We start from the raw sequence: 56,316 nt of genomic DNA on the forward strand, positions 1-56,316 counted from the left end.
CAGCTTTCCAGGTGGAAGGTATTTATGAAGGCTATATCTACAATACCAGCCTGCCGCTCAGTAAACTGCCCGCCGAAAAGGCGAATCCCTTGCTGCTGGACCTGTACCTGCTCCGTCGCTTCGGTTTCCTGAAAGGCGATGCTGCTTACGGCGAAAGCGAGGAAGTATATTCGATCAAATACAGTCACAAAGACAGTTTCCATATCCTGTACCGCAATGATGCGTTTCAGCCTGTGCGCGATGTACTGGGCGCCGAACCTTACGGCCGGCCGGTTGTGCACGTGCACCAGTTGCAAAACCTGTTTCAGGCGCTCACGCGCGACGAGCTCGAGATATTTGAATAAATTTGGGCATGGAAACAACGCTGCACCGTCAACATGAAAACGGCGAAATGAATGGCGTGGTCTGGGCCTTCGACGGGATCGAAATGGGCCATTCCCGTTCCGTGTTCCAGGCGCTCACCAGCTTTGCCGGTAAAAGTGAAAAAGACGTGGTGCGCCTGCACTTCGGCCTCAAAGGCGATTATCGTTTCGATTACGCGCAGCTGCATACTTCCTATGACCTGGTGGGCAGTCATCATAACCTGATGTACACCAAAGATTTTGACATTACGGTACATAATAAAACGCTGGAGGTGGAAACCTTTGGCGTGCAATATCCGCGCGAACAATTCATCCGCTACACCGAACATGCCAGTGATACACTGAAGCGCTTTGCCGAACAGGTGGCCGATGGTAAAAACGTGATGCTGTCCGAACATTGGGGCAGTATCAGCCCGAATATCCAGCAGGTAATTGACCAGGTGTTGCACTGCCGCTACGGTGGTGACCTCAAACGCATGTTTATGCTGGCAAAAAGCATTGAGCTGCTTGTTCTTTGTGCCGACGCGTACGATGCCGCTGCACAGCGCGGAGAGCCGTTTCTTAAAAGCAAGGCCGACAAAGAAAAGATCATTGCCGTGCGCGACCTCATCAACGAAAAAGTAACCGATCCCCCGAGCCTGTCGCAGATTGCCCGCAGCGTGGGGTTGAATGAATACAAACTGAAGCGCGGATTCCGCGAAACTTTCCAAACAACCGTGTTCGGCTACCTCGCTGAGCAACGCCTCCACCTGGCACATCGCTATTTGCTCGACACGCAGAAAACAGCCGCCGAAATTTCTTTCGAGCTGGGATACGCTACCCCGCAACATTTCAACAACATGTTCCGTAAACGGTTCGGGCAAACGCCGGCCGCTGTCAGAAATAATCCGTAAAACGCAATCACTTTGGCCCGAAGCCTGCTAATATTGCCCTAAAATCATCAACATGGAAACTCCACTGGTAATCACGAATACGATCGAAATTCATGCGCACCTCGCCCAGGTATGGGATGTGCTCGTTAATCCGGAACATACCAAACGCTACATGTTCGGCTGTGTACCCGAAACAGACTGGCAGCCCGGTCAGCCCATCCTCTGGAAAGGTGTGTTCGATGGTGCGGAGATCACGGCCGTAAAGGGAGAGATCGTTCAGGTACGCCCGCTTCAACATCTTTCTTACACTGTAATAGATCCCAATAACAAAGAGATTCCCGATGTGCCGGAAAACTACCTGACCGTGACCTACGACCTGGCCGAGCTGAACGGCGCCACCACACTTACGGTAACGCAGGGCGACTACAACAAAGTGGCCGGGGGACAAAAGCGTTATGACGACAGCACCGCGGAAGGCGGCTGGGGCGCTATCCTCGAGCAGATTAAAAAACAGGCGGAAGAAGTATAAAAGGTTTTGTAAGTTTGAGGTATTAAACGCAATTGATAAATACCAGTTCATATAAGTGAAGCCGCGCTCCGTGGCTTATGACCTGCTATTCTCATTATATCAATTGAATTATTTCCCATGCAACATACCATCGCCGTGATCGGCGGAACCGGTAAAGCCGGTCAGTTTCTCGTGAAGTCGCTTGAAGACAGGGGCGTCAACACGCGTTTGTTATTACGTAAAAACGGCCACGATGTATGCCGTTATGAAGATGTGTACGATGTATTAACCGGCTGTACGGCTGTACTCAGCACGCTGGGCCAGCCGAAGGGTGCACCGCCCATATTTGAGAAGGCTACGGCAAACATCCTACGCGCCATGGAAGCTCACGGCATCCGGCGGTATATCGCGGTAACGGGACTCAGCATTAATGTGCCGGGTGATAAGAAATCGCTCTACACCCGGATGCGTGCTAAAATGATGAAGGCCATGTTCCCGGGTATTATCCGCAGTAAGCAATTGGAATATCGGTTGCTGGCGAAAAGTAACGCCGACTGGACGTTGATCCGCCTGCCATTTATCGTGCAGGCCAACATTACAGGAGCGCTGAAAGTGAGTGAGACGGACTGTTTGGGGAAGAAGGTGTATGCCGCTGCCCTGGCAGATTTTATGATCGCGCAACTCGATGACAAGCGTTATATAAAACGGGCGCCATTCGTAGCAAGTGAATAGAAAAAGGGAGCCACAACGGCTCCCTTTTTTATGGCACAAGTGGCGCCAGCGTATTTTTAATGATTTCTGCACATAGCTTCCTGTCGGCGCCGGCTTTTACAGATATGCTGATGCCGTACAGCGCATTCACGAGGTAACGCGCGACTGCACGCAGGTGTGGTATACGGCGGATCTGCCGGTCTTCAACCCCTGCTTTAACAATTGGTAAAACACGACTTCATGATCTTTCATGCAATCGGCGACGAGGTTGATCAATTCTGTTTCGCGCGGCGCCAGTTCAATGATCGCGTTTACGAGGAAACAGCCTTTGGGCTCTGCATCCACGAAACATTCGTCTACCGTCATCTGGAAAATAATGCGGATCGACTGTAAAGCGTTTACGGAGCGTTCTTTTATAGCTTTCAGGTTGCTGGCATAATTGCGTTTGTAACGTTTCAGTACTTTAATGAACAGCGAACGTTTATCGCCATACGTATCGTACAGGCTGGAGCGGCTGATGCCGAGCGTTTCGGTAAGTTCGCGCGGAGAGGTACCCTGGTAACCCTGCCGGCGGAAAAGTTCTACGGCTTTATCCAACACCGCATCCTCGTCAAACTTTTTCGTTCTTACCATAATTGCGTTCTTTCTTTAAAATTAACATATTGGAACTGGAATTCCAATTAGGCTATTTGGCCGCCATACGTTTACGGATGCGGCTGAGCGAAGGACCCTGGATGCCCAGGTACGATGCAATATGGTACAAAGGTACGGCATTAAAGATATCCGGGTGTTGACGCATTAGCTCCAGGTAACGTTCTTCGGGTGTTTGCCAGAGGAAATCCTCCATGCGTCCCATGATGAGGTTAAAGGCCATTTCGGCTACCAGGCGGCCGAACTTCTCCCATTCCTTCGACTGTGCATATAACTGGTACAGGTCGGTGATGTGGATGTACAGGATCGACGAGGCCGTCATGGATTCGGTGTGGTAATTACAGGGCTGCTGGTTCAGGAAACTCTTGTATGATACGATGATTTGTCCGCGGGTGGAGAAGAGCAGGTTCTTTTCCTCCGCATTTTCCGCGTGTACGTAATAGGTGCGAAACACGCCGTCCAGGATAAAACCGAGGTGTTTGCATACGTTGCGGTACTCATTATAGAACTCGCCCTTTTTATAGTGTTTCTCCTGCCAGTAGGGCAGCGAGAGATCAAACGCCGCATCGTCCATGCCGGCGAACTTTTTAATGGCTTCCCGCAGGAGGTCAATACCCGTAGTCATACAGCGAATATAGAGGGAAATGTTAAATGATGCGCACTGCGGTTTTACCAGATTTCCTGTTCCTGCTGGCGAGTGCCCGTGGATTGTTATCCCTGGCCTATATCGGGCCGCGTTATGCCGCTCTTGTATCTCATTCATTGGTACTTTATACTGCTGTTTTGTATCTTACTGCTATGCCGGTGAAGGCCTGCAGCCGCATCCTGTTCCTCGTGTCATGTGCGCAGATTTTGGGGTATATGGCCCCCGATAATCGTTTGATGGCCCCTGGCCAGGTGTTGGTGGGACGTGTGTTGCTTGCCCTACGGTATCGCCGGTACGAACACGTTATGTTTAAAGATTTAGCACCACACATGAAAAAGTTATTCACGTCAGCCCTTTGTCTGTTAGGGTGTATCGCCGCCTGGGCGCAACAGGTAAATCCCGCCCTGCTTAACGGCCAGTGGCCCGCCGCCTGGATATATTGCGCTTCCGCGCCCGTGCGCGATTACGGCGTTTTTCATTTCCGCAAAACGTTTGAGCTGCCGTCGAAACCCACATCGTTCGTGGTAAATGTATCGGCAGACAATCGTTACCGTTTGTTTGTAAATGGTACACCGGTGTGCAGTGGACCTGCACGCGGCGATTTATACAACTGGTATTTTGAAACGGTGGATATTGCACCTTACCTCCAATCCGGCCGCAATGTAATTGCCGCTTTGGTGTGGAATATGGGGATAGATGCACCGGTGGCGCAGGTGTCTAATCAAACCGGTTTTGTGTTGCAGGGGAATGGTGAAGCAGAGAAGATACTTAATACCAATGCTTCCTGGAAAGTGCTGCATAACAAGGCGTACACTCCCTGTTCGCAGGATAATGGCCCGCGCCTGCATTCGTATATGGTGATCGGGCCGGGTGATCGGGTAAATGGTGCCGCGTACCCCTGGGGGTGGGAGCAAACTTCGTACAACGATAACAGTTGGGAAGCCGCTAAAAGTATGGGCGGCGCACCGGTAGCCGGTTATGGTACCGATAACCGCTGGACGCTCGTCCCACGCAGTATCCCGCTGATGGCGGAGTCACTCCAGCGTATTCCGAAAGTGGCCCGCAGCAGCGAGGCTGTATCGGATGGCTTTTTATCGGGGAAGTCTTCGCTGACGATCGCGCCGAATAAAACCGTGCGTATTTTACTGGATCAGACGTTTAATACCGTCGCGTACCCGGAGCTGCTCGTCAGCCAGGGTGCGGGCAGCAGCATACAGCTTACGTACGCCGAGGCGTTGTATAATAATTTCAGGAAGGCGCATCGCGATCAGCTGGAAGGAATGGAGATCATGGGCAACTATGATATTTTTCAACCCGACGGCGGCGATAAGCGTTTGTTCCGCCCATTATGGCTGCGGACTTTCCGCTACCTGCAACTGGACATCACCACTGGTGCGCAGCCCTTAGTGCTGCACGACCTTCGCGGCATGTACACCGGTTATCCCTTCGAAGCAAAAGCCTCTTTCACTTCCAACGATGCCAGCCTGCAGGACATCTGGACGGTAGGCTGGCGCACCGCACGCCTTTGCGCCGGGGAAACGTACTACGACTGTCCTTACTATGAACAATTGCAATATGAAGGCGATACGCGTATACAGGCCCTCATCAGCCTGTACGTAGCGGGCGACGACCGCCTGATGCGCAAAGCTATTCACGACTTTTATTGCTCCCGCGTACCGGAAGGACTTACCCAGGGCCGTTATCCCAGCAACCGTTTACAGGTGATACCGCCGTTTTCGCTGTTCTGGGTGTCAATGCTGCATGATTACTGGATGCACCGTAAGGACGATCAGTTCGTACGGCAATACCTTACGGCAATGACCGGCGTACTGGACTGGTACCAGCGCCATCTCGATACAAAGAAACAAATGCTTGGCCCCATGAAGTGGTGGAACTTCACGGACTGGAATGCCGCGTTCCCGAACGGTACGCCGGATGGCGCTACCGATGGCAACAGTTCGATATTGAGCCTGCATTACGCCTACACGTTGCAGCAGGCTGCGGATCTGTACGCAGCTTATGGTCAGCCGGCGGCCGCGGCGAAAGCCCGGTCACAGGCGGCGGCGCTTAACAGGGCGACGTATGCCGCCTGCTTTAATGTGGCGCGTAATGCGATGGCTAATACGCCGGAGCAGCAGACATATAGCCAGCATGCGGGCATTATTGCCGTACTGGCGGGCGCTATTCCTACAAACAAGGAGCAGAAGGTGCTGCTGACGCTGATGAGCGATAGTACGATGAGTCAGGCTACGGCGTATTACCGCTTTTACCTGATGCGCGCGCTGAAAAAGGCGGGTATGGCGGACCGGTATTACAGCCAGCTGAAGCCCTGGCGCGATATGCTGGCGCTGGGTCTTACTACCTTTGCGGAGAAAGAAGAGCCCACCCGTTCGGATTGCCACGCCTGGAGCGCAAGCCCTAACTATGATTTCCTGGCTACGATCTGCGGCATTATGCCGGGGAGCCCCGGTTTTGCCACGGTGCGTATTGCACCTGCTCTGGGTGAACTAACCGAGGTGAAAGGCAGCATGCCACATCCAGCGGGAATGATAACCGTGGCGCTGCAACGAAAAGGCGTGGCGGGTATCACCGGCAATGTGACCTTACCGCCGGGGGTAACCGGCGAATTCAGCTGGAAGGGGAAGACAATCAAACTGGTCTCCGGGCAACAACAAATTCAACAATAGATAGAGGCGGCTAGATTAGCCGCCTTTTTTATGCATCGGGTGCGATGGAATAGCAGCTTTAAAATAAATGTCATTTAAACAATTATATTGCCTATCTTAAGTAAGCAAAATCCAGATCGATTCCACGGCCACAGGCATTTACGTAAACCCGCATTGTTCAATTCCAAAACCCACTTTATGAAACTGTTTTTTCGAATTTTACCTGCTTTTATAGCATTGTTTTTATCGTCCTGTAAGAAAGACGTTCGTCCTGTAGAAAAACTGAGCTTACAAGACCAGCAACAGGCAGCAATAGCGGCTGCCACCTGGGAAACAGTACTGGACGCCACTTCGTTTGCCAGTTACACGGCGTTTGAAGCGAAATGGAACTACCTGTATCCCTGGGGCTCCGACCATAACGGCAGCGCGCGCATGTATGCCAGTGCTACCGATCACAATCACGTTTATTTATCCAACAATGAGCTGAATATCCTGGCGACGAAAATCACCTGGAATGAAGGCAACAGTACTTCTACACCTTATTATGCGATTAAGTACCATTCCGGCGCGGTGAATACGAAGGAACACGTGGTGATTAACGACCAGTTCCCTAACTGGGAAGTGAAGTGCGACTTCCAGGCGCCGTCTGTATTAGGCTCCTGGCCCGCGTTCTGGCTTACCGGTGTAAACAGCTGGCCGCCTGAAAGTGATATCATGGAGTTTAAAGGCAATAACAACAACTGGCAGAACACTTTTCGTACCTCCGCTGACGTAAGCAGTACCATCACGGCCGTGTCTAATCCAGCGGCGTGGCATACTTATCGCGTGTGGATCACGAAGACCAGCGCTACCGACGTAGCGATTCACTATTACATTGATGGTGTGTGGAAAGCGCAGCACAACGCGAATTTCGTGAACAAACCACTGTATGTGATCATCAATATGCAAATGGAGGGATCGAGCGGAACGCCCGGCCCTACAGCGAATACTTACCTGAAAGCGCGTAACATTTATATTGGCCGTACGAGAGCGTACTAACAATTTTTTGATTCGCCTGTGGTCGTTTTTTTGATATATTTATCCTTCTAAAAATACCTATGATGAAGAAAGTTTTGTTAACCGGCGGCGCCTGTTTGTTGGCCGTTACGGCGTTTTGTCAATTGCAGTCCGCCACGTTCGCCGACAGGGTACAGATTCAGGACATGGAAATCCAGACCCAGCATCTTTTAAAGGGATTATGGATGCTTACCAATACCGGGGCTAACCAGCACCAGGGCACTGCGGTAGTGGGTTTGCAGCGAAAGAACTACTTTTCGTCTGCCGGATCCGGTGACGATTACAACGACAAAGTAGGCATCTGGCTGAAAGGTTATTACCAAAATTTAGGTGGTGCAATGCCAATTTACATTGGCGGTGACGGTTTCAATACCGATGATTGTAAAATGATGGTGGACCGCAGTGGTAATGTGGGCATCGGTACAGTGGATGCCGGCACGTTTTTTAACCTGAACCAGGCGTCTTATCCCACTTACTCGGGCAGTGATAAAGTACTGGCAATACATTCTTCCGCACAGCCGGTGCTGGAGTTAGCCCGTAATGTAACCGGCGCTGCAGCCGGTACGCGCGTTGGCGGCCTGTATTTCACCAATACAACAGCACAACAGGATGCTCACCGCCAGTTGGCCGGTATCTGGACCGAAAGCCGCATCAGCAGCGGCTACCCTACGCTCCCCGGAGGACGGCTGGTATTTATGACCAAAGTACCGGCAGGTGGCACACAACAGAAGATGATATTCGATGAATCGGGTTGCCGGGCATTGGTACGGAAACCACGCATGGCTACAAGCTGGCCGTAGCAGGTACCATGATCGCCGAAAAGGTAAAAGTGAAAACAGTCGCCAACTGGCCCGACTACGTTTTTGCAGACGCTTACCAGCTACCATCTTTGGGAGATGTAGCAAAGTACATCCGCGAGCATCAACGTCTACCCGAAATGCCTTCGGCAGAAGAAGTAAAGCAGGAGGGAATCGAATTGGCAGAAATGGATAAAAAGCTGTTGCAGAAGATCGAGGAACTTACCCTGTATGTCATCAAACTGGGAGAGGAGAATCAACAATTGAAGAAGGAAATGGAGGAGATTAAAGCGACTAGGTAAACAAAACGCCCGGAAACATCTTCCGTGCGTTTTTTATAATACCTGTGAAAGCTCCAGCCGCTGACCATCTTCGAACAGCCGCACTCTTAAACGGATGTAATCGATATCCTGTACGGCGCGTTTGCTCGCAATTGCCTGCACCGCTGCAGTGGCAGCGCTTTGGCCCAGTATCATAAACACCGGCTCCATGCGGATAGAGCCGTAGGCAATATGCGAGGCGGAGATGCAAACCGGCACCAGCAGGTTATTGCATTCGTGTTTTTTCGGTACAATAGCGCCGTAGGAAATGCGGTAGGGCTGAGGTGTGCCAATGCCGACGTCGCCTTCGTTTTGCACGGAGCCGTCGCTCGTAATGTAGCGTTGTACGTTGTGTGCATCCAGTGTGTAGGAGCCCATTCCAATAGGTTGTTTCACCGCGCGTTTGCTAAGTGTTTCGTGTTCGGTCATCACTTCGGCGCCCACCATCCGGCGTGCTTCCCGGATGTAAAGCTGATGGGGCCAGTTGCCGTTATCTGTAAATTCATCTTTCGCCAAACCCCACCGGCCCATTTCATACCGTACATCCCGCGGTACGCGCGGATCGTTAGCCAGAAGTAAAGTAATCCTTTCTGGTAAATCTCATGTTCCTTAATGATCGCCGCGCGGCGGGCATAATCGGCTTCGGGGTAATCGTAATTCATACCGATGTTATCGAAGCTGAAAGGGCCGTGGTTATTGGCGTCTGTCTTATAGTTAGGAACCGGGTCAAACTTGGAAAAGGTTTCGCGCCAGCCGGTATTGAATACACGTAACAGCAATTCATACTGCGAGGCATCGTATCCCGGTGGTTTGGTAAAGGCCACGCGGTTTTCTTTTTCTGGGTAAGACAAAGGCGGAAGCAATAGGCCTGGATGCGTTTGTCGCCATCGCCACGCCGGCCGGGCGGAACGGGGGATACGCGAGGTAATACGCCACTGGACGGCTTTCCCGGTATTTTGTACGCGCTGATGCTTTTTTAAAGTAATGACCATGGTGTAATACGCCTACCTGCACACCGTTCCATTCTTCGTTATATACTTTAGACGCTTCGCGGCCAACCTGGTAACTCACGCCGGCTGCGGCCATCAGGTCTCCTTCGTATGTAGCGTCGATAAACATTTTACCGAGAAACTTTTTGCCGCTCAGGGTTCGGATAGATGTGATGCTGCCCGCATTTTTTGACACGCCGCTTTTGCGGTCGAGCCACTCATTCCGGTACACGGGTATCTGGTATTCGTTAATAAAGTCTTCGAAGATCTGCTCGGCTACATGAGGCTCAAAAACCCACATGGTACGTTCCCTGCCATCCATCGCGGGGGTACCCTGACCAATATTGCCATAATCGTCCGGGTCCTGCCAGGGCCATGCAGACGGCTGCTGGTAATGTTTGTATACACGGTGATAGAACTCCCTGGCGATGCCACCGATCGTAGATTTATTACCGGTATCTGTAAAGCCTAATCCATTGGAAGATAATCCGCCCAAATGTTTATCCGGCGATACAATGATCACTGACTTTCGCATGCGGCGGGCCTGCACTGCGGCACTGATGGCTGCCGGCGTGCCGCCGTAAATAATAATATCGGCTTCGTACCCGGCAATAGAGATGGGGTATGTGCATGGCTGTAGCCTGGGCTGATAAGTTGGAAAATAGCCAGGACTGCCAATAGCAGCGTTTTTCTCATTTCAAGTTGTTCTTTAAAGACTGTCCTAATTTGCTTTAAACGGTATTCTGCGAACGATTTTTTGAGGCTAATGTTGATTGTTTACCATTTGTTGGTTTAAATATAGGGAATTGCTCCCGACTTTATAAAAACATTCGTTAATGATAACACGATGAACATACATAATGGATTACTACTTTCAGTAAGGCCTGTTCACTTAGGCGTTCTATCATTACAATACCTGTGCCGCTAATATCTCAGCCCATGGAAGTTATGCGCTGGCTGATATGCGGCCTTGCCCTGCGGTTTTGCTTTAATGGTTATACAATGAATGGTGCAGCCGCTTATTCTATTGGCCTGGATGCTGCCGTTAACGCTGTTACTAACGCTGGCGGTTAATCAGTGAAAGGTACTCATCGGGGAAAAATTCCCTCATACTGGTGGTCACGTTGCGCATAGGCGCCGCCGCCGGCAAATAGCCGATCAGCCCACGTTCGCTGTTAACGGACAGCCGGACAGCTGCAGGTGTTACCCGGCAGAGGCGCGACAACAGGCCGGTACGCGCGGCGGAACAGTTGTACAATGTGGGTGCATTGGGCGGCCACGGACGGAGCAAGGCGAAACTTAGCCCGTTTTTGGGTATTTTTAATGTAGTGCTGCCGGTGGAGATCAATAAGGTAAACTGACCGGTGCCGTTCAATACCCCTGAATATGGAGAAACTTTTTGTCGATCAGTCTGTAGAGATACAAGCTCCCCGGCCATTGTCTGGGAAGTGCTCACGCATCCGGAACTTAACCTGCAATGGATTCATGAATGGTGGCCGGAAGTCGTGGAGCTCAAATCGGAATGGAAAACCGGTGGCCCGGTGCAATGGTTGCTGGCAAACGAGGTAGCCGGCGCGGAAGGCCGCGTGTTCATTTCCAATCCTCCTTCGTTACTTAGTTTCAGTTTTAAAACGGAAGAAGATAAACAGGAAGATATTACTTACAAGCTGGAGGAGATCGACTGTGGAACGCGTTTATCTGTTTCAGTGGGAGACTTTGCCGATTCGGAGGACCATATCGCCTGTTTTCCCGGGGCCGTGGTAGCCTGGAGCAAGTCGCTGCCGAAAATCAAGGAGCTGTCGGAACAGCATATCGTACAATTATAACAGGCCCTTTTCTTTCATCACCTGTTCCTGGTCTTCATGCGCAATATACATCACGATCTGCGCCTCGCGGGTGGGGTGGTACAGCAGGTAGTGCATGTCGAACACGATGTTCGCTGTGCCCGGCTTTTTATAGCTGGCCGACCAGGTTACTTTCGCCATCGTATAACTTTTGCTGATCGCCTCGCTGGATACGTTTAGAACCGTCATATCGGAGAGGCCGGTTCTGAGGTTAAACTGGTGCACTTGTCCCAGCCACTCCACGAATCTTTCGTCGTTTTTATATACCTGGTTGCCATTGGGACCGGCCGCAATGAAGCTGGGCGCGTAAAACGCGGTCAGATCGCCATATGCTCCGCTCGTGGAAAGCCTGGCATACTGGTTAAAGTACTCCTGTATCGCCGTCATAATGTATCCGTTTGAGTAGAACGTGCCAAAACGGATGCCAGCTATAAGCCCGCCGGACGCGGCTATTGGTAGATTTTTATCATTTGGGACAGTACATCGTTAATGGTATCTATCGGAAGGTCGGCTTCGGGGTCGAAGAGGAGGATCTTCATCCGCGCGCGTTTCTCGGGCAACAAGTCGGGGTGATGGATCAATTTACCTTCTACCAGTCCCAGGTAAGGCTGACCATATTTCTTGTGTGTCCAGAGGTAACAACACATCTTTTGGTCGTAACAAAAGAAGGGCATCCGGTACTTCCAGGCCTCCTGTAAATGGACGTCGAATTGCAGGATGTAGCTGCGTAGCGCCAGCAGGCAGCTTTTTTCCGGTTCAGGGCGTTGGAGGAAATATTGATCGATTTCGCGCATTGTTATATCTTGTAAGTTCAACAACCGTATAAGCACAAGTTATGAAATATGCCGTTTATGCCCTTTGCCTGCTGGGCCTTTTTACCGGTTGCCGCACGCAAAAGCAGCCTGGCACAGCGTCGGAGCGGTGGGTTAAGTTATTCAATGGGAAAGATATCAATGACTGGTTCGTGAAAATCCAGCATCATGAAGTGAATGAGAACTTCGGGCAAACCTTCCGGGTAGAAGACGGTATTATCAAGGTGCGGTACGACCAGTACGGCGAGTTCAACGACCAGTTTGGCCACCTCTATTACAAAACGCCTTTTTCTTACTACCACCTGAAGATGGAGTACCGCTTCGTGGGTGAATTGCATCGCGGCGCACCCAGTTACACCCTGCGCAACAGCGGCGTCATGTATCATTCGCAGGACCCGCGTACCATGCCCAAAGAGCAGGACTGGCCTATTTCCATCGAAATGCAGTTCCTGGGGGCCTGGGCGACGGTAAAGAGCGCACCACCGGTAACATGTGCTCTCCCGGCACGCATATCGTATACGAGGGCAAACTTGATACCCGCCATTGCATCAATTCCACTTCCAAAACCTATGACGGCGACCAATGGGTGAAAGCGGAACTGATCGTACTCGGCGACTCCCTCATTACGCACATCATTAACGGAGATACCGTTATGCAGTACTCCAAACCGCAGATCGGCGGAGACGTTGCCAATCGTTACGACCCCAAAGAGTTCAAAGACGGAAAGATCCTGGATAAAGGGTTTATTGCCTTGCAGAGTGAAGGACAGCCGGTGGATTTCCGGAATGTGGAATTGCTGGATCTCAGTAAGCGGTATAAGAAGTAAAGTGTTGATTATAAAGCGATAGCGCCGGGTTGCTGACAGCAGCCCGGCGCTATTTGTTAATGGGATCGTAAGACCATCCTAAGACCATCTTTCGCTGATCCTTCGCTCATCCACCGTTCAATCGGCCGTGGTAGCGGTTTTAACGTAGGATGAGCGAAGGATCAGCGAAGGATCCAGTAAGGATCATATAACATTGCACCCTTACTGAACCGTCACTGAACCATCACTGAACCATCACTGCACCATGCACCCCGGCCCTTTACCCTTCCTAAGTCTACCCGGGGGCAGGCTGGTCCTTTGACGAAATGGAAGGCTGGTGTGATGAATTGTCCGGAATCGCACAAGATGACCCGGAAACGTACGGGGGCGAACATGAAAAAGTGATGTTAAGTGTTGGAAATCAGCAGGTAGGGAAGTGGCATTAAGATTGGATAAGTGGATACGTGCTTTTACGGCTTACCGCTATTCACAGTAAAAGTACAATGCAATCCGCGTCAATCGTGCGAATTGCGTTTTTGGTTATTAACAGGGCCTTTCAAGGTCATCCCCGCAGTGCGTTGACTAATTCATTTACAAACGGGGAGAAGCATATTAGAGCCGCGTACTTTTACGCGGCTCCATTATTTTAAGGAATTAGTGTCCACCTTTGCCTTTTCCTCCGCTGCCGCTCTGCTGGTTGCGGTAGAACATGATGTCGCGATCGAACAGGTAAAGACCGCTCTTGTCTTCGCCGATCAGTTCCAGTTTATCGTTCAGTGTGCGGGCCAGTCTTTCTTCCTCGATCTGTTCAGAAACGTACCATTGCAGGAAGTTATAGGTCGCATAGTCCTTTTCTTTCAGGGCCATGTCTACCAGGTCGTTGATGCTCTCGGATACCTGCAATTCATGGCGCAGGAATTCTTCGAACACGCGCTTCAGCGACTGGAAAGTGATAATGGGCTGCTCCAGCGCAGGTACTACTGCAAAACCACCACGTTCATTGATATACTTCAACAGTTTCAGCATGTGTACGCGCTCTTCTTCAGACTGTTTATCGAAGAAGTCGGCCACACCCTGCAAGCCAGGTTGAATATCGGCCCATGAATGCATGGCGAGATATGCCTGGGAGGAAGCTGCTTCCAGCGCCAGCTGTTTGTTCAGCGCTTCTTGTAAAGTTTTGCTAAGCATAAGTATAAGCGGTTGTTAGTTAAGTAAATATACGGTTTTGCAACATTATAATGCCGGTGTTTAGCGGCCACCGGGGCGTCAAAGAAAATAGAAGCCTGTTTGTCAAAACCTTCCGGCGCATCCGTGGTGTAAAAAACGCGTGAACCGCCCCGGCTGCATACGCCTTCTATCTCCGGGTGGCGCTGCAGGTAGTCAACCAGGCTATCGGCCACAATACTCCCCTGTGATAAAATCGTCATGCCTTCGGGTACGTATCGTTTTATTTTGTTGATGAGCAGCGGGTAGTGGGTGCAACCCAGTACGATCGTGTCTATGGCCGGTTCGCGGGATAACAGCTGGCCGATGTATTTGCGGATGAAATAGTCCGCGCCCGCATCGTTCCATTCGTTGTTTTCCACCAGCGGTACCCACATGGGACAGGCTTGCTGCAACACCGTTATATCCGGGAAGAACCTGGCAATTTCTATCGGGTAAGATTCGGACGCGATGGTTCCGGCAGTACCCATCACACCTACCTTGCGGCTCCGGCTGTAGTCGCCTACTACTTCTGTTGTTGGACGAATCACCCTAATACCCTTCTGTCCGGGTCAATGCGGGGTAAATCGTTCTGCTGGATGCTGCGTAACGCTTTGGCAGACCGTGTTACAGGCGAGTACTACCAGCCGGCAGCCCATATCGAACAGGTGCTGTACGCATTCGAGCGTGTAGTGGTAAACGGTATCGAACGAGCGTGTGCCGTACGGTGCGCGGGCATTGTCGCCGAGATAAATGTAGTCGTACTGCGGCAGTTTATTAACCAGTTCTTTCATTACGGTTAAACCGCCATATCCTGAGTCGAAAACGCCAATCGGTCCTGGTGTGTGCATCTTTCTGTGTTATCCTTGATGGAAAGTTACGGCTTTATCATTAATTACCGTAAGGCGCGTCAGTCTCCATAAGCAGATAATGGTATAAAATGCCCACAACGCGCAGAGGTGAAACAGCGCGCCCGGCCGGTCTGCAATGCCCGCGCCCTGCTGTACAATGCCCTGGTATAACTGCAGGAAAGGGGTGGTGGGCAGCAACATGGAAAACCACTGCAGGGCTGCCGGCAGCTTCTCGAGCGGCCAGGTATAACCGGTCACGAGGAAGAAAGGATACGTAGAAAATGCCATCACCTGCGTGCAAAGCAACTGCGAGCGGAATGCCAGTCCGATCACGATGCCCATCGGGATAAGGCTAAGTATAAAGAGCAACATGACCAGCGATAGTTGCCAGCCGCTGCCGCGCATCTCCAGGTGCAGTATATTGAAGTTCACGTTCAGGAAAAAGAAGGCGTAGGTGGCAAACAGCAATACATAAAATAAGCCTTTGCCCCATAGGGCTGTCGAGGGGTTGTAGTTGGATAGTTGTATCCATGCAGCAATACCGTTTTTTTGTCTCTCCGCCGATGCGCCGCCACTCAATCCGAGTAATAAGGTTTGCTGCAGAATCAAAGCCAGTAAGCCCGGCAACAGGAAGCTGCCATAACTGGATTTTTCATTGAACAGGGGCCGGTAATCAAGCATTACCGGTTGCGTTTCCTGCATGGCCATGTCGTTATTGAGGCCCTGCATCTGCGCATATTTGAGCCTTACCCCCGCACCGGCAGTGAGTCCTACCTGGGTAATAGCACCCAGCAGATCGCTGGAGGGCAGGAAACGCGCGGCGTTTAGTCCCACCACCATATTGGCCTGTTGCAACGAAAGTATCTTTCTTTCCAGTCCTTTTTCGATATAAAGAAACCCCTGGCTGGTACCACGTTTTACGTCTTCCTCCGCTTCCTGCAGGCTGGCGACGTACCGCACTTCCGCCATCTGTGTACGGCCGATCTGTTCCGTCAATTGGCGTGAAAGCTTGCTATGGTCGTCGTCTACTACCGACAGCGGTACTTTTTCTTCCTCCTTGTTGGAATAAATACTCCCATAGAAAAAGGCGTACAGCAACGGGGCGATCAGCAGCGTGAGCAGCAGGCTGTGATCTTTGGTCACCATCTTTACTTCGCGTAGCAATATATTAGCGAACGGCATAGGCGGGTTTTCGTTTAAACTGTATCCTTAAAAAGAATACCGCGATGAAGAAAGTGAAGCCTATAAAAAGCAGCAGCCGTATTATTTCCGGAAATGCGTATTTGAGTGGCAGTTGCATAAAGTGAATCTTGAAGAACGCGTCCAGGAAAAAGGTGTAGGGCATGATGTTCGCGTAATACTGATCGTACCAGGGCATAGCCCACCGTGGAAACGTGAAGCCGCTGAACACAAAGGCCGGCGAGGTATAGAATAGTGCAATATCACAGGCCAGCATTACATCTTTCACGATGGCGGATATCATGAGCCCGATGCCGATACAGGCCAGTGCTAAAACATTAAAGAGGATAAACAGGTTAATCGTAGTACCCGTGCGGTTGAGTCCGAAAATCGGAAAGATAACGCCCGCCATCAGTAGGAAATTGATCCATGAAACGCTTAAGTGCGCCAGCGTTTTACCGGCAATAACCACCCCCGCACTGTTGCCGGCGATCCTTTGCAGTTCGGGCATGCAACCGTCTTTCCACTCCATGTTCAACAGTAATACGGCTACCATGATGATCATCATTTGTAAAGCAACGGTAACCAGGCCCGGTACCGGTATTGCTGGTAATTATAGTCCGGGTTGTAGAGTGGGTAGGTGCTCATTTTTACCGGCATCACCAGCGCCATGGCCTTCCGCGTGGGCATGCCGGTTTTCACGAGTTTTTGCAGAATAACGCCGGAACCTGCGGTAATAATCACCTGCGCAGCATCTTTATAAATCAGTTTACCGGGTACGAGGGACGAAGTATTGGTGTATAACGTAATCCGCACCGGGTGCCGGCTTTTAACATCCTGCTCCATGTGTTTGGGAAAGTGTACGGCGCCGAGAATACGGCCTTCGCGCATGGCCTGCTGTATCTCTGTTTCGCTATGCAGCTGCTCCGTAATATGAATGGTTTCGGCCTGTTCGAGCATGAAAGTTACCTGCCGCGACAGTGCGCCGCGGTCTTCATCCCAGATGGCGACGGGCAGATCGGCCACTTTCTGTGCATTGTAAATAAAGGCGTAAAAGAAGAAGAGCAGGGGCGGGATCACGATGAGTACCAGGTAGTATTCCGGCCGCGAAAATATTCGCTTCCATTCTCGCAGGGTGATATGTAAAATGGCGCTCATGGAAGCAATGCAGCCGTCATTCCGGAGCGCAGCCCGCGGATGGCGTTCATATTTTGAGGGGTGATCTCAATGGTGAATGTGCGCAGTTCAAATGCACCCTTCTCTTTGGTGGGCACCCAGTTGGCGTATTCCAGCGAAGGTGCTACGCTGGTTACTTCCGCATCAAACTTTTCGGGTTCGCAGCCGGGCACCTGCAGCCGTACTTTGGTGCCGGGGATCAGCCGTCCCGCTTTATCCTGGCGGATGTTAAACCGTGCGGTATATGACTGGTTTTTCTGTAACGTCATCATCGGGTAACCGATAGACACAATTTCTCCTTCATGAATGATGAGAGAAGAGATAATACCGTCTGCCGGTGCGTAAATCCGGGTATTTTCAGACAACGCTTTGGTGAGTTCGTAGCCCTGTTCGGCCTGCCGGAGTATGGCGGTGGCAGTTTGCAGCAGCTCGGGCTGTGTGCCTTTTGCAGCATTTCCTGGTTAAGCCGGGCAATCTCCATCTCTTTCTGTGCGGCCTGGTATTTAAAATGAATAAGATCGCGTTCCGTGCCGGATACCACGCTGTCGCGGTACAGGCGGTCGAGCCGTTCATAAGTTTTTTTCGCCAGATCATATTGGTCTTGCGCGATCTTGTAGATGTTACCGGCCGACTGCACCATTTCCGGTCTTGCGCCTTTTTCCAGCAGCTTTAACTGCCCCTGTGCGGCATCGATGGCTGCCCGCGCCTGTTCGCGTACGGCGTTGATCTCGGTGGTACGCAGTACGCCAAGCAGCTGGCCTTTCCGTACAGTATCACCCTGTTTTACGAGCAGCGAATCCAGGCGGCCGGGAAACTCGGCGGCTACATCTACATACGCGGCGTCGATCATGCCGAGGGGCTGGGTGTTTTCCTTACCGTTGCCTTTTAACAGGAACAGCAGCGCGGCCAGCAGGATCACTACCGGGATGAGCAGCGCCCAGTATTGTTTTAAAAATGACTTCATTGTATAACAGGTGCAATTTGTTGAGGTGTGCCAATAATGTTGTAATACTCCGCCAGCGCGAGGTAGTAACCGGTTACGGCGGTATAATAAGCCTTCGCGATCTCTTCCTCTACCAGCAGCGATTCGTTCAATTCCTTTACAGACGCCATTTCTTCGTTGCGCCGTTGCCGGATCAGCATAGTGGTGGCCTGTGCCTGTTGCCGTGCCATGCCGAGTACGGCTATGTCTTGTTGCAAGGCAGTTACCTTGTTGCGTGCGATCGCTGCGCCGGCTTGCAAAATACTCTTGGTGTTTGCTGTGGCCAGTTTCGCTTCTTCTACCAGCTGCCCGGCCGCTTTTTGTTTACGTTGATGTGATAACCCGCTGAAGATGGTCCACTGCATTTCCACGCCTACAAGCCATGGGGGCATGGTAACGGGCAGATCGCGCTGGTAGAGGTTCAGGCTGGCGATGCCAAATACATTTGGGAGGGATAAAGACCGGATGCTTTCACCGCCGTTTCCGCCAATGCCGTTTTACTGTCGACCGCCCGGTAGGTGGCGTTCTGCCGCCAGAACTCCGTGTTTTCCTGTGCGGTGGTGAGCGAAGTATAGCGCAGCGTATCGTCGATCTGCAAGGCGGTGTCCTGCGGCAGTTGCAGTAACCGCCGCATTTCTATCAGCGCATTTGCCTTTTCCAGTTCCCGGTTGTGTTGCCGTGTAACTGCCTGCGCCAGCGCTACGGTGGCCCAGTTGCGCAGGTAGGGCGGGATCAGCTGGTTCTTCACCATTGACGCCGCATACTGTTCATTTTGCGCCATTTCAGCTACGATCCGCTGTTGGCTGCGCAATAACGTGTTCATATAAAGGATACGGATATACGTGGCTGCCACTGCAAAGTCAAGCTCCTTTTGCACCAGCTCCACGTTGACAACGCCCGACTCGTACGTTGCCCGGGCAAGGTCGCGTGCGGTATTGAGTTTGCCGCCGAGGTAAATTGGTTGCCGCAGTCCCAGGGCGGCGGTGAAGTACGATTGTTTGCTGAGGGGCGGATTATAATCCGGGTAAATGCCGTTGATAATATTGCGGGAGAGATCATGGATGCGGTCTTGCACGGTTTGCGGCATATCGCTGCCAATGATCTCTTTGTATACTTCGGCAGCGGCGGCGGTGCTTTGTGCGGAGGAGCCGTTCACGATGCCATTGCGCACAGTTTGCAGGTTTACCTCAAGGGGTTTGCCGAGGTAATTATAACCCGCGAGGAGGTCTACTTTCGGGAGGTAGGTAACTTCTTCCGCTTTAAGCTGGTATTGCCGCGCGGTTAACGATCGGCGGGCCTGTTCTATACTCACATTACGTTCCCGGGCAAGGCGGAAGCACTCGTCCAGGCGGAGTCCGGAAGATTGGGCGGATGATAACAGCGTGCACAGGCACAGGAGAAATGGGAGCAGTAATTTCATGCTTAAGGCTTCTTTCTAATAACAGCGATTCATCCATTTTGTTAAACAGGATTGATAATTTTTTTAGCATTTTTTTGCTAAGTTTGTTAGTATGAAGAGAGCGGGACATGCAGACATGCCTTTACATTATGGTCACGTTCCCAAATGGCTGGCCGAGCGGATGACGTCATTGGGCGGTGCTATTGTAGAGGCGATCGTGATGGACTACGGGAAATCTGCCGTATTGCAGCGGTTGAGCGATCCTTGCTGGTTCCAGGCGCTGGGTTGTGTGATGGGGATGGACTGGCATTCTTCCGGTATTACCACTTCCGTAATGGGAGCATTGAAGCGGGCGATTAACCCGATGTCGGACGCACTGGGTATTTACGTTTGTGGCGGCCGCGGTTCGCATTCGCGTAAGACGCCGGAGGAATTATTGCGGCTGGGCGACCGCACCGGTATCGATGGCGTGGCGATGGTACAACATAGCCGCCTGGCAGCGAAGGTCGACAATACCGCTATCCAGGATGGTTTTCAATTATACCTGCACAACTTCATCGTAACGGATGACGGCGAATGGGCGGTGGTGCAGCAGGGCATGAACGAGGTGTCGCGTACGGCAAGGCGGTATCACTGGCATGCGCCAACCGTCAGCTCCTTTGTGGATGCGCCGCATGCAGGCATTTACGGTCCCAACCAGGGCATGATCCTGAACCTGGTGCACCGGGAGGCCGATGTGACGCGTAACAGCATCGTGGACATGGTACGCCGGGAGGCCGCTGATATATTACCTGCTTATAAAGAACTGGTGATGCCCCATCATCACGAGGTGCGGGCGAAGGACGTGCAGCTGAAGCGCCTGGGTGCGGTGCTGGCGCTTTCGTACGAGCGGCCGCCGGGCGATTTTGAATCGCTGCTCCTGATGGAAGGAGTAGGGCCACGCACGTTGCAGTCGTTAACCCTGGTGAGTGAGGTGATCCATGGCACGCCGTCGCGTTTTACAGACCCCGCCCGCTTTTCATTCGCGCATGGGGGTAAAGACGGGCATCCGTTCCCCGTGCCCACGAAAACGTACGATGAAACTATCGGCATCCTGCGTGGCGCGGTATACAAGGCGAAGATCGGGCAGCGGGACAAGCATGAAGCTATTCGTTCCCTGGCGGATTTCTCTGCATCGCTGGAGAAGGATTTCATTCCCAACAACCAGTTCGATCAGTGGGTGCAGCACGAGCGGGATACCTCGTACCTGTATGGTGGCCGGACGGTGATGGGTAAGGCAAAACCGCCGGCGAAGGAGAGTGGCCAGTTGTCATTGTTTTAACCGGCGGTCGTTGTGGCACGATCTTCAGCGGTGGCGCTTCCGCCAACGACAATAAAAAGGGGAGAGCGAAGGCTCTCCCCGGTACAATGGATTAAAGGCCGGGTGCATGGCATTTCTTCATCACGTTACAATATTATCGGGGAGAAAATTGCGTAAGCATAACAGGCCAGTATGCTGATGAGAATGAGGCTGGTGCATAGCGCCTGCATCCAGAAAAGTAGTTCCAGCTTCATATCCGGGATCTGTTTTCCATCCCGGGTTTCAAACGCTGCTTTCCGCGGATCGGGCGTAAGTGAAGTAATCGCAATAAGCAGGACGGTTAAACCTCCGTTAATTAAGGCGATTGCTCTCAGGAATTGTACGCCTGCTGTATCAGGCAGCAGCGGAAATATTTCCCGGAAAATAACCCACCACAGCAGGAGGAAAATAAGCTGGATAAGCAACGCATGTTTAATTGTCCATCTGGTACCTCCATTTGCCGGGAACAATACGTAATGCGCTCTTTTTATCCAACAATAAAGCAGGACGAGGCTCGCGATCATATCTACTGCGGAAGTAGTAGCGGTAGGTCCGGAAGATTCTTCACCAGATACACTGGCATGTGCTTCCGTTTGTTTGTTGCGCAGGGACAGGTCTCTTGCCGTCCGGGCAATCTTTCCGAGCCAGCATTCGGCCCGGTTGTTTTGGATACTATTCATTTTTAAAATGTTTTATAAACCGCTACCATGGATCATTCACATGGCGCCTGGCTTACGGTGTTAAAAAAACGGGCGTACAAATGGTTGGATAAACACCTTTGAAGCTGGTTACTGGAAAGCAACGGCCGGTAGGTTCCCATCAGCAATAAAGCCGGGAAGGGGCTGGCGGGTTACAGAAACAAGCTTAACGACAATGATGCTCAGGCTTTTCGCTCCCGACATTGTACGCAAAACTCTTTCGTACCGGTAGCCCCGGTAACACATAAGGATTGGTTAAAATACCGCAGCGGAGTTGCGGCCAGGTGATAACTGACTGCCAGTATTGTAGAAAGGCTCGCTGGTTGGTTTCCTGCCCTTTTCAGAAGGGTCGCTGTGGGCCAATTACTTTACTACAGGCGATTTCGGTTTAAAAGGTGATAGTAGCATTCAAAAACTACCCTCAATTTGATTTTATCTCATGCAGAACTATATATATAGTAAAGTCTCTCGAACGGCGTATTAGGGTGAATCAAAAAAGGAAAAATAGCGTAAATAAAAAGTCCCCGCCTGTAAACAGACGAGGACTCCAATAATTAGTATGTTACTACGCTAATGCCGCGTACAAAATCTCCACCGGATGCAACGCGTGCTTCCCGGTACCATCCTTGATCTGGTGCCGGCAACTCGTGCCCGGCGCGGCAATCAACGTCCCCTCTTCCGCATTACGCACCGCCGGGAACAACACCAGTTCGCCGATTTGCATCGACAGGCCATAGTGCTCTTTCTCATATCCAAAAGACCCCGCCATGCCACAACAGCCCGAAGGAATTATTTCCACCGAATAGTTTTCCGGCAACGATAGTATCTTTTTACTGTGTAACACCGACGATAAGGCCTTCTGCTGGCAGTGTCCGTGCAGTTTGATCTTGCGTGGCTCGCGGGAAAACATGTCCTGGTGAATATGTCCTTTTTCCGCGGCGATGGAGAGAAACTCATCCACCATGTATACGTTGCGCGCGAGTTGTTTGGCGTCTGCAAATTCCCCGCCTACCAGGTCCGGATATTCATCGCGGAAGCTGAGGATAGCCGAGGGTTCAACTCCCAGCAGGGGTACCTCTTCAGAAATAAGGTCTTTAAACAACCGCACATTCTTTTCCGCAATGCTGCGGGCTTTGCGTAACATGCCCTTGGACATATAAGCCCGCGCGCTTTCCGGGTGATCGGTCATTACCACCGTGTAACCCAGCTTGCGCAGCAGCTCCACGGCCTTGATGCCGATGTGCGTATCATTAAAATTGGTAAACTCGTCGCAGAACACATACACGGTTTGTTTGCCGCCCCCGTGTTGCCCCAGGGAAGGTTTATTCTTTGCAAACCATTTACGCCAGGTAGTATCCTGCAGTGTAGGCATCGAGCGGTCGGTTGCAAAGCCGGAAATACGTTTAATAAGGTTGCTGGTCGCTTTGGTGTTCACCATCCAGTTGTAAATACCGGGGGCAATGGCCGCCAGGTTATTCATCTTAGCGTAATTGCCGATCAGGCGGTTGCGGAAGGGAACGCCATTCGCGTCGTGGTAATGCTGTAAGAATTCCATTTTCAGCTTCGCCATATCTACGTTCGACGGGCACTCCGACTTACAACCTTTACACGCGAGGCAGAGGTCCAGCACCTCATAAATTTCTTTATGATCAAACTTATTCTCTTTGGTAGAGTTGCTCAGGAACTCGCGCAGGATGTTTGCCCTGGCGCGGGTCGTATCTTTTTCGTCGCGGGTGGCCATGTAACTGGGACACATCGTTCCGCCACTGAGCTGCGTTTTACGGCAGTCGCCCGAGCCGTTGCACTGTTCTGCGTGTTGTAACAAGGTCTGATCAGGGAAGTGGAAGATGGTTTTGAGCGTGGGCGCGGGTTTGTCCGGTTCATAACGCAGCATGCTGTTCATAGACGGGGTGTCTACGATTTTCTGCGGGTTAAAAATGTTCTCCGGGTCCCAGGTATATTTCAGGGTCCGCATCAGCTCGTAGTTCTTTTCGCCCACCATCTGGCGGATGAATTCACCGCGAAGGCGGCCGTCGCCGTGTTCGCCGCTGAGGGAACCATTGTACTTCTTCACCAGGGTGGCTATTTCCTCCGCGATTTTCCTGAACAGCCGGTTGCCTTCACTGGTTTTCAGGTTGATGATGGGGCGAAGATGGATTTCACCGCTGCCTGCATGGGCGTAGTGTACCGAGTACAGGCCGTATTGTTTCAATATCTCGTTAAAGTCTGCAATGTAAGCCGGCAGGTCTTCCACGTCAACTGCCGTATCCTCGATTACCGGAACGGCCTTTTCGTCGCCGGGCAGGTTGCTTAGCAAACCCAGCCCCGCTTTGCGCAGCGTCCAGATCTTTTGGTATCCTCTCCAAACAGGAGGGGAAAGTGGTAGCCGAGTCCGGCTGCTTCCAGCGCCTGTTGCAGTTGCCCCGCGATAGCGGTTACTTCTTCGCGGGTGTCGCGGCAGAATTCTATTACCAGGATAGCGCCCGGGTCTCCTTTTACGAAGAAGCGGTTTTTACGCTGTTCAATATTATCCTTGGTGCACTCCAGGATAAAATGGTCGATCAGCTCGCTGGCGCTGGGTTTAAACTGCATCGCGATGATATTGGCGCGCAGCGATTCGTCTATTGTATTGAAGTGTACGCACAGCAGGCCCGCTTCTTTCGGCGGGAGCGGCGATACGTTCAGTTTAATTTCAGTGATAAATGCGAGGGTGCCTTCGGAGCCGGCTATCAACTTACAGAAGTTAAAATCCTCACCGCCCAGCGTAAAAGGAGCGCTATCCAGCAACATGTCTACGGCGTAACCGGTGTTCCTGCGGGCAATGCTCTTTTTCGGGAATTCGCGGCGGATCTCTTCCTGGGTGCTGTAATTGCCCAACATTCCACGGATCTGGCGGTAAAGCGCGGTTTCAAGGGTGTTGTCGGAAGATTCACAACGGGCGTGGAACTCATCGATGTTCATCGATTTAAAATGTACATCGCTGCCATCGCTCAAGATGGCCTTTACCTCCAGCAAGTGCTCGCGGGTGCTGCCATATACCACGGAGTTGGAGCCGCAGGAGTTGTTGCCCACCATGCCGCCGATCATAGCGCGGTTGGCGGTGGAAGTTTCGGGACCAAAATAAAGGCCGTGGGGCTTCAGGAACATGTTGAGCTCGTCGCGGATCACGCCCGGCTGTACCCGTACCCAGTGTTCTTCTTTATTGAGTTCCAGTATATTAGTGAATTTGCGCGACACGTCCACGATAATGCCGTGTCCCACTACCTGTCCCGCCAGCGAAGTACCGGCAGTACGGGGTATGAGTGAGGTTTTTTCCGCGCGGGCAAAGGCAATCAGCTTTTTGATGTCGTTGTTGTTTTCCGGGATGGCCACAGCGAGGGGCATTTCACGGTAGGCGGAGGCGTCCGTGGCATAGAGCGTTCTCGTGGTAAGGTCGTCGTAGAGGATGCCGTCCAGGTTAGCGGCCAGCTCCCGCAGTTTTTCACGCTTCATCATGTTGTTCTTCCGTGCAATTATGAGAAGGCGAAAATATAATCTTCAACCTTAAAAAGAAAGCAATTTGCTAAAATAAGGTTTAGCCCGCCGCCAGCCTTGGGTAAAATACGCCCACGCCAGGCTAATATCAATGAACATATACCGCCCGGCCTGCCCTAATTTAGTCCATTATCTGTAGCCCGGCCCCGTGCAATCGTGATTACTATTCACAGATAGGTTTACCCGAGTTGTATGTGCTTCCGCCCGGAGCGCAGCGCCCTTGTATTTTTAAACCCATAATATGTTAGCTATGAAAATGATCCCGAAAATGCTCGTCGCCATCCTGTTTTCCCTGGTTTCGATCGGTGCTTCCGCCAACACCGGTATGAAAGAAACTTCCTATAAGATATGGGGAGTGGCCGTTTACCGCACCTTTTACAAGGATTTTGTGAACACTTACACCCTGCCTGTAATGGGCGGTACGGTGACCGCCACCTACACAGTAAGGGTGGTGACGGTGGATTATGGTACCTATGGCGGCCTGTCCGAAGCAGGTGTTACGTCTATTGTGTATACGTATACCGGCAGCACTTATCCTATCGTTGGCATCGGGCACGTGAGTTCGTACCTGTCGCAGTACTACTACCTGACGAACGACAATTACCGCATTCGGGATTCAGCCAATGGTTATACCATCGCGGACTTTACCAGCCAGATCAACATATCGATCGCCAGCAGCCTGGTGAACCCGTACATTTCTTCTTCGTTTACGATTACCGCGGTCACCAGCGTTCCTTAAAGTAAAAAAGCAGCCAACCGGCTGCTTTTTTATCAGAATAAGGTGTTGCTGACAAACTTCGGTTTGGTGAGATCGAGTCCGCACGCCGCGTTCAATTTATCAACCATGTACACCGTCAGTTCCGGGGAGTATGCCTCGTCGTGCATGTGCATGAAGAAGTAGAGCTCTTTGAGTCCATGGTCCAGCCAGAATTTGATGCGGTTAATCCAGTCGTCGATGCGGGTATAGTCGGTAGGGTGCAAGCTGTTGCCCACATACCGGATGAATGCGCCGGCAGTAGGCAGGTGCATATGGCAGCAATCACGGCGCCCGGCGGTATCGGTAATAACCGCGCCTACTTTGAGTTCGCGCAGGGTGCCGAACAAATCCTTGCTCACCGCGGGTTCAAACCAGTCCGGGTGTCTTACTTCGAGATAAAAGGAAAGATCCTTCGGTAAGGAGTCCGGTATTTATAAAGATTGTCTTTCCGGTTGGGACTGTACTTATCGCTCACCTGCAGGAAGATGGGTCCGAGGTGTTCGCCAAAGGCCATCACGCCTTCAAGAAAGGCGGTGGTTTGTACATCGGCATTCACCAGGGTACTGTAGTGGCTGATCGACTGTGGTATTTTTGGGCAGAACTTAAAGTTTTGCCCGTCCGCCTTTTCACCCCATTTACGGATATCGGCAGGGGAGTAAATTTTATAATGCGTGGCATTCAGCTCAATGCTGTTATAGTGATGCACGTATTGCTCCAGGAAGTCCTTTTCCTTCGTTCCTTTCGGATAGATTTTCCCGATCCATTCCTTGCGGCCCCACTTGGCGCAGCCCAGGTATATTTCCGGCTTTTTTACGGGTTTGCCCTTCAGCGACTGTTTGTTGAACAGCGGCTCGGCGGCCAGTTTAAAATCTATTTCATCCAGGAGACTTTCCTCCACGCGTCCGAAATCCATGTGTTGTTAGTTTGCCATGCAATTTATCGATATTTTCGGCAGCATCCTATAAGGATCCTATATGCATCCTATATGCTCGTTCGCTAAAACCCGCACTGGCATTGGTGGGGGATATAGGATGCATATAGGATGCATACAGGATCGCCTTACTTACCCACTAGTAAGAGAAAGTGGCCGTATCGGCAACATGCAGTTCCGGGTGGCCGGGGTAGTCGGTAATCTGTATCAGCCTGGTAATTTTCTTATTCGTGATAGTATACAGCTGCTGATCGATCCGGGTGGTTTCTTCGGCAGCGGCGCCAACTTTCTGCGACTTCACGATTTTTGCCGGCAGCCGTTTCATGCTGGTGATAACCGGGTGGTTGTAGATCGGGTAAAACTCCGACAGGCTGTGGGGGATGAATGCCCATGGCGCCAGTGCGTACTCGTCCGAATAGGCCTCGATCTTGTAAGTGAATTTGGTATTGCCGTCGTCGGTGGTAATGCTCGTTAACAGTCCGTTGGCGTCGTACACATAGTCGGAGTTCGACTTGAGCTGGGTACCTGCTTCGTTCGTCTTGAAGTACTTTTGCGTCACCACCTGCCCTTTTACGTTGTAGGTATACTCCATATAGTAACCGTTGCCAGGTGTGCCGGCGGTTTGGGTCACCACCTTGATCACTTTATTGCCGTTGTAGTAGTAATGGTGCGTATACAGGGAGTTGGACATGCCGGTTTTGACCATTTTGCCCTGTTCGTACTCGTAAAACATATCGGCCGCGGCAGACGAACTGGACCAGGCGATCTGTTTCAGGGAACTGTCGGCGTTGTAGGTAAATTGTCCCGTCGCACCGCTGTTTTTATAGGCGATGGTTTTAAGCTGGTAAGGTTTGTCGACAGGGTAAGCCGGTGAAGGTGCATCGTCCTGCTGGCAGGCGACAAATAGCATGGAGAGTCCGGCAGCCAGTAAAAAGCTGTTTTTCATAATTAAGGGTGTTAAAGGTTAAAAATGGGCTGCTATATTTGATCGAAGGCCTGTGCAAGTCGGTACAGGTTAAGCGGGGCCGGCGGGTGTTTAGTTACAGCGGTCAACCGAAATGCCGATTAAGGTGTTTGAAGTGGAAGTGTGCGATGCAACGGCGGCCGGTGGATAATTGAATGCTGATGGCCAAAAAAGAAACCTTAATTTGGAGGCGGAACTGGCAAGCGCTTTGTTTTGTGAGTTTTCCTCATTAACTTATATCATTCACAATATTAAGCATGGAAATATTACACGTTAGCGCGGAGTGTTACCCGGTAGCAAAAGTCGGTGGGCTGGCCGATGTGGTGGGCGCGTTGCCCAAATACCAGCACGATGCGGGGCATGTGGCCAAGGTCGTCATGCCGGCGTACCGCAACAAGTTTTTTCATAATAACGCCTTTGAGGTAGTGCACCAGGCCGGCATGTGGCTGGGGCACGATTGGTACCACTTTAATATATATAAGGAAACCGGCAATGTACTGGGCTTTGACCTGTACCTGGTAGATATTCCCGGCCTGCTCGACAGGGAAGGGGTGTATGGTTACTACAACGACACCGAACGTTTCCTGGGCTTCCAGGTAGCGGTGCTGGACTGGGTCAACGAATGGCAGCACCACCCGGATGTGATTCATTGCCACGACCACCATACGGGCCTGATCCCCTTTTTGCTGAAATATGGCTACAAGTATACCCGCCTCGCCGAAATTCCTTCGGTGCTGACCATACACAATGCGCAGTACCAGGGACAATTTGGCTGGGACCGCCAATATTTACTGCCGTCGTTCGACCTCTGGAAGTCGGGGCTGCTGGACTGGAACGGGGCGATTAATCCGCTGGCTGCCGGTATTAAAAGCGCACGGAAGGTAAACACCGTGTCGCCCACTTATATGCAGGAACTGCTGACCAGCGCCAATGGCCTGGAAGCCCTGCTGAATTACGAAGCAGGCAAAACCACGGGCATCCTTAATGGCATTGATACGGAGGTATGGAACCCGTCGAAGGACCCCATGCTGGAGGTTAATTTTACGGCAACCACCATAGAAAAGGGCAAGCGGGAAAACAAACTGCGTATATGCGAGCAGTTTAACCGGATCCCGAACTGCCGCTGATGATATTTATTGGCAGACTTGTTGATGATAAGGGCGCCGATCTGCTGCCGGAGATTATTGGCCGATCGCTCCACGAATCGGGGAACAAAGTGAGTTTTTAGTGTTGGGCAGCGGCGACAAACATTTAGAATGGCGACTGGAGCAAACGCGCAACTTTGCACCGAACGGGCTGGCGCTGTACATTGGTTATAACGAAACCCTGGCGCACCAGTTATATGCCGCAGCCGATTTTCTGCTGATGCCTTCGCGGGTAGAGCCCTGCGGGTTGAACCAGATGTACGCATTGCGGTACGGCACCATTCCGATTGTAAGAATAACCGGCGGTTTGGCCGACACGGTGACCGATTTTGGGGACAAAGGAGGTTTCGGTATCCGATTTGTTCATGCAGCTATATGGGATGCTTGCGCGGCAGTCAGAAGAGCCATAGGATTATTTGAAAACAGGACCACGTTTAACAGGATCAGAAAACAGATACTTAAAATCGATCACTCCTGGAACAAGTCCGCACAAGAATATATAGATCTCTACACCAGTCTTAAAAGTTAAAGTATGTCGAACCAGGTTATTTCAGTAATTCTCGGCGGTGGCGCCGGTACCCGTTTGTATCCCCTGACACGCAAGCGTTCCAAACCGGCGGTGCCGGTAGGGGGCAAATACCGTTTGGTGGACATTCCCATTTCCAACTGCCTGAATGCAGACCTGCATCGCATTTTTGTGCTGACGCAGTATAACTCTGCTTCGCTGAACAAACACATCAAGAATACCTATTATTTCTCTCATTTCTCCAAGGCCTTTGTAGACATCCCGGCGGCCGAACAAACGCCGGATAACCCTACCTGGTATCAGGGCACAGCGGATGCCGTGCGCCAGAGCCTTCACCACCGGAGAACTTCGAGTTCGAATATGTGCTGATCCTGTCCGGTGACCAGTTATACCAGATGGACTTTTGCGAAATGATCGACCATCATATTGCAGCGGGCGCCGAAATTTCGATTGCCACCATACCCGTAAACGCGAAGGATGCGACCGATTTCGGTATCCTGAAAACAGACGACAAAGGTATCATCCACTCCTTCACCGAAAAGCCGAAAACAGGCCTCGAAGCCTGGACTTCGCCGGTAAGCGACGAAATGGATGCCCTGGGCCGCCGTTACCTGGCCTCCATGGGTATCTACATTTTTAACCGCAAACTGCTGTTCGACCTGCTGCAGGAAACGCAGGCCAACGCGGCGGACTTTGGTAAAGAGATCCTGCCTTATGCGATCAATCATCATAAAGTATTAAGCTATCAATACACCGGTTACTGGACAGATATTGGTAACATCGGTTCGTTCTTTGAAGCCAACCTCGGCCTCACCGACGAGATCCCTCAATTTAACCTGTTCGATGAAACACAGACGATCTTCTCCCGCGCGCGTATGCTGCCACCGGCGAAGGTATCTGTAGCGAGCATGGAGCGTACGCTCATTTCCGACGGTTGTATTGTACAGGCGAAGAAGCTGGAGCGCGTGGTGCTCGGTATCCGTTCCCGCATTGGTAAAGGTACCGAGGTAACCAATACTTATATAATGGGTAACGACTTTTTCCAAACCCCGGAGGAGATCGCAGAATGGAAGGAGAAAGGTATTCCGCTGATGGGCATTGGTGAAAACTGCGTGATCAACAACGCGATCATTGACAAAAATGCATGCATCGGTAATAACGTGACTATCAACGGCGGACCGCACCTGGCGGACGGTGAGTTTGAAAAGTATACAGTAAAAGATGGCATCGTAGTTGTTAAGAAAGGATCAGTGCTACCCGACGGTTCGTCGATCTAGCAGCCCTTTCTTTAAAACAGTAGCTTATGAGACTCTCCATCGAGCGCCAGAGTACCAGGATTTACCCGGACATGAAGCGCGTGGTTGCCCGGTTCTTTTACAACGGAGAACCTAGGGCCAAAGCGATCATTCAACAGGTGATAGATATGACAGATTCGGAAGTAGATGTGATCATTACGCCCATACTCAGGGAGTTTTCCAAGCGCCACCGTAATATCACCCGCATCTTTGAGCGTCATTGCGATAAACTAAAAAATCTATTCTCTTTAATGAAGATCGATATGAGCAGCCTGTCTTACAAAAGGCGGCTGCTCATAGGTTCTTATTTCACTAACGAATACTCCATAGAATCGGCCGCCTTTTTAATCCTTCCATCGTGGAAGATGTGGACCAGAGCGGTTTGGAGGAAGGTGAAAAACGCGTGATCATCAGCTTCAGGGCAGTAGGCGAGGGGCACGTTTCCTCGATCGTATTCCGCCGCGGGCTGATCAATAAAAACAACCAGGTATCATTCGTTCCGGCCGGCAGTTATGTAGACGAGCCGGATATCGTCCGCAATACCATCTACCAGCGGAATGTCTTTTTCCAGAATGCTGTATCTATCAAGCTTCCCGACCCGGTGATGCGTGAAGTACAGGACAAACTACCCGAAACATTCGACTATGTTGCCCTGAAACAGGTGATCCGCGAAATGCAACAGCGGTACCAGGTAGATCATCTCCTGAAGCGCGGACTGGAGCGATTGTTATGGCTCGCGAATTCCTATTACGAAATCAACTTTTCGCTTGATACCGATATTTCCGACCGCGTAATTTTCCCTTATTCCGATGCGGAAAGCCGCGGCATTGAAGACGCCCGCTTTGTACGTTACACCAACGATAAGGGCGAGGTGCGCTTTTACGCTACCTACACCGCGTTCGATGGCGTTACGATCCAGCCCAAACTGCTGGTTACAAGCGACTTTTACCACTTTAATATTATGCCGCTCTACGGCGAAGGTGCACAGAACAAGAACCTGGCGTTATTTCCCCGTAAGCTCAACGGCAAATATGCCATGCTCTCCCGTATCGATGGCATCAATAACTACATCATGTATTCCGATACGATTAACATCTGGGAGAACCCGCAAATACTCCAAACCCCACGTTACCCCTGGGAGTTTGTACAAATAGGCAACTGCGGTTCCCCTATAGAAACTTCGGAAGGCTGGCTATTGATTACCCATGGTGTAGGCCCCATGCGCACCTACTGCATCGGTGCCAGCCTGCTCGACCTCGACGATCCCACAAAGGAAATAGGGCGCCTGCGCGAGCCATTGATCATTCCGAACAAGGATGAGCGGGAGGGATATGTACCGAATGTGCTGTACTCCTGCGGTTCTATGGTGAATGACGACGCGCTGATCATACCTTATGGATTTTCCGATTCAGCCTCGGGGTTTGCAAATGTGCCGTTGAGGAGATTATTGGAGAAGATCAAAGAGGATGGGGTGTAGCGTCACCCCAACATCCGCTCGTACACGCTGATATAATCAGCTACCATTTTCTCCTTACTGAACTTTGCCGCCGCATGCTCCCTGCAATCCATCCGCTGCAGCCCTCCCAACATAGACACCGCCTCTACCGCTTCGTCCTCCGTAGCCACCAGGAATCCAGTCCGCCCATGCTCAATCAATTCGGGCATAGATCCGCGCTTATAGGCGATTACCGGCGTTCCGCATAACATGGCTTCCGCTACGCTCAATCCGAAAGGTTCGTCGAAATGAATAGGATGTAACAGTGCCAGGGCGTTACCGAGTAAAGTATTCCGTTCGGCCGGTCCCACAGGCCCAATGTATTTTACCTGTTCGTTATCAAGCAGTGGTTCAACCTGTTCACGGAAGTAAGCGGCATCCTGCACAATACCGGCAATGATAATTCGTCTACCGCTGCGCTGCGCAATGCGTATAGCATCCGCCGTGCCTTTATGCGGATGGATGCGGCCTAAGAACAAAAGGTAATCGCCGGCAGGGGCTTCCACATATTTAAAACTGCTCACATCAAGCCCATTGTACACCGTAGCGGCATAGTGGAGGGATGCGTGCCGGTCGCTGTTGCTGATCGATACGTAGTGATTATTGTGATTGAATCGCTGGTATACGGGCACTATCTGTTGCGAGGAAAAACCGTGTATCGTGGTCACCATCGGCGTTTTCACGAAAGGGGTGTAGGTGAGGGGCAGAAAGTCGAAGTGATTGTGAAGGATGTCGTATTCCCGTGCATGCTCAAAGAAATAACTGATATGCATACACTCCAGTACTTTGGCGTCCTGGCTGCGGTCTTCTTCATATCCTTTTTCGCAGATGGAATAAAGGGTGCCTGCGGTTTGGGGGAATCACCGGTAGCAAACAGGCTTACATCGAAGCCTTTTGCCACCAGCCCTTCCGCAACATTAGAGGCTACCTGTTCCCAGGGACCGTAATGCTGCGGAGGGGTACGCCAGGCCACTGGCGCAAGGATGGCTATTTTCATAGAACAGTGTCGGGCTTAACTGATTTTACTGCTCAATACACTGGCAGTAATAAGGGTGGTTTGCAAGGGTTTTTCCTGGCGCAGTACTTCGGCTTCTTTCAGCACGGCGAGGTGCGAAATGAGGTAGGCCAATGTACTTTCTGCGCCCTGGTTGCGATTTACGCTGCCCTGTTGAAGGCCGTCGCAACAGCCGTGTGTTTCGCTGTCGTACAAGGGGACGCGGAGCGAGTTTTCGCCCAGGAACCACCGGTAAGCAGTATACATTTTTTCGAGATGGTGACGCTCATTGCTCACCGCGTATGCCTGCTGGTACAGTAATACCATGGCCATGGTTTCAATGGCCTGCTGGTCAAACTTCGGTGCACACTTGCCGGGTTGATGCCAGCCGTCGTTGCCTACCGGTGTCAGGTAACCGTCGCACAGCGTTATTTTCTCCGGAAGTTGATGCTCTCCATGGCAATATTATACGTGCGTTCGTCGCCTGTTACCTCGTATGCATGCAGCAGCGCCAGTGGCAGGATGCCGTTGTCATAACTCATATTATGCTCGAACCACTGCCATTCATTGGTACGGTTGCGTTCATAACTGGCGAGTAATGGTTCAATCAGGATATCCAGCAGTTTAAACATGCCTTCATCGGTGGGATGGTAGGCGAGGTAGTGGCTTACGCCGATGGCGGCATTGGCCCGGCCACGCAGGTGTTCCAGGGTCGCGAAGTGTTGGGTGGAACGATGGAACAGCTCCTGTGCGAACTCGCGGTAAGAGTTGTTGGGGGCGTAGCGGACGAGGTAGCCCAGCGACCACACCGTACGGCCAAAAGCATCTTCCGACCCGATCTCATCGAGGTACTGGCGGCTAAAGCTCAGGAAGTTGCGGAAGTTGCCATCTTCGCGCTGCATATATTGGATGAAGCTGAGGTACGTGGTAATCAGCTCCAGCGATTCTTTGTTGCGGCGGTAATGCTGCGCCATCAGCATCATCATGAGGGCGCGGGAGTTATCGTCCAGGCAATATCCTTCCTTCAGGTTAGGAATGCCATATTTTGCATGCTGCACAATGCCCGTATCATCCGTCAGCCTGCGTACATGCGACAGGTTCAGGGGCGATAACAGCGATACATCGGGTACCGGTTTCGTATTAATAACCGTCGGTCTTGGTGTAGACAATATCTTCCAGGCCAGCTGACGATAACGTGCGCCCATCTGCGACCATTGCAGTTTTTTTCCGTAAGAGGCAGCATGTTGCTTCAATTCCTGCAGCTTGCCGGGTGTGTCCAGCAGGTCGTTGATGCAGCGGCTCAGTTGCAGACTGTCTTTAAAGTCGAACAGCAATCCCCGGCCATTGTCCAAGAGCTCTTTGGCATACCAGTAAGGCGTGGAGATAACCGCCGAACCGGCGCCTAATGCATACGTCAGCGTACCGCTGGTTATCTGCGCTTCGCTCAGGTAGGGCGTTACATAAATATCACAGCAGGTGAGGTAGGCAAATAACTCCTGTTCGTTTAAGAAACGGTTCAGGAACAATACATGATTTTCGAGCTGGAGATCGGTTACCATTTTCTCGAGGCTGTCGCGGTATTCTTCACCTGCATGCCTTACGACGGCAGGGTGGGTGGCGCCGGCCACGATGTACAACACCTCCGGGTGGCGTTCAATGATCTTCGGCATGGCCTGTATCACGGTTTCTATGCCCTTGTTACGGCTCAGCAGTCCGAAGGTGAAGATCACTTTCCTTTTCAGGGTGTTGGATACCGGTATTGCTGCGGATTGGTCAGCTCCGAAAAGTCGGGTACGCCGTGTTCGATCAGCTGGACCTTTTCTGCAGATACTCCATATATATTTACCAGGAAGTCGATGGCCAGCTGGCTCATTACTACCATTTTCGAAGCGCGCGCCGCGATTTCGCGAACGATGGATTTTTGTATGAAAGAAGGTTCTTTTAATACGGTGTGGAAAGTGACCATAAATGGAATTTCCAGCGCATGGAGCAACGGCAGCAGGTAGACGCCGTTATCGCCGCCGAAAATACCGAATTCGTGCTGCACGATGCAGATATCGGCCCCGCTCTGGTTAATATAACGGGCCGCCTCATGGTAATCCTCCGGTGATGCTGTCGGATCACATGCTCCACTTCCGCCGGGTAATCATACTTCTGATCACTGTCGTTAACGGCAATTACCGCAACTTCCGGTCGCTCCTCGCCTTTAACGGCGGTCTTCATGGATTGCACGAGATGGTTAGTAAACGTGGCAATTCCGCATTCTCTGGGAGGGTACGAGGCAATGTACGCTATCTTCATATAATTCGGTTTATGGTATACTTGTGTCTGTTTAACGATTCGTTGGTGGGGTTGGCGTTTACTTCTGGACAGTTACTTGTTCAAAAAGTTCGCCATTTCATTATTCTTAATACGTTGGCCGAACACGCTGTGGAGGATTGTGGAGTGATTGGGAAAAATAACCGGCAAACAGTGGATTGGCACGCTCAGCTAAAAAATACGCGTTCCACCATCAAAATACCTAAATTCGTGCATTAATTTTGACCACAAGCGCAATTATGGAACAGGGCGTTCATCATATACCTTATCGTGAGACAGGATTTTTAGCCAGCTGGTAGCCGATTTTATTGCGGAGCATCCCTCGATCCGCCCATTTTACCAGTATTCGCCGGTGAAACCAGATTTTGAGGCCGCCATTCGTGCCAAGAGCACGCAACCACTGGACCGCCAGCTGCTCGTACAGGCGCTGGAGCAGCAGTACAAGGGGTTGGAGCAGGACGAGCAGGTAGTGGCCAATATCCGGCTGCTGGGACAGGCAGATACGTACTCCGTGTGTACCGCCCACCAACCTAACATTTTACCGGTTACCTCTACTTTGTATATAAGATATTACAGACCGTGAAGCTGGCACAAGAGCTGAAAGCACAGTTTCCCGGTAAACACTTCGTGCCCGTATATTACATGGGCAGCGAAGACGCCGACCTCGACGAGCTGGGCAGCATTTACATGGGTAAAGAAAAGCTCACCTGGAAAACCCAGCAGGAAGGGGCGGTAGGTCGCATGAAGACCGAAGGCCTCGGGGAGCTGATCGCTGACATTATGAAACATATCGGCTACGCGCCACATGCCGCCGAAGTGCAGGATATGCTGGAAAAGGCCTACCTCCAACACGATAACATCCAGGAAGCCACCCTATACCTCGTTAACCGTTTGTTCGGCCGTTACGGGCTCGTGATCCTGGTGCCGGATACGCCGCTGTTCAAGCAACAGATCAAATCCATCTTAAAAGAAGAACTCTGGCAGCAATCTTCTCATAAAGTGGTGACCGACACCATTGAAAAGCTGCAACAGCATCATAAGGTACAGGCATCGCCCCGCGAAATCAACCTGTTTTATTTGCAGGAGGGCTCCCGCGAGCGCATCGTCAAAGAAGGAGCGGTGTGGAAAGTGTTGCACACTCCACTGGTATTTGATGAGCACAGTTTGAAGAAAGAGATAGAAGAGCATCCTGAGCGCTTTAGTCCGAACGTAATATTGCGCGGAGTGCTGCAGGAAACTATTTTGCCCAATATCGCCTTCATCGGTGGCGGTGGCGAAATCGCCTACTGGATCGAATTGAAGTCATTGTTCGAGCATCACCACGTACCCTACCCGGTATTATTGCTGCGTAATTCTTTCTTATGGGTAGATAAATTCTCCGCGCAGCGTTTACAAAAGCTCGATATCTCCATTACGGAATTTTTCCAGGAAACGGAGCTGCTGATCAACAGTTTCGTGTTGAAGCATACCAACGCCAACCTGGTGCTGAAAAAGGAGTATGAAGATATTGAAACGCTGTTTTCGCAGATGGAGGCGAGGCCCGCAGCATTGATATTACGCTCGTGGCTTCCGTGAACGCGGAGCTAAAAAAGCGATGAAATCCCTCGGTAAGATCGAACATAAATTCCTGCGTGCAGAGAAAAAGAAGTTTGCTTACCAGTCGGAGCAGATCCGCGAGCTGAAAGCGCGTTTATTCCCCGGCAACTCCTTACAGGAAAGGCGCGAAAACTTCCTGCCCTATTACGCCGAATATGGCCCGGTCTTTTTGACCGCCTGCTGGAAGCCATGACACCGGTAACGGATCAGTTCTGCGTGATCGCGGAGGCGTGAACGGCGGCCTTTTTCATATCTTTTAAGACTGAATAGATCGCGTGCAGCTGATCGCGCACGTGTTTGATCTCCAGCATCTCTTCGCGGGCAGGGGTGTGTCCCTGTCCCAGGTTGATCTGCTCTGGCGAATGGCCAGCACACTATCCAGGTGACCTTCCAGTTCCTGGAAAGCGCCTAGTTTGGGCATATCTTCAATATGTGCCCCCGTCTGCATGTAATGTTCCACCTGGTCTATTATCGACACGATGTAATCCGCGATTGCAGGGTACTCTACCCGCGGGTATTTGATCTGGTGCTGCAAGGCATAGTGCGCCAGCTGTGCAATGTGGGACGACAAGGAGTGGCTCAGCACCACGAAATGATATACTTCCGACGCATTCTTCTGTTTATTCTTCGGCTCCGACAGCATCCGCTGGAAGGCCGCCATCAGGTTCGCCGTACTTACATGCACCTCTTTCCGAGCCAGTTTATAATCGTTCATCGAAAATGCCTGTCCCGTATACAGTTTCATGATCTGCAAAAAATATTGCCGGTTGGCGTGCAGCATCTTAAACATGTAGTCGGGTAAAAAGCGATACTCCCAGCTGGGCCAGAAGATGTAGTTGAACGTAAATGCGATCGCGCCGCCGATGAGGGTATCCAGTACGCGCAGGCTGATGTTCTGAAAGTCGGCCGGGTAGAGGAAGTGCAGCAGGAATACGATAAAGGGCGTTGTAAACACCACACTCACCGTATAATTATAGGTCATCGTACTATATGCGCCAATGATGCATATCAGCATGATGATAAATATTGCCGTATGGTTTTGGGTGAGAAATAATACGCCCACCGCGAACAACGCCCCGATGATCGTACCGATCATACGCTGGTAGCTGCGTGACTTCGTCATGCTGAAGCCGGGCTTCATGATCACCACGATGGTGAGCAGTATCCAGTAGGTACGGCTGATATCCAGTGCATGCCCCAGGAGGTAGCCTGTTACCATGGCCAGGCTGGTACGGATGCCGTGGCGGAACAGGTGCGAATTAAAAGACAGGTTATTCCGGAAGGTTTCAAAGTCGTACCGCTGGCGGGTGGTGAACCTGGACAGTTCCAGCTGTGGGTCTATTTCTTCATCCTTCACCCGCTCCAGGCGCGTAAGGCGGTGCAGGTTATAAATACGTTGGGCAATGTGTTGCAGATTATCCACCACATTGGTGAGCGGCAGCAATTTTGCGCTTCGCTCGCGCAGGGTAGGCATACGCTGGCGGTAAGCGTCTATTTCCCGCTTCACCTTTTCTATCTCCAGCTTCAGGTTCATTTTGGGTAGGGACCGTTGTCCCGCCGCCACCGACATGCCGATAGATTCCAGTTCCTCCGTTACCTGTAAAATGGTATTATGCAGCTGGGCGAGCAAAGGAGTGCCTTTATAGTTCTTTTGCAGCGACGTATAGTCAATCTGGGAAGCCATGATTTCCTCCTGCATATCGGTCATGTGCAGGAATATGAGTACCATGCTTTTACTGATAGACGTGGTGCCCTGCTGTGCGGAGCGCATCTTCAGCAACAGTTCGCGCACGGCTTCACGGCGCTCGTTTACGAGTACCTGCTGGGCCAGTACGGATTTATAGTTCTCGGTGATATCAATATCATCTTTATAAAAATTCGCGCGTAGCCGGAGGTAGTCGGCCGTTTCCTGTATACAGTCGCCCAACGTTTGCTGGATCGTAAGGTAAGGCCGTATCTGCCAGAGCAGGAGGGCCAGCAGCGAGTACCAGATACAGCCGGAAAGTACGAGGAACGAGGCTTCTATGGCTTTGCCCATGGGTAGCTGCTCGCCGATCGTGGAGACCATCACCAGCAAACACCCGATGCCGATGTTACCGCCACGGTTGCCATATACGAGCAACATGGAGTAAAAGAACACGCACACGGCTACCCACCCGGCCGTCAGCCGGTGTTGGAGGCCACCAGCCCCGTTACAAGGGCGGTGATAAAGATAAGCGTAGTGCTGATCAGCAGGCCGTTTCGTTTATGGATGATGGTGCCGGGTACATCGGCCAGGGCGGTACATAAGGCGCCCATCGAAATGGCGATGCCCACATCCGGCGGTCCTGCATGGCGAAAATAACGGAGGGAACGACTACGCTCAGGGAGGTGCGCAAACCGTTGCTGAAATGGTAGCTATAGAGGAATGCCTTTACTTCTTTGAGCCAACGTGCTGTCTGCAAACGAATGAAATTGATTTAATTACAAAGGTACGATTAACTGTATTCCGACCAATGACAAATGATGTGCCCGGATACGATATCAACAACTGTGCATAAAAAAGCCCCGGGTTTTAAAGGAGACATTTATATTACGTATCCTTTTCGACCATATCGGGGAGAGAAAACCGGCTAACCCCTTGGTTCACAGGCCAATGGCTAATTTTAATGGAGGTATGGTTTAAAATTATATCTTTGACGGCTTATTTAAAAAAGGACCAGTGCGCTTAAAAACATTAGAGATCAAAGGATTTAAAAGTTTTGCCGATAAAACCGTATTGCACTTCGATGAGGGCGTTACGGGAGTAATTGGACCCAACGGTTGCGGCAAAAGTAATATTATCGACTCTATCCGCTGGGTGATAGGGGAGCACAAGATCAGTAACCTGCGTTCCGAAAACCAGGCCGGACTTGTGTTTAACGGTTCCCGTACCCGTTCCGCGAGCGGTATGGCCGAGGTAAGCCTCACCTTTGAAAATACTAAGAACGTACTCCCTACCGAGTTTACTACAGTTACTATTACACGTAAGTTTTATAAGAACGGCGATTCCGAATACCGCCTCAACGATGTGGCCTGTCGCCTCAAAGACATCCACAACCTCTTTATGGACACCGGGGTGAGCACTGACTCCTACGCCATTATCGAGCTGGGCATGGTAGACGATATCATCAAGGATAAAGAAAACAGCCGTCGCCGCATGCTGGAACAGGCAGCGGGCATCTCCATCTATAAAACCCGTAAAAAGGAAGCCAAATCCAAGTTAGACGCCACCGAAGGTGACCTAAACCGTATCGAGGACCTGTTGTTCGAGATCAACAACAACTTAAAAACACTCGAAAGTCAGGCCCGTAAAGCGGAACGCTTCTACGAAATCAAAAAGGAATATAAAGAGATCAGTATAGAACTCGCCAAAGCGGCACTGGAAGGCTTTAACGTGACGTTCAGGGACCTTACCGACCAGCAGCAGGCGGAGATCGACAAGAAAGCGGCCCTCGAAGCGGAAATCGCCACAGAGGAGGCTTCCGTAGAAGAGGACAAACTGCACTTCGTGGCCAAAGAGCGCGAATTGCAGGTGATGCAGCGTTCTTTCAATGAACTCGTATCTACCATCCGCACCAAGGAAAACGATAAGAACCTTGCTTCCCAGCAGCTGACCTATCTCCGTGAAAGGGAAAAGAACTTAACCGACTTCCTCAACAACGCCGAAAGCAACCTGCAGGGCCTCACCGAATCTATCAGCTTCACACAACGTCAGAGCGAAGACGAAGCGGAAGTGTTCGAGTCGATGCAGGACGAACTGGAAACGTTGCAGGAAATGGTGGATGGCAAAAAGGAACAGTTCCAGCAAAAGAAACTGGCCCTCGAAAACCTGCGCCGCGATCAGCAACAATGGCAGCGCCAGCAGTTTGAAGCCGAAAAGAAAGTGGCCGTAGCCGATACTTCCGTGCAAAACCTGCAAAGAAGCATCCAGCAGTTACAGGAAGAAAAAGCTGCCCGCGAAACCCAGATCCAGCAACTGAAAGAGGAGAAGGAAATTCTCCAGGACACCGTAGATCAAAGAAAGGACGAGCTCGAAGAAATGGTCCGCTTCCGGGAAGAGACCAAGGGCAAAATCCTCGCTACACAATCCGACATTGAAGCACTGCGCGATAAGCTGGTAGATGAAAACCGTAAACTGGACAGCAAAAAGAACGAATACGACCTGTTAAAGTCGCTCGTAGACAGCCCGGAAGGTTACCCGGAAAGCATCAAGTTCCTCAAGAAAAATAACGAATGGAATAATAAGGCGCCCATCCTGAGCGATGTGTTTTTCTGTAAGGAAGAATACCGCACCTGCGTGGAGAACCTGTTGGAGCCATACCTGAACTACTACGTGGTAAACAATGCAGAGGAAGCCGTACAGGCCATCCACCTGCTGGATGCGAACAAGAAAGGGAAGGCCAACTTTTTATCCTCGATCAGTTCAATCACCAGGGCGGCGCACTGTTTACGCCTCCCGGCACCATTCCCGCACTGGATGTGGTAGAGATCGATGAGAAGTATAAAGGTCTCGGCAACTACCTTTTAGCGAAAGTTTTTATCACGGAAGATGTGACGGCTATTGATTTTGGCCAGCTGCCCGAACAGGATGTGCTGATCATCGAGAAAAGCGGCCGCATGCACCGTGGCAAATACAGCTTTAGCGGTGGTTCTGTAGGACTGTTCGAAGGTAAAAAGCTCGGTCGCGCCAAGAACCTGGAAAAACTGGAAGCAGAGATCCGCGAGCTGGAAAACACGGTGGGCGACCTGCGCGATCAGATCCGGGAGAAACACAACCAGGTGTTGGGTTTCAACAGCCAGCTGAACGAAAATAATATTAACTCCCTCAAGGAGCGCATCAACCAGATGAACAACCAGGTTTTCGGCCTGCAGAACAGGATCGAAAACTTCCATCACCTGATCGAAACAGGGGATAAACGCCTGGCCGAGATGCAGCAGTCGTTGCAAACGAACATCGACAGCATTTCCGATGTGCGCGATGAACTGGACTCCCTGAATGACCGCGTACATGCACTGCACGACAGCATCGTGGATGCCGATCGTGGCGCGCAGGAAGCAGAGGCCCAGTTTAACCAGGCCAATGTGCAGTTTAATAACCAGAACCTGCAGCATACCCGCCAGCAGAGTAAAGTAGCGGGGCTGAAACAGGAGCTGGAATTCAAACGCAAGCAATTAACCGATTTGCACACGCAGATCGCCAGCAATAAAACCCAGCTGGAAGATACCGTAGCCAACCTGTCGGCCGCGGAAGATAAACTGGCGGCGGCGGAAGATGGTCTCGTAGAGCTGTTCCGCAAGAAAGAAGAAGAGGAGAAGGAGCTGAACGAAAAAGACCAGGAGTACTACAACTTCCGCAATATGCTCACGGAGCGTGAAACCGCCCTCCGTGCCAAGCAACGCAGCCGTGAACAGATGGACCAGGCGCTCACCATCATCAAAGACAAGGTGAACGAACTGAAACTGCAACTGGCCTCTATGAAAGAGCGCCTGAGCGTGGAATTTAAAGTCAACCTCGACGAAATACTCGATGAAGCGCGTAACAGTACGCTTTCCGCAGACGAACTGACCGGCAGCGCGGAGCGTTTAAAGAAACGTTTGGAGAATATGGGCGAGATTAACCCGACCGCGATCGAAGCCTATACGGAAATGAAGAAGCGTTACGAGTTCATCCTGGAGCAGAAGAACGACCTGGTGCAGGCGAAAGAATCCCTGCTGGCCACTATCCGGGAAGTGGAAAGTACCGCTAACCAGAAGTTCCCCGGATACCTTTAACCAGGTAAAAGAGAACTTCATCCGCGTGTTCAAGGCCCTGTTTACCGAAGAAGACCAGTGTGACATGATCCTTAACGATCCGTCTAACCTGGCCGATACGGGCATCGAGATCATTGCGAAGCCGAAAGGTAAACGTCCCGCTGCCATTACACAGCTGTCTGGTGGTGAAAAACACTGACCGCGACCGCGCTGCTGTTTGCCATCTACCTCATTAAACCCGCGCCGTTCTGTATCCTCGATGAGGTGGACGCTCCGCTGGATGATGCGAACGTAGGTAAGTTCACTAACATGATCCGCAAGTTCTCCGATAACTCGCAGTTCATCATTGTTACGCACAACAAGCAAACCATGGCCTCGGTCGACGTTATTTACGGCGTAACCATGCAGGAGCCCGGGGTGAGCAAGCTGGTACCGGTGGATTTCAGAAGCCTGAACTAACCACTTATTTACCGTTCCTCCCGTTTAATTCATTTTTAAGGACATTTTTCAAATTTCCTCCTATTTTGTGCAACCTGTTTTTAAAGACGGTTTTTGCAATCGATAGAAATTAATGAAGGTAACAAGACTACATCCTCTGTTGCTGTCGGCCATATGCTTGCTGGCAGCTAGTTGCGGCGATTCCACGGCCGACAACAAACGCGCCGCCGATTCCTGGCGGCCCGCCGCGAATTTGACAAGTCGCCGGTGATATCGGCACAGCAATCGCTGGCACTTTTTCATGTTGAAAGTGGCTTCTCCATTAACCTGGTGGCGTCCGAACCACAGGTAATCACGCCCGTTGCGATGACGTTCGATGAACGTGGGCGCATGTGGGTGGTGGAGATGACGGGTTATATGCCCGATACCACGGGCTCCGGCGAAGACATGAAGAATGGCAAAGTGGTGATTTTAGAAGATAGTGATAAAGACGGTTTTGTCGACAAGCGCAGCGTATTCTCGACTCCCCGGTACTGCCCCGCGCCATATGCCTGATCGAAAATGGCGTACTGGTGGCGGAACCGCCGCGCCTCTGGTACTACGAGCGCAATGGCGACCAGCCGGGGCGCAGAACGCTGGTAGATTCCGCCTATGCAGCGGAAGGCAATGTGGAGCATCAGCCGAATGGCCTGCTGCGGGCAATGGATAACTGGATTTACAATGCCAAATCAGACAAACGATACCGGAAGCAGGGTGCACAGTGGATCATAGAGAAAACGCATTTCCGCGGACAGTGGGGCATATCGCAGGACGATTATGGCCGCCTGTATGTAAATAATAACTCCGTAAACCTCGAAGGCGATTACTTTCCTCCCGGCTTTGGCGCGGAAAATCGCCAGCAGCGGGATGTTGCAGGCTACACGGAGCGCGTGGTAAAAAGCAACCGCGTATACCCGATGCGCGCCACGCCGGGCATTAACCGCGGTTATTCGAAAGGTATGCTCACCGATAGTCTGCGCCTGGTGAACTTCACCGCGGCATGTGGCCCGCTGATTTACCGTGGCGGCCTGTTCGGCGCGGCCTACGAAGGCAATGGCTTTGTAGCCGAGCCTTCCGGTAACCTTATTAAGCGTAATATCCTGCACGACAGCGATTACGCGGTAGTAGGCCGGCAGGCGTATGCAGACAGCGAATTTGTTGCCAGCACCGACGAACGCTTCCGTCCTGTGAACCTCTACACCGGTCCCGATGGCGCCATGTACGTACTGGATATGTACCGTGGCATCATCCAGCATAAAACTTATCTCACAGATTATTTAAAGAACGAGATCCGCATGCGCGGTCTTACGCTGCCGCTGAACTGCGGTCGCATTTACCGCATAGCACCTAAAGGTAAACAGGCGGTGATGCCGGACTTCAATGTGCCGCCGGCAGGGCTCGTAGCACTGCTTGATCACCACAACGGCTGGGTGCGCGATGAAGCGCAGCAGTTGCTGGTAGACAGGCGTCCCGCTGAGGCGATTCCTTTACTAAAAGCGCGTTTGAGCAATACGGCGAAGCCTATCGGGCTGCTCCATGCACTCTGGACGCTGGAAGGTATGCATGCACTGGACTACGAGCTGGTGAAACCATTATTACTGCAAGGGAACGGGCAGCTGAAAAAACATGCAATGGCCACCCTGCCATCGATATTGAACAGCGGCAACCAGGCGGCCATTATCAGCCTGTTAAAGACTTTTGACACCGATCCCCGTATCGCGCCAATGCTGGGTTATTTGGCGCCTTTCCTGCGCAAATACGACGCAGCGGCGGCCGATGCGCTGCTAACGCAACTGAGTCGCCTGTACGCCAACAACCGCTATGTGGCGGATGCAGTGATCGCTGCCAGCGGTGGTAAGGAAAAGGAACTGCTCGCCAGCATTACGTCTGGAATGCAGATACGGCCCTCGTGATCAATAAACGCCTGCAGAAAGTGCTGCGCGATATTGCTGAAAGTAAAAAAGCAACGCTAAGCGACGCGATCCTGAAGGATTACCCACGTGGCCACAAGATATTCACCACCGTTTGTCAAACCTGCCACGGCCCCGATGGCAACGGTATTCAGTCCCTCGCGCCGCCGCTGAACGAATCGCAGTGGGTAAACGGTGAACGGCAACGGCTGATTGCCATTGTGTTGTACGGCCTTACCGGACCGGTGGAAGTAAACGGCAAGTTGTATAAAGCGCCGGAGATCAGTGGTGATATGCCCGGTATCGGCAACAATGACGAATTCTCGGATGCAGATATCGCGCAGTTGCTCAGTTTCCTGCGAAAGGCATGGAGCAACAATGCGGAAAAGATTACGGAGAAAGACGTGCAGGATGTGCGGAAAAAACTCAGGAATCAGAAGAAGGCGTTTACGATAGAGGAAGTGCTAAAATTATAATAGCTTATGGAATTTAGTTCGAAGTGCATCTTCCTCTAAATTCCTGATATATGAAAAAACTCCTGTTATCGTGCCTGGCGATGACTGTGGCAGGTGTTGCCATGTCACAGCAGCCGGCAAAAAAACAAGCACCCAGGGAAGACAAGCCATCTGTAAAGTTTGCACCACCCGTGGTGAAGCAGGACAAAACGCCTGTCAAAGAGAAAGAGGTGAAGTTTGCACCGCCGAAGGTGACGAAAACTGAAACAGCGCCTCCTCCTCCTCCGCCACCGCCACCGAAAGTGAAGAAAACTGAAACAGCGCCTCCTCCTCCTCCGCCACCGCCACCGAAAGTGAAGAAAACCGAGACAGCGCCTCCTCCTCCGCCACCGCCACCGCCGAAAGAACCAAAGAAGAAGGATTAGGATATTGACGAAAGGCTGCCGCACGGGCAGCCTTTTTATTTATTTCTTGTAAATGAGATCTTATCCCCAAACGCAATTTTATGCCGGTCTATATACCCGGCATTCACCTCCACCACGTACATTGCCTCTTTATAAGAGGGCAAGCTCTTCTCCGACATCGGTGTAGCGTACTTGGTAACAGAAACGATCTCCTGTTGCGCGTTCACATATACCAGGTCCAGCGGGATGTACGTGTTCTTCATGTAAAACGACTGCTGGCTTTCTGCCTCAAAAATGAAGAGCATGCCCTGGTTTTCGTCCATCTGGCGGCGGTACATCAGGCCGGTGGCGCGTTCTTCGTCGGTGGTGGCCAGTTCGATATCAATTTTGCTGATCGTATCGTTGCTGGTATGGCTGATGAAGTATAGTTCACCTTCCTTCGTGAAAGCCGGACCCTGGTCCGCGGCGGCAGTGGTGTTGTCCGCAGCCGGTTTGGGTTTGGTGTTGCAGGCGTTTACGGCGAGTAATGCGCCTATCAGACTATAATGTAAGATGTTCATAGTTATGGAAAGATAAGAAAGATCACTATATTAGGTTAGCTAAAATTCCACGTACATGCATCGTAGAGATTTCCTGTCTTCCTCCGCCAAAGCAGGTGTAGCCTGGTCTGCACTGCCATTGTTAACGTCCCTGCAACGTACCGAAAAATATAAACTTGCGCTCGTTGGCTCCGGCTGGTGGGGCATGAATATTTTGCGCTGTGCGCTTAAACATGGCGCGTGCAAACTGGTGGCGATTGCGGATGTGGATACGCGTCAGTCGGCCAAAGCCATGGAAGAAATCAACAAACTGACGTCCGACAAACCGCGCGTGTACAGGGATTACCGTGAGCTATTACAGAAGGAGCGGCCCGAAATCGTGATCGTGGCTACGCCGGACCACTGGCATCCGCTGATTACGATCGCGGCTATCGAGCAGGGGGCGCATGTATACGTGGAAAAGCCTATCAGCCATACCATTTTAGAAGGATATGCCATGGTGAGCGCCGCCCGCAAATATGGTAAAACCGTGCAGGTAGGCACGCATCGCCGGGTATCGCCGCATAATATTTCGGGCATGGACTTCCTGCGCTCCGGTAAAGCGGGCAAGATAGGCATGGTGCGGGCGTTCGTGCATTACCCGGGTGGCGCCGGCAAACCGGTGCCCGACCAGGAAACACCGAAGGAAATAGACTGGGACATGTGGTGCGGACCTGCGCCTATGAAGGCTTACAATCCCGCTATTCATCCAAAGGGTTTCCGCAATTTTCTCGATTATGCAAACGGTACTTTGGGCGACTGGGGCATTCACTGGATGGATCAGATCCTGTGGTGGACGGAGGAAAAGCATCCGCGTAAAGTATACTCCTCGGGCGCGCGGCACATCAAACAGGATAATACCGATGCGCCGGATACACAGAACGTTGTCTTCGAATTTGAATCTTTTACCGCTACCTGGGAACACCGCACGTATGCGGGCAATGAGGCTGAGAAAAGCAATATCGGCGCCTACTTCTATGGCACCGAGGGTACCTTTCACATGGGCTGGCTCGATGGCTGGACTTTTTATCCTTCCGATAAAAACAAGCAGATCATTCACCGGGACCCGCAGCTGGACTTACCTGATCAGCAGAATATCGCGGGATTGTGGTCGAATTTTATCGAATCAATAGAAAAGAAACAAAGACCTGTTTGTGATATAGAGATCGGGCAGCGCAGCACCAATATGAGTTTGCTGGGCATGTTATCGTATAAGCTGGGCCGTAGTGTGGAGTGGGACGGGCAGAAGATTGTAAAGGACGATGCCGCCAACGCCCTGTTGAAAAGGGCTTACAGGGGGAGTGGAAGTACCCCGTATAAAAAGCAAAAAGGCTGCACCCCGAAAGATGCAGCCTTTTTAAGTATTCCTAAGATAGATATTACGCTTTAGCGAGAATCTCGTTATCGCTGAACTCCACGTCTGTATAATCTTTGATCTCATTATACACCGTGTCGCGCTCTACCGGCCTTCTGCCTGCCTGGCGGATCAGCAGGGCCAGTTGTGCGGTGTTCATGGAAGGTGTTTGCTCCTCAGAACCGGCCATAGAATAGATCTTCGTGGTATCGTCGATGGTGCCGTCCAGGTCGTTTACACCGAAAGCAAGCGTGAGTTGCGCGCTGTTCCTGCCCAGCATTGGCCAGTAGGCTTTCAGGTGGGGAATGTTATCCATGTATAAACGGGCGATAGCGTACATGCGGAGGTCTTCGATCACAGAAGATTCCGGGATGTGGGCCATGTCGTTGTCTTTGTTACGGAACTTCAGCGGAATGAAGGTGTTGAAGCCATGTGTTTCGTCCTGCAGGTTACGCAGGCGCTCCATATGGTCTACGCGATGCCAGAATTTCTCTACGTGGCCGTACAGCATGGTACAGTTGCTGTGCATGCCCGGGTTGTGCGCCGCACGGTGAATGGCCAGCCATCCATCTGCATCTACTTTATCATGACAGATTTCGTTGCGTACCTCCGGGTGGAAGATTTCCGCACCGCCGCCGGGCATGGATTGCAGGCCGGCATCGTACAGCTTTTTCATGCCTTCTTCTACCGTTAGTTTTGCTTTGCGGAACATGTAGTCCAGCTCAACAGGGGTAAAGGCTTTAATATGAAGGTCCGGGCGGTGTGCACGGATGCGTTGCAGTAATTCGCAGAAGAAATTCAGGTCCATCTTAGGGTGAACGCCCCCCACGATGTGTACCTCGGTTACCGGCTGGTTGTCATACTTCTGCACAATGTGCATCATCTGTTCAACACTCAGTTCCCAGCCATCTTCCCGGTTCTTATACAGTCTGGAGTAAGAGCAGAATTTGCAGGTAAATACGCAAACGTTCGTCGGCTCAATATGGAAGTTCCTGTTAAAATAAGTTTTATCGCCATGCATTCTCTCCCTAACGTGATTGGCCAGTGCCCCCACAAATCCTAAATCCCCCTTCTCAAACAGTATAACACCTTCTTCCTGGGTCAGTCTTTCCTGTCCTAAAACCTTATCTGCAATCTGTTTTAATCTTTGATCTAGCGATGCTTCCGGAGAATAGTTGGCAGGGCAGGATACGTTTCTTTCGTCATCATTGTGCTTTCACTAATTTAAAAGTCCTTACCTTGTTCTTGTAGAATAACTTCACAAAGTAAACACCATTTGGCTCATTTACCAAATCAAAAGTATAGCGGTTATTGACCAGTCCCGACAGCCTTACACTGCGTACCAGCCTGCCTGACACGTTATAAACCCCCACGGTTTCCAGGTCCTGCGGATACTCCAGGAAGTCTACATAAAACATTGAACTGAAAGGATTTGGACGAACAAGTATACCTTTCTCGCGCAGGTTCGGATTTACACCGCGCGCCTGCAGGTTAATGTTGTCCAGGTAGATGTTGTTTTCGTAATTCGTCGTATTCCTGAACACCACCCGGAAGTTCTTATTGTGCGCGTACTTCGTGAGGTCCACGCTATCGCGGCGCCATTCACCGGCCGTGGGTACGAACTCCTGTGTCGTAGGAGTGGTGCGGGTAACCAGCGTCTTACCCCATTTCTTGTAACCCACTTCTGTATAGGTAAGCCCGCAATCCGTGGTAATCAGCACCTGCAGGGTATCCCATACATTGCCCACCTCGTTGGTATTGGTCTGCGTGGCCGCGGCAATATCAAAGAAAAGGAACAGCGAGTCGTTCGCACTGCCATCGAACACCGGCGATACCAGGTCGTCTATATGACCGTTAGAGGCGTAACCGAGGTTGCGCATCACAACCGAATAGCCGCCTGACTTAGCAGCTACTTCCGTCTTCTCCCAGGTAAAGCTGTTGTCCGCATTGTTCCGTGTCCAGCCATATGGCGGATAAACATCGCCCTCAAAGCCCTCTGTATATGGGAAGGTACCCGGATTATCGTACCGGAAAGCCTGTACGGTGGTATCGTTCGAAGGATCTTCGTCCGTGCCGCCGTTCGGCGATATCGTGTAAGCTGTGAACGAGTGTTCGCCTTCGCCGGTGTTAAAGGCCGGAAGCTGCACGGTAGTGGTTTGCAGTGCTGACAGGTTGCCCGTCCAGTTATAACTCACCTCGGCCCCGTTATCCACTTTATACCTGATGATGGCGTTTGTCAGTGCATTGGTACCCATGTTTTTGATCGTGACCATCGGGGTTTGCCCGGTGGTGCAGATCTTTCCATTGGGGTTGGATATTGCGGTCACCGAGGCGTCCAGCGCATATTGCGTTACCGGGACAAGTCCATCGGAAGTGTACAGGCCATTGCGCGACGACGTGTTCAGTGCATTGAGCATGCGGGCCACCTGGCCGGCGGTGAACATGTACATGCAGGCGTCGTTGGAGTAGTCCATGTAGTTCATGAACATCACGCCGGGAGCAGTGGGAGAGCAGGCGTCTACCTTCGGGAAGGTAGGGCAACTGGTAGATTCTCCCGCCTGGTTAGGAGTATCGGCTACATTGTCGGTACCCGTACAGGCTGTGCCATCGTCGCCCCAGATGTGGTTAAGGCCAAAGTAGTGGCCTATTTCGTGGGTAGCGGTACGGCCTTTATTAAAAGGCGCGGCCGCCGTGCCCGTGGTACCGAAGGCGGTATAGGTCACGACAATACCTTCTTCAGACGCCGGGTATACATTACCGGGAGGCGTGGCCACACCAAGATAGTTGTCGGCCAGCACACATACCCAGATGTTAAGATAGCGTTGGTAATCCCGGGCGTCGTCGCCGCCGGTGTTGTTATGTTTGACCGCGGAAGCGCTGCTGGCCAGTGCGTTAAAGTTAGTGCGGGTCGTAGTTTTGCGGATAATGCCGTTGGTCATGGAGCCATCGGGGGCGCGTACGGCCAGGGCAAACTGCAGCTGGGCGTCGCCGATCAGCGGTTGCCAGATGGCGGGTACTTTTGAGATATCTGCATTCGTGGCGCTGTAATCCTCGTTCAATACCTGTATCTGCGAAAGTACCTGTGCATCGGTTACCTGGTTGGGATTCTGCATCACGATGTGCACTACCACGGGGATGGTTACGATGGCCGCTGTTTTCGCCATTACGAGGGGGCGTACACGCTGCAGCTCCTGTTCCATGCTTTGTATCCGCAGCCTCAGTTTCGGATCGGATTGCAGTTGTATTTGTAAAGCTTCCGCCGTGCCGCATTTGCGTTGGGCAGTTGCGGGCAGCCATATGAGGGTGCTCATCAGGAGCAGTAAAGTCGCGGTACGCAAGGGAATTGTTTTTATCAATCTATGGTTTTATCCGTGCAGGCAGCAGGATGACGACCTGCCGCTTGTTTTTCAAAGGTTTCCCGCGGTGTTACCGCGTTTTTCAGGAGAGCGCTCCCGCAATGCAACCACACATCAGGCAGGCGATAGTACCGCCTACAAGGGCTTTTACGCCCAGTTCCGTCAGGTTTTTACGCTGGTTAGGCGCCAGTTGGCTGATGCCGCCAATCTGTATGCCTATGGAGGCAAAGTTGGCAAAGCCGCAGAGGGCATAGGTGGCGATCAATATCGACTTGGGATCGGTTAATACGCCGCTGCTTTTCATCTGCCCTAAATGACCATATGCCACAAATTCGTTCAGTATCGTCTTTTCGCCGAGCAGCTGGCCTACCGACATCAGGTCGGGCGTTCGTACGCCAATGAGCCAGGCGACCGGTGAAAAACATAGCCTAATATCAGTTCCAAAGATAATGTTTTGTAACGGCCTGCTGTTGATACGTCAATTTGGGCATTCAGGTTGGTCATATCGCCCACCCATTCCAAACCGGCGTTGGCCACATACATCATGGCGGTAAACACGATCAGCATCGCACCTACGTTTACCGCCAGTTTCAGGCCGTCGGTGGTGCCGATGGAGAGCGCATCCAGGAAGTTGTCGCCCAGTTTTTCTTTTGGTACCTTCAGGTCTTTCAATAGCTCGTACTCAGCCGGTTGCGGGAATAGTAACTTCGCACACACAATGGCCGCCGGCGCACTCATGATGCTCTGGCTCAGCATGTGCAGCGCAAACATCTGCTGCTGACCGGGATCATCGCCGCCGAGCATGTTCACGTAGGCCGCCATTACACTGCCCGCCGTATTCGCCATGCCACCGATCATGATGCACAGTATTTCCGAGCGGTTCATCTTTTCCAGGTAAGGCCGTATCATTAGTGGCGCTTCGGTTTGTCCCAGGAAGATGTTGGCGGCGGTAGACACGCTTTCCGCACCGGATATCTTCAGTTTGTTCAGTAAATATGCAAATACGAAAACGATCTTCTGTAAAACTCCCAGGTAATATAAAATGGAGGATAATGCCGCGAAGAAGATGATGTTTGGTAACACACGGATCGCAAAGATGTAAGCCCGGGAACCTTTCTGGTCGGATAGAGCGCCGAACATAAACTCCGTACCTTTATGGCTCAGGTTGATAAGGCCCACGAAGGCATCCGAACATACGGCCAGCACCGTTCTGAATACGTCAGAGGGGCACCATTGCATGTATACACTCACCGTAAGCAACACCAGCGCGCCCAATATAGACCATTTAATAGCCTCGAAGCTTTCCTTTTTATACTGCTGGTAAATGAGCCCGCCGATGGCGAGGATGCTCAATGTACGCGCCAGGGAGGGGTTGGGCCAGGTATTACTGCGGATCATGCCCACGAAGAATACCACCAGCCAGGCGATGCCGAGGAGCATGCCGCCTGCATCGGGCTTTTCACCAGCTGCGCGTTTCCTGATAATACGATTGATAATTATGTAGGTAAGGATGACGCCGAAAGCCAGCCAGAAGGCAGGCTGACCGCCAACTGTCGTATTCAGTACACCGAGGGCGAACATAACCGGGCAAAAATGCCCATCCCGATCAATTTCCAATTAATGGCGCTCCGGTTATTACTCAATAAATAACAGATCCCGACCAGAAACAACATCCCAATTCCACCACGCAACAGGTTATCCCAGTGAAACGTCATTCAGCAGTTGATTTAGATTTTAACAAATAAAACGGAAAATACGCTTTTCGGCAATAATTATCGATCAAAGGGGAATATTTAAAGGTAAAATACAACCACTGGCGGCCGTATGTGCCGGGAAAGCATAAAAAAGCGCCCCGCGGTAACGGAGCGCTTTGTATAGTTAATCAGATCTATTAAAGGTTGGATTGGATTTTTTTATCCAGTACTGATTTAGGTACAGCACCTACTTGTTTGTCTACCACCTGACCGTTTTTGATGAACAGGATAGCAGGAATGCTGGTGATACCATAGTTGAAGGACACCTGCGGATTCTGGTCAACGTTTACTTTACCAACGTTTACTTTACCCGCGTAGTCTTTAGACAGCTCTTCAATAACGGGACCAATCGCGCGACAGGGACCACACCATTCAGCCCAAAAGTCTACAACTGTGAGTTTGTCCGAATCCAGCACCGTTGTCTTAAAGTTCGCGTCTGTGAATTCTAAAGCCATTGTTTATGCAATTTAAAGTTTATAATTATTGATTTTCAGCGTACTACCACAATTTCTCGCAATACCTCATACGCTGCAAATATTAAACCGGTGTAAAAGTAATGCTTTTTTGACAGGTTATTTATTGATAGTATCTATATACACATCAATATCCGGCTGTTTTTGCAGGAAGTGTGCCAGGTCGTCATTCATTTCGATGTGCTTGTTCACCGTGTGCATCCTGATACTAAGGTTATCGTCTCGGTCGATCAGCTGTACGTACAGCTCTGCCTTGCCAGGGTTCTCTGCCGCATTCTTCGAAAGGAACTGTACAATTTCCGGCGTCAGGAATTTCGGCATCGTCACCAACGCTACCTGGCGGGTATGTGTTTTCTTCACCTCCTGCAACAGCTGGATGCTCTGTACTTTAAACTCATACTCGTTTTCGTTGAAGCGGCGGGGTTTAAAGCCGGCGTTTACGAACAAACAGATGCCTGCTTTCATATAGTTGATGAAGCGCAGGTAATCTTCGCTCCACAGGGCAAATTCGAACTTACCGGTGTAATCCTCCATCGCCATGATGCCGAACTGCTTGTTGTTGCGGGAAATACGCTCCTGTGCCGTTGTTACATAAATGGCGAGGCGGAACGAGCGTTCCTTTCCTTTTTATCTTCACCCGGCGCCTGCAGCATTTGCTGGTAATCCAATACCTCCCGGATGGTGTTCATATTGTAGTACTTCAGCTCAAAGCGGTAGTCGTCCAGGGGGTGACCGGAAATATAGATACCCGTAATATCTCTTTCGTTATTCAGTTTAATCGTGAGGGGCCAGTGGTCGCATGCCGGTATTTTGGGCGGCACTACGTCGGGCATCTCCATTTCGCCGAACAGGCTACCCGCGCCGCTGCTGCCCGCGGAGGCCTGTTGCCCGAACTTCACGATCTTCTCCAGGCCGGTAGTATTATCGTTCTCCGGTTTATAGAAGTATTGTGCGCGGTGCAGTTCTGTAAAACAGTCAAATGCGCCGGACATGGCCATAGCCTCCAGCGACTTCCTGTTCACCGCACGCTGGTTCACGCGTTTGATCATGTCCCAGATGGTAGAATAGGGGCCGTTCTTAGTGCGTTCTTCCAGCAGGTTTTCCACCGCGCCCTCGCCCACACCTTTTAAACCGGCCAGGCCAAAACGGATCTGTCCCTGTTTGTTCACCGCAAATCCTTTGAACGATTCGTTCACGTCCGGCGGCAATACATCAATACCCATGCGTTTACATTCCTCCATAAAGAAAGTGATCTTCTCCGAGGTTGTTGGCGTTGTTCAGTACGGACGCCATGTACTCGGCAGGGTAGTGGGCCTTCAGGTAGGCCGTTTGGTAAGCCACGAACGCGTAACAGGTGGAGTGCGATTTGTTGAACGCGTAGGATGCGAATGCCTCCCAGTCTGTCCAGATCTTATCACATATCTTAAGGTCATGGCCGTTGGTTTTACAACCTTCCATGAACTGTTTCTTCATTTTATCCAGTACTGCCTTCTGCTTTTTACCCATCGCTTTACGGAGAACGTCCGCATCACCTTTGGAGAAGTTAGCCAGCTTCTGGCTCAGCAGCATTACCTGTTCCTGGTATACCGAGATCCCGTAGGTATCGCGCATGTATTCCTCCATCTCCGGCAGGTCGTACACCGTTTCTTCCAAACCGTGCTTACGGCGGATAAACAAGGGGATGTACTCCAGCGGACCCGGGCGGTACAGGGCGTTCATGGCAATCAGGTCATCAAACCGGTCAGGGCGAAGCTCGCGCAGGTATTTTTGCATGCCGGGACTTTCAAACTGGAACGTACCGTTGGTTTCACCTTTCTGGTACAGCTCATAAGTCTTTTCGTCGTCCAGCGGAATATCGTCAATACTGATAGTGATGCCGTGGTTCTGTTTGATCAGGTCCAGCGCACCTTTAATGATGGTAAGGGTCTTCAGACCCAAAAAGTCCATCTTGATTACACCGGCGGATTCAATAATACTGCCCTCGAACTGCGTAACCAACAGGTCGGAGTCTTTGGCCGTGGATACCGGGATGAGGTCGGACAGGTCTTTGGGCGCAATGATGATACCTGCCGCGTGGATGCCTGTGTTGCGGACGGAGCCCTCGAGTACGCAGGCTTCCCGCAGTACTTCGCCCTGCAGGTCTTCGCCCTTAATGAGTTCGCGCAGCTTTTTTACGTTCTCAATGTCTTCCCCATCAGGCCTTCCTTGTCCTGCAGACTTTTATCGCCTTCTATAGGCGCGTTGAATATCCTGTCCAGCTGAATACCGGGCTTGTCCGGCACCAGTTTGGCCAGGGCGTTGGAATCCTGCAGGGGCAGGTCCAGTACCCTCGCCACGTCCTTGATACTCATTTTGGCGGCC

Annotated in this window: 64 protein-coding genes and 5 pseudogenes (2 of these 69 only partly in view); 29 read left to right on the plus strand and 40 right to left on the minus strand. The window is 51.4% G+C overall.

Features of this window, described 5'->3' with window-relative positions; genetic code table 11:
• The 4 genes from MKQ70_RS05220 to MKQ70_RS05235 all read left to right on the plus strand — a co-directional run.
• On the plus strand, positions 1-344 hold the 3' portion of the coding sequence (locus MKQ70_RS05220; RefSeq protein WP_248068862.1) for a hypothetical protein. It extends 67 nt beyond the left edge of the window; 344 of the gene's 411 nt are visible here — the last part of the coding sequence; the start codon falls outside the window, past its left edge; its stop codon occupies positions 342-344.
• 8 nt (positions 345-352) lie between these two features.
• Positions 353-1,255 (plus strand): helix-turn-helix transcriptional regulator, encoded by a 903-nt coding sequence (locus MKQ70_RS05225; RefSeq protein ID WP_248068864.1) that lies wholly within the window; start codon positions 353-355, stop codon positions 1,253-1,255.
• Positions 1,256-1,307: 52 nt separating this feature from the next.
• Complete coding sequence (locus tag MKQ70_RS05230; RefSeq protein WP_248068865.1) at positions 1,308-1,763, plus strand: SRPBCC family protein; 456 nt, start codon at positions 1,308-1,310, stop codon at positions 1,761-1,763.
• Positions 1,764-1,880: 117 nt separating this feature from the next.
• Positions 1,881-2,474: an NAD(P)-dependent oxidoreductase gene (locus MKQ70_RS05235; RefSeq protein WP_248068867.1), complete on the plus strand. Its 594-nt coding sequence runs from the start codon at positions 1,881-1,883 to the stop codon at positions 2,472-2,474.
• A 126-nt stretch (positions 2,475-2,600) separates the two neighbouring features.
• On the opposite strand, the gene MKQ70_RS05240 is transcribed toward MKQ70_RS05235, so the two are convergent.
• Both MKQ70_RS05240 and MKQ70_RS05245 read right to left on the minus strand, forming a co-directional pair.
• Positions 2,601-3,086: a TetR/AcrR family transcriptional regulator gene (locus tag MKQ70_RS05240; RefSeq protein WP_248068869.1), complete on the minus strand. Its 486-nt coding sequence runs from the start codon at positions 3,084-3,086 to the stop codon at positions 2,601-2,603.
• A gap of 52 nt (positions 3,087-3,138) precedes the next feature.
• Complete coding sequence (locus MKQ70_RS05245) at positions 3,139-3,729, minus strand: Crp/Fnr family transcriptional regulator (protein WP_248068871.1); 591 nt, start codon at positions 3,727-3,729, stop codon at positions 3,139-3,141.
• 26 nt (positions 3,730-3,755) lie between these two features.
• Here MKQ70_RS05245 and MKQ70_RS05250 point away from each other — a divergent pair, with 26 nt between their 5' ends.
• From MKQ70_RS05250 to MKQ70_RS05265, 4 genes are all read left to right on the plus strand, one after another.
• Entirely contained in the window at positions 3,756-6,437 is a 2,682-nt protein-coding gene (locus MKQ70_RS05250; RefSeq protein ID WP_248068875.1) for an alpha-L-rhamnosidase-related protein, read from the plus strand.
• A 177-nt stretch (positions 6,438-6,614) separates the two neighbouring features.
• Complete coding sequence (locus MKQ70_RS05255; protein WP_248068878.1) at positions 6,615-7,454, plus strand: LamG domain-containing protein; 840 nt, start codon at positions 6,615-6,617, stop codon at positions 7,452-7,454.
• 59 nt (positions 7,455-7,513) lie between these two features.
• A complete protein-coding gene (locus MKQ70_RS05260) occupies positions 7,514-8,272 on the plus strand; it encodes a hypothetical protein (RefSeq protein WP_248068881.1) in 759 nt (252 codons plus the stop codon).
• Positions 8,224-8,571, plus strand: coding sequence for a hypothetical protein (locus tag MKQ70_RS05265; RefSeq protein ID WP_248068884.1), 348 nt, complete (start codon positions 8,224-8,226; stop codon positions 8,569-8,571). Before MKQ70_RS05260 ends, MKQ70_RS05265 begins: the two co-directional genes overlap by 49 nt.
• A 33-nt stretch (positions 8,572-8,604) precedes the next feature.
• On the opposite strand, the gene MKQ70_RS05270 is transcribed toward MKQ70_RS05265, so the two are convergent.
• The 4 genes from MKQ70_RS05270 to MKQ70_RS05285 all read right to left on the minus strand — a co-directional run bounded on the left by MKQ70_RS05270 (position 8,605) and on the right by MKQ70_RS05285 (position 10,953).
• Positions 8,605-9,120: an FAD-dependent oxidoreductase gene (locus tag MKQ70_RS05270; RefSeq protein WP_248068886.1), complete on the minus strand. Its 516-nt coding sequence runs from the start codon at positions 9,118-9,120 to the stop codon at positions 8,605-8,607.
• On the minus strand, positions 9,018-9,413 hold the full coding sequence (locus tag MKQ70_RS05275) for an FAD-dependent oxidoreductase (RefSeq protein WP_248068888.1): 396 nt from the start codon (positions 9,411-9,413) through the stop codon (positions 9,018-9,020). The genes MKQ70_RS05270 and MKQ70_RS05275 overlap by 103 nt, the downstream gene beginning before the upstream one ends.
• Entirely contained in the window at positions 9,370-10,257 is an 888-nt protein-coding gene (locus MKQ70_RS05280) for an FAD-dependent oxidoreductase (protein ID WP_308199416.1), read from the minus strand. The genes MKQ70_RS05275 and MKQ70_RS05280 overlap by 44 nt, the downstream gene beginning before the upstream one ends.
• A 378-nt stretch (positions 10,258-10,635) precedes the next feature.
• The gene (locus MKQ70_RS05285; RefSeq protein WP_248068892.1) at positions 10,636-10,953 is read right to left on the minus strand and encodes a hypothetical protein; all 318 of its coding nucleotides are present in this window, start codon (positions 10,951-10,953) and stop codon (positions 10,636-10,638) included.
• Here MKQ70_RS05285 and MKQ70_RS05290 point away from each other — a divergent pair.
• Positions 10,943-11,404, plus strand: a complete 462-nt coding sequence (locus tag MKQ70_RS05290; protein WP_308198936.1) for an SRPBCC family protein — start codon at positions 10,943-10,945, stop codon at positions 11,402-11,404. The two genes, MKQ70_RS05285 and MKQ70_RS05290, sit on opposite strands and share 11 nt — an antisense overlap.
• Here the strand turns inward: MKQ70_RS05290 and MKQ70_RS05295 are convergent.
• Positions 11,399-11,809, minus strand: a complete 411-nt coding sequence (locus tag MKQ70_RS05295) for a DUF6841 family protein (protein ID WP_248068896.1) — start codon at positions 11,807-11,809, stop codon at positions 11,399-11,401. The genes MKQ70_RS05290 and MKQ70_RS05295 overlap by 6 nt on opposite strands.
• A gap of 62 nt (positions 11,810-11,871) precedes the next feature.
• Complete coding sequence (locus MKQ70_RS05300) at positions 11,872-12,216, minus strand: DUF1801 domain-containing protein (protein WP_248068898.1); 345 nt, start codon at positions 12,214-12,216, stop codon at positions 11,872-11,874.
• Between the two features lie 41 nt (positions 12,217-12,257).
• Here MKQ70_RS05300 and MKQ70_RS05305 point away from each other — a divergent pair, with 41 nt between their 5' ends.
• Both MKQ70_RS05305 and MKQ70_RS37735 read left to right on the plus strand, forming a co-directional pair.
• Positions 12,258-12,824 (plus strand): 3-keto-disaccharide hydrolase, encoded by a 567-nt coding sequence (locus tag MKQ70_RS05305; RefSeq protein WP_282456233.1) that lies wholly within the window; start codon positions 12,258-12,260, stop codon positions 12,822-12,824.
• Complete coding sequence (locus MKQ70_RS37735) at positions 12,725-13,060, plus strand: 3-keto-disaccharide hydrolase (protein ID WP_282456234.1); 336 nt, start codon at positions 12,725-12,727, stop codon at positions 13,058-13,060. The genes MKQ70_RS05305 and MKQ70_RS37735 overlap by 100 nt, the downstream gene beginning before the upstream one ends.
• 633 nt (positions 13,061-13,693) lie before the next feature.
• Here MKQ70_RS37735 and MKQ70_RS05310 read toward each other — a convergent pair.
• Genes MKQ70_RS05310 through MKQ70_RS05355 form a run of 10 tightly spaced genes read right to left on the minus strand, consistent with a single transcriptional unit; the run spans position 13,694 to position 19,850 of the window.
• Positions 13,694-14,227 (minus strand): ferritin, encoded by a 534-nt coding sequence (locus MKQ70_RS05310; protein ID WP_248068900.1) that lies wholly within the window; start codon positions 14,225-14,227, stop codon positions 13,694-13,696.
• A complete protein-coding gene (locus MKQ70_RS05315) occupies positions 14,197-14,793 on the minus strand; it encodes a glutamate racemase (RefSeq protein ID WP_248068902.1) in 597 nt (198 codons plus the stop codon). The genes MKQ70_RS05310 and MKQ70_RS05315 overlap by 31 nt, the downstream gene beginning before the upstream one ends.
• A 21-nt stretch (positions 14,794-14,814) precedes the next feature.
• Positions 14,815-15,093: a glutamate racemase gene (locus MKQ70_RS05320; protein ID WP_248068905.1), complete on the minus strand. Its 279-nt coding sequence runs from the start codon at positions 15,091-15,093 to the stop codon at positions 14,815-14,817.
• 9 nt (positions 15,094-15,102) lie between these two features.
• On the minus strand, positions 15,103-16,275 hold the full coding sequence (locus tag MKQ70_RS05325; RefSeq protein WP_248068907.1) for an ABC transporter permease: 1,173 nt from the start codon (positions 16,273-16,275) through the stop codon (positions 15,103-15,105).
• A complete protein-coding gene (locus tag MKQ70_RS05330; RefSeq protein ID WP_248068909.1) occupies positions 16,262-16,828 on the minus strand; it encodes an ABC transporter permease in 567 nt (188 codons plus the stop codon). Before MKQ70_RS05330 ends, MKQ70_RS05325 begins: the two co-directional genes overlap by 14 nt.
• Positions 16,829-16,836: 8 nt before the next feature.
• Positions 16,837-17,430: an ABC transporter permease gene (locus MKQ70_RS05335; protein ID WP_248068911.1), complete on the minus strand. Its 594-nt coding sequence runs from the start codon at positions 17,428-17,430 to the stop codon at positions 16,837-16,839.
• Entirely contained in the window at positions 17,427-17,738 is a 312-nt protein-coding gene (locus MKQ70_RS05340) for a hypothetical protein (RefSeq protein WP_504907955.1), read from the minus strand. The genes MKQ70_RS05335 and MKQ70_RS05340 overlap by 4 nt, the downstream gene beginning before the upstream one ends.
• Positions 17,717-18,412, minus strand: a complete 696-nt coding sequence (locus tag MKQ70_RS05345) for an HlyD family secretion protein (protein ID WP_248068914.1) — start codon at positions 18,410-18,412, stop codon at positions 17,717-17,719. Before MKQ70_RS05345 ends, MKQ70_RS05340 begins: the two co-directional genes overlap by 22 nt.
• Positions 18,409-18,822: a TolC family protein gene (locus MKQ70_RS05350; RefSeq protein ID WP_248068917.1), complete on the minus strand. Its 414-nt coding sequence runs from the start codon at positions 18,820-18,822 to the stop codon at positions 18,409-18,411. Before MKQ70_RS05350 ends, MKQ70_RS05345 begins: the two co-directional genes overlap by 4 nt.
• A gap of 29 nt (positions 18,823-18,851) precedes the next feature.
• The gene (locus MKQ70_RS05355; protein ID WP_248068920.1) at positions 18,852-19,850 is read right to left on the minus strand and encodes a TolC family protein; all 999 of its coding nucleotides are present in this window, start codon (positions 19,848-19,850) and stop codon (positions 18,852-18,854) included.
• 91 nt (positions 19,851-19,941) lie between these two features.
• Between MKQ70_RS05355 and MKQ70_RS05360 the strand changes: the two genes are divergently transcribed.
• Positions 19,942-21,150, plus strand: a complete 1,209-nt coding sequence (locus MKQ70_RS05360; RefSeq protein ID WP_248068922.1) for a DUF763 domain-containing protein — start codon at positions 19,942-19,944, stop codon at positions 21,148-21,150.
• Between the two features lie 125 nt (positions 21,151-21,275).
• On the opposite strand, the gene MKQ70_RS05365 is transcribed toward MKQ70_RS05360, so the two are convergent.
• The 3 genes from MKQ70_RS05365 to MKQ70_RS05375 form a co-directional block, all read right to left on the minus strand.
• Positions 21,276-21,848, minus strand: coding sequence for a hypothetical protein (locus MKQ70_RS05365; RefSeq protein WP_248068924.1), 573 nt, complete (start codon positions 21,846-21,848; stop codon positions 21,276-21,278).
• Positions 21,849-22,431: 583 nt separating this feature from the next.
• Positions 22,432-24,183, minus strand: a complete 1,752-nt coding sequence (locus tag MKQ70_RS05370; protein ID WP_248068926.1) for an FAD-binding and (Fe-S)-binding domain-containing protein — start codon at positions 24,181-24,183, stop codon at positions 22,432-22,434.
• The gene (locus tag MKQ70_RS05375; protein ID WP_248068928.1) at positions 24,177-25,361 is read right to left on the minus strand and encodes an FAD-binding oxidoreductase; all 1,185 of its coding nucleotides are present in this window, start codon (positions 25,359-25,361) and stop codon (positions 24,177-24,179) included. Before MKQ70_RS05375 ends, MKQ70_RS05370 begins: the two co-directional genes overlap by 7 nt.
• 280 nt (positions 25,362-25,641) lie before the next feature.
• Between MKQ70_RS05375 and MKQ70_RS05380 the strand changes: the two genes are divergently transcribed.
• Positions 25,642-26,139: a hypothetical protein gene (locus MKQ70_RS05380; protein WP_248068930.1), complete on the plus strand. Its 498-nt coding sequence runs from the start codon at positions 25,642-25,644 to the stop codon at positions 26,137-26,139.
• Between the two features lie 32 nt (positions 26,140-26,171).
• Here MKQ70_RS05380 and MKQ70_RS37740 read toward each other — a convergent pair whose 3' ends face one another.
• The 3 genes from MKQ70_RS37740 to MKQ70_RS05390 all read right to left on the minus strand — a co-directional run bounded on the left by MKQ70_RS37740 (position 26,172) and on the right by MKQ70_RS05390 (position 28,034).
• Entirely contained in the window at positions 26,172-26,588 is a 417-nt protein-coding gene (locus tag MKQ70_RS37740) for a DUF72 domain-containing protein (protein WP_504909710.1), read from the minus strand.
• Positions 26,543-27,070: a DUF72 domain-containing protein gene (locus MKQ70_RS37745; RefSeq protein ID WP_282456235.1), complete on the minus strand. Its 528-nt coding sequence runs from the start codon at positions 27,068-27,070 to the stop codon at positions 26,543-26,545. Before MKQ70_RS37745 ends, MKQ70_RS37740 begins: the two co-directional genes overlap by 46 nt.
• Before the next feature lie 157 nt (positions 27,071-27,227).
• Positions 27,228-28,034, minus strand: coding sequence for a hypothetical protein (locus MKQ70_RS05390; protein ID WP_248068932.1), 807 nt, complete (start codon positions 28,032-28,034; stop codon positions 27,228-27,230).
• A gap of 275 nt (positions 28,035-28,309) precedes the next feature.
• Between MKQ70_RS05390 and MKQ70_RS05395 the strand changes: the two genes are divergently transcribed.
• The 6 genes from MKQ70_RS05395 (at position 28,310) to MKQ70_RS05415 (ending at position 32,495) form a co-directional block, all read left to right on the plus strand.
• The gene (locus tag MKQ70_RS05395) at positions 28,310-29,179 is read left to right on the plus strand and encodes a glycogen synthase (protein ID WP_248068934.1); all 870 of its coding nucleotides are present in this window, start codon (positions 28,310-28,312) and stop codon (positions 29,177-29,179) included.
• A 100-nt stretch (positions 29,180-29,279) separates the two neighbouring features.
• The gene (locus MKQ70_RS05400) at positions 29,280-29,726 is read left to right on the plus strand and encodes a glycosyltransferase (RefSeq protein ID WP_248068937.1); all 447 of its coding nucleotides are present in this window, start codon (positions 29,280-29,282) and stop codon (positions 29,724-29,726) included.
• Positions 29,727-29,729: 3 nt separating this feature from the next.
• Positions 29,730-30,092, plus strand: a complete 363-nt coding sequence (locus MKQ70_RS37750) for a sugar phosphate nucleotidyltransferase (protein WP_282456236.1) — start codon at positions 29,730-29,732, stop codon at positions 30,090-30,092.
• Positions 30,086-31,000, plus strand: coding sequence for a sugar phosphate nucleotidyltransferase (locus MKQ70_RS05405; RefSeq protein WP_308198939.1), 915 nt, complete (start codon positions 30,086-30,088; stop codon positions 30,998-31,000). Before MKQ70_RS37750 ends, MKQ70_RS05405 begins: the two co-directional genes overlap by 7 nt.
• Positions 31,001-31,026: 26 nt before the next feature.
• Positions 31,027-31,425 carry a hypothetical protein gene (locus MKQ70_RS05410; RefSeq protein WP_248068940.1) on the plus strand — a complete coding sequence of 133 codons (399 nt, stop codon included), beginning with the start codon at positions 31,027-31,029 and terminating at the stop codon, positions 31,423-31,425.
• The gene (locus MKQ70_RS05415; RefSeq protein WP_248068943.1) at positions 31,377-32,495 is read left to right on the plus strand and encodes a glycoside hydrolase family 130 protein; all 1,119 of its coding nucleotides are present in this window, start codon (positions 31,377-31,379) and stop codon (positions 32,493-32,495) included. Before MKQ70_RS05410 ends, MKQ70_RS05415 begins: the two co-directional genes overlap by 49 nt.
• A 2-nt stretch (positions 32,496-32,497) precedes the next feature.
• On the opposite strand, the gene MKQ70_RS05420 is transcribed toward MKQ70_RS05415, so the two are convergent.
• From MKQ70_RS05420 to MKQ70_RS05435, 4 genes and pseudogenes are all read right to left on the minus strand, one after another.
• Positions 32,498-33,286 (minus strand): glycosyltransferase family 4 protein, encoded by a 789-nt coding sequence (locus MKQ70_RS05420; RefSeq protein ID WP_248068945.1) that lies wholly within the window; start codon positions 33,284-33,286, stop codon positions 32,498-32,500.
• Between the two features lie 239 nt (positions 33,287-33,525).
• On the minus strand, positions 33,526-33,840 hold the full coding sequence (locus tag MKQ70_RS05425; protein ID WP_248068948.1) for a hypothetical protein: 315 nt from the start codon (positions 33,838-33,840) through the stop codon (positions 33,526-33,528).
• Positions 33,841-33,935: 95 nt separating this feature from the next.
• A complete protein-coding gene (locus MKQ70_RS05430; RefSeq protein WP_248068951.1) occupies positions 33,936-35,237 on the minus strand; it encodes a glycosyltransferase in 1,302 nt (433 codons plus the stop codon).
• A gap of 8 nt (positions 35,238-35,245) precedes the next feature.
• Positions 35,246-35,611: pseudogene (locus tag MKQ70_RS05435) on the minus strand (glycosyltransferase); the annotation flags it as partial.
• A 540-nt stretch (positions 35,612-36,151) separates the two neighbouring features.
• Between MKQ70_RS05435 and bshC the strand changes: the two are divergent.
• Positions 36,152-37,401: pseudogene (gene bshC, locus MKQ70_RS05440) on the plus strand (bacillithiol biosynthesis cysteine-adding enzyme BshC).
• Positions 37,402-37,411: 10 nt separating this feature from the next.
• Positions 37,412-37,615: pseudogene (locus MKQ70_RS37755) on the plus strand (bacillithiol biosynthesis cysteine-adding enzyme BshC); the annotation flags it as partial.
• A gap of 63 nt (positions 37,616-37,678) precedes the next feature.
• Here MKQ70_RS37755 and MKQ70_RS05445 read toward each other — a convergent pair.
• Entirely contained in the window at positions 37,679-39,568 is a 1,890-nt protein-coding gene (locus MKQ70_RS05445; RefSeq protein ID WP_372489934.1) for an FUSC family protein, read from the minus strand.
• 17 nt (positions 39,569-39,585) lie between these two features.
• On the minus strand, positions 39,586-39,738 hold the full coding sequence (locus tag MKQ70_RS05450) for a hypothetical protein (RefSeq protein WP_248068957.1): 153 nt from the start codon (positions 39,736-39,738) through the stop codon (positions 39,586-39,588).
• Between the two features lie 385 nt (positions 39,739-40,123).
• Between MKQ70_RS05450 and MKQ70_RS05455 the strand changes: the two genes are divergently transcribed.
• The 7 genes and pseudogenes from MKQ70_RS05455 to MKQ70_RS05490 all read left to right on the plus strand — a co-directional run bounded on the left by MKQ70_RS05455 (position 40,124) and on the right by MKQ70_RS05490 (position 46,461).
• Positions 40,124-41,929, plus strand: coding sequence for a chromosome segregation SMC family protein (locus tag MKQ70_RS05455; RefSeq protein WP_248068959.1), 1,806 nt, complete (start codon positions 40,124-40,126; stop codon positions 41,927-41,929).
• Positions 41,923-43,215, plus strand: coding sequence for a coiled-coil domain-containing protein (locus MKQ70_RS05460; RefSeq protein ID WP_248068962.1), 1,293 nt, complete (start codon positions 41,923-41,925; stop codon positions 43,213-43,215). Before MKQ70_RS05455 ends, MKQ70_RS05460 begins: the two co-directional genes overlap by 7 nt.
• A gap of 25 nt (positions 43,216-43,240) precedes the next feature.
• Positions 43,241-43,393, plus strand: coding sequence for a hypothetical protein (locus tag MKQ70_RS05465; protein WP_248068966.1), 153 nt, complete (start codon positions 43,241-43,243; stop codon positions 43,391-43,393).
• A 32-nt stretch (positions 43,394-43,425) separates the two neighbouring features.
• Positions 43,426-43,653 carry a hypothetical protein gene (locus MKQ70_RS05470; RefSeq protein WP_308199417.1) on the plus strand — a complete coding sequence of 76 codons (228 nt, stop codon included), beginning with the start codon at positions 43,426-43,428 and terminating at the stop codon, positions 43,651-43,653.
• A gap of 309 nt (positions 43,654-43,962) precedes the next feature.
• A pseudogene (locus MKQ70_RS05480) lies at positions 43,963-45,584 on the plus strand (DUF7133 domain-containing protein).
• Entirely contained in the window at positions 45,581-46,057 is a 477-nt protein-coding gene (locus MKQ70_RS05485; protein ID WP_248068977.1) for a c-type cytochrome, read from the plus strand. The pseudogene MKQ70_RS05480 and the gene MKQ70_RS05485 overlap by 4 nt, the downstream one beginning before the upstream one ends.
• Positions 46,058-46,107: 50 nt before the next feature.
• A complete protein-coding gene (locus MKQ70_RS05490; protein ID WP_248068980.1) occupies positions 46,108-46,461 on the plus strand; it encodes a hypothetical protein in 354 nt (117 codons plus the stop codon).
• 35 nt (positions 46,462-46,496) lie between these two features.
• On the opposite strand, the gene MKQ70_RS05495 is transcribed toward MKQ70_RS05490, so the two are convergent.
• A complete protein-coding gene (locus tag MKQ70_RS05495; protein WP_248068983.1) occupies positions 46,497-47,000 on the minus strand; it encodes a DUF192 domain-containing protein in 504 nt (167 codons plus the stop codon).
• Between the two features lie 55 nt (positions 47,001-47,055).
• Here MKQ70_RS05495 and MKQ70_RS05500 point away from each other — a divergent pair, with 55 nt between their 5' ends.
• Positions 47,056-48,408 (plus strand): Gfo/Idh/MocA family protein, encoded by a 1,353-nt coding sequence (locus tag MKQ70_RS05500; protein WP_248068985.1) that lies wholly within the window; start codon positions 47,056-47,058, stop codon positions 48,406-48,408.
• On the opposite strand, the gene mqnE is transcribed toward MKQ70_RS05500, so the two are convergent.
• The 9 genes and pseudogenes from mqnE to dnaE all read right to left on the minus strand — a co-directional run.
• Positions 48,398-49,507: an aminofutalosine synthase MqnE gene (mqnE, locus tag MKQ70_RS05505; protein WP_248081081.1), complete on the minus strand. Its 1,110-nt coding sequence runs from the start codon at positions 49,505-49,507 to the stop codon at positions 48,398-48,400. The two genes, MKQ70_RS05500 and mqnE, sit on opposite strands and share 11 nt — an antisense overlap.
• Before the next feature lie 70 nt (positions 49,508-49,577).
• Positions 49,578-51,710: a M43 family zinc metalloprotease gene (locus MKQ70_RS05510; protein ID WP_248068988.1), complete on the minus strand. Its 2,133-nt coding sequence runs from the start codon at positions 51,708-51,710 to the stop codon at positions 49,578-49,580.
• 100 nt (positions 51,711-51,810) lie between these two features.
• A pseudogene (locus MKQ70_RS05520) lies at positions 51,811-53,309 on the minus strand (NupC/NupG family nucleoside CNT transporter).
• The gene (locus MKQ70_RS42005) at positions 53,288-53,443 is read right to left on the minus strand and encodes a Na+ dependent nucleoside transporter N-terminal domain-containing protein (RefSeq protein ID WP_372489935.1); all 156 of its coding nucleotides are present in this window, start codon (positions 53,441-53,443) and stop codon (positions 53,288-53,290) included. The pseudogene MKQ70_RS05520 and the gene MKQ70_RS42005 overlap by 22 nt, the downstream one beginning before the upstream one ends.
• 176 nt (positions 53,444-53,619) lie before the next feature.
• The gene (gene trxA / locus MKQ70_RS05525) at positions 53,620-53,937 is read right to left on the minus strand and encodes a thioredoxin (RefSeq protein ID WP_248068996.1); all 318 of its coding nucleotides are present in this window, start codon (positions 53,935-53,937) and stop codon (positions 53,620-53,622) included.
• Between the two features lie 117 nt (positions 53,938-54,054).
• Positions 54,055-54,495: a single stranded DNA-binding domain-containing protein gene (locus MKQ70_RS05530; protein ID WP_248068999.1), complete on the minus strand. Its 441-nt coding sequence runs from the start codon at positions 54,493-54,495 to the stop codon at positions 54,055-54,057.
• 47 nt (positions 54,496-54,542) lie between these two features.
• Positions 54,543-55,196, minus strand: a complete 654-nt coding sequence (locus tag MKQ70_RS05535; RefSeq protein WP_248069002.1) for a helix-hairpin-helix domain-containing protein — start codon at positions 55,194-55,196, stop codon at positions 54,543-54,545.
• On the minus strand, positions 55,183-56,139 hold the full coding sequence (locus MKQ70_RS05540; protein ID WP_308199418.1) for a DNA polymerase III subunit alpha: 957 nt from the start codon (positions 56,137-56,139) through the stop codon (positions 55,183-55,185). The genes MKQ70_RS05535 and MKQ70_RS05540 overlap by 14 nt, the downstream gene beginning before the upstream one ends.
• On the minus strand, positions 56,127-56,316 hold the 3' portion of the coding sequence (dnaE, locus tag MKQ70_RS05545; RefSeq protein WP_248069005.1) for a DNA polymerase III subunit alpha. The gene runs 1,373 nt beyond the window's last position; only the last 190 of its 1,563 coding nucleotides appear in the window; its start codon lies beyond the right edge, outside the window; it ends in the stop codon at positions 56,127-56,129. Before dnaE ends, MKQ70_RS05540 begins: the two co-directional genes overlap by 13 nt.

It is taken from the genome of Chitinophaga sedimenti (assembly GCF_023156195.1).
In the GTDB taxonomy this organism is placed as follows: Bacteria; Bacteroidota; Bacteroidia; order Chitinophagales; family Chitinophagaceae; genus Chitinophaga; species Chitinophaga sedimenti.

Coding starts and splice junctions, on each gene's coding strand:
- MKQ70_RS05250 (WP_248068875.1), top strand. CDS start 3,756: ATGATGCGCACTGCGGTTTTACCAGATTTCCTGTTCCTGCTGGCGAGT.
- MKQ70_RS05235 (WP_248068867.1), top strand. CDS start 1,881: ATGCAACATACCATCGCCGTGATCGGCGGAACCGGTAAAGCCGGTCAG.
- MKQ70_RS05225 (WP_248068864.1), top strand. CDS start 353: ATGGAAACAACGCTGCACCGTCAACATGAAAACGGCGAAATGAATGGC.
- MKQ70_RS05360 (WP_248068922.1), top strand. CDS start 19,942: ATGAAGAGAGCGGGACATGCAGACATGCCTTTACATTATGGTCACGTT.
- MKQ70_RS05380 (WP_248068930.1), top strand. CDS start 25,642: ATGTTAGCTATGAAAATGATCCCGAAAATGCTCGTCGCCATCCTGTTT.
- MKQ70_RS05495 (WP_248068983.1), bottom strand. CDS start 47,000: ATGAACATCTTACATTATAGTCTGATAGGCGCATTACTCGCCGTAAAC.
- MKQ70_RS05535 (WP_248069002.1), bottom strand. CDS start 55,196: ATGGAGGAATGTAAACGCATGGGTATTGATGTATTGCCGCCGGACGTG.
- MKQ70_RS05330 (WP_248068909.1), bottom strand. CDS start 16,828: ATGGTAGCCGTATTACTGTTGAACATGGAGTGGAAAGACGGTTGCATG.
- MKQ70_RS05240 (WP_248068869.1), bottom strand. CDS start 3,086: ATGGTAAGAACGAAAAAGTTTGACGAGGATGCGGTGTTGGATAAAGCC.
- MKQ70_RS05335 (WP_248068911.1), bottom strand. CDS start 17,430: ATGAGCGCCATTTTACATATCACCCTGCGAGAATGGAAGCGAATATTT.
- MKQ70_RS05325 (WP_248068907.1), bottom strand. CDS start 16,275: ATGCCGTTCGCTAATATATTGCTACGCGAAGTAAAGATGGTGACCAAA.
- MKQ70_RS05320 (WP_248068905.1), bottom strand. CDS start 15,093: ATGCACACACCAGGACCGATTGGCGTTTTCGACTCAGGATATGGCGGT.
- MKQ70_RS05420 (WP_248068945.1), bottom strand. CDS start 33,286: ATGCATATCAGTTATTTCTTTGAGCATGCACGGGAATACGACATCCTT.
- MKQ70_RS05305 (WP_282456233.1), top strand. CDS start 12,258: ATGAAATATGCCGTTTATGCCCTTTGCCTGCTGGGCCTTTTTACCGGT.
- MKQ70_RS05345 (WP_248068914.1), bottom strand. CDS start 18,412: ATGAAGTCATTTTTAAAACAATACTGGGCGCTGCTCATCCCGGTAGTG.
- MKQ70_RS05425 (WP_248068948.1), bottom strand. CDS start 33,840: ATGGCCATGGTATTACTGTACCAGCAGGCATACGCGGTGAGCAATGAG.
- MKQ70_RS05300 (WP_248068898.1), bottom strand. CDS start 12,216: ATGCGCGAAATCGATCAATATTTCCTCCAACGCCCTGAACCGGAAAAA.
- MKQ70_RS37735 (WP_282456234.1), top strand. CDS start 12,725: ATGTGCTCTCCCGGCACGCATATCGTATACGAGGGCAAACTTGATACC.
- MKQ70_RS05390 (WP_248068932.1), bottom strand. CDS start 28,034: ATGAAAAACAGCTTTTTACTGGCTGCCGGACTCTCCATGCTATTTGTC.
- MKQ70_RS05295 (WP_248068896.1), bottom strand. CDS start 11,809: ATGACGGCGATACAGGAGTACTTTAACCAGTATGCCAGGCTTTCCACG.
- MKQ70_RS05355 (WP_248068920.1), bottom strand. CDS start 19,850: ATGAAATTACTGCTCCCATTTCTCCTGTGCCTGTGCACGCTGTTATCA.
- MKQ70_RS05245 (WP_248068871.1), bottom strand. CDS start 3,729: ATGACTACGGGTATTGACCTCCTGCGGGAAGCCATTAAAAAGTTCGCC.
- MKQ70_RS05395 (WP_248068934.1), top strand. CDS start 28,310: ATGGAAATATTACACGTTAGCGCGGAGTGTTACCCGGTAGCAAAAGTC.
- MKQ70_RS05365 (WP_248068924.1), bottom strand. CDS start 21,848: ATGAATAGTATCCAAAACAACCGGGCCGAATGCTGGCTCGGAAAGATT.
- MKQ70_RS05375 (WP_248068928.1), bottom strand. CDS start 25,361: ATGATGAAGCGTGAAAAACTGCGGGAGCTGGCCGCTAACCTGGACGGC.
- MKQ70_RS05530 (WP_248068999.1), bottom strand. CDS start 54,495: ATGGCGATGGAGGATTACACCGGTAAGTTCGAATTTGCCCTGTGGAGC.
- MKQ70_RS05230 (WP_248068865.1), top strand. CDS start 1,308: ATGGAAACTCCACTGGTAATCACGAATACGATCGAAATTCATGCGCAC.
- MKQ70_RS05260 (WP_248068881.1), top strand. CDS start 7,514: ATGATGAAGAAAGTTTTGTTAACCGGCGGCGCCTGTTTGTTGGCCGTT.
- MKQ70_RS37745 (WP_282456235.1), bottom strand. CDS start 27,070: ATGGATTTCGGACGCGTGGAGGAAAGTCTCCTGGATGAAATAGATTTT.
- MKQ70_RS05350 (WP_248068917.1), bottom strand. CDS start 18,822: ATGCCCCCATGGCTTGTAGGCGTGGAAATGCAGTGGACCATCTTCAGC.
- MKQ70_RS05270 (WP_248068886.1), bottom strand. CDS start 9,120: ATGGGCCGGTGGGGTTTGGCGAAAGATGAATTTACAGATAACGGCAAC.
- MKQ70_RS05500 (WP_248068985.1), top strand. CDS start 47,056: ATGCATCGTAGAGATTTCCTGTCTTCCTCCGCCAAAGCAGGTGTAGCC.
- trxA (WP_248068996.1), bottom strand. CDS start 53,937: ATGGCTTTAGAATTCACAGACGCGAACTTTAAGACAACGGTGCTGGAT.
- MKQ70_RS37750 (WP_282456236.1), top strand. CDS start 29,730: ATGTCGAACCAGGTTATTTCAGTAATTCTCGGCGGTGGCGCCGGTACC.
- MKQ70_RS05490 (WP_248068980.1), top strand. CDS start 46,108: ATGAAAAAACTCCTGTTATCGTGCCTGGCGATGACTGTGGCAGGTGTT.
- MKQ70_RS05410 (WP_248068940.1), top strand. CDS start 31,027: ATGAGACTCTCCATCGAGCGCCAGAGTACCAGGATTTACCCGGACATG.
- MKQ70_RS05310 (WP_248068900.1), bottom strand. CDS start 14,227: ATGCTTAGCAAAACTTTACAAGAAGCGCTGAACAAACAGCTGGCGCTG.
- MKQ70_RS42005 (WP_372489935.1), bottom strand. CDS start 53,443: ATGACGTTTCACTGGGATAACCTGTTGCGTGGTGGAATTGGGATGTTG.
- MKQ70_RS05255 (WP_248068878.1), top strand. CDS start 6,615: ATGAAACTGTTTTTTCGAATTTTACCTGCTTTTATAGCATTGTTTTTA.